General features: G+C 72.1%; 45 protein-coding genes and 2 pseudogenes (2 of these 47 only partly in view). 18 read left to right on the top strand and 29 right to left on the bottom strand.

From position 1 onward, the window contains the following. From mshB to ACZ51D_RS05475, 4 genes are all read left to right on the top strand, one after another. Window positions 1–805, top strand: partial view of an N-acetyl-1-D-myo-inositol-2-amino-2-deoxy-alpha-D-glucopyranoside deacetylase gene (mshB, locus tag ACZ51D_RS05460; protein WP_465616851.1) — the 3' portion only. Its footprint begins 101 nt before the window's first position; 805 of the gene's 906 nt are visible here — the last part of the coding sequence; its start codon lies beyond the left edge, outside the window; it ends in the stop codon at window positions 803–805. Continuing rightward, the gene (locus ACZ51D_RS05465; protein ID WP_465616849.1) at window positions 805–1263 is read left to right on the top strand and encodes a DUF6113 family protein; all 459 of its coding nucleotides are present in this window, start codon (window positions 805–807) and stop codon (window positions 1261–1263) included. Before mshB ends, ACZ51D_RS05465 begins: the two co-directional genes overlap by 1 nt. A gap of 243 nt (window positions 1264–1506) precedes the next feature. Then, window positions 1507–3822, top strand: a complete 2316-nt coding sequence (locus tag ACZ51D_RS05470; RefSeq protein ID WP_465616847.1) for a peptidoglycan binding domain-containing protein — start codon at window positions 1507–1509, stop codon at window positions 3820–3822. Between the two features lie 121 nt (window positions 3823–3943). Then, window positions 3944–5662 (top strand): ABC transporter family substrate-binding protein, encoded by a 1719-nt coding sequence (locus ACZ51D_RS05475; protein ID WP_465661277.1) that lies wholly within the window; start codon window positions 3944–3946, stop codon window positions 5660–5662. A 22-nt stretch (window positions 5663–5684) separates the two neighbouring features. Here the strand turns inward: ACZ51D_RS05475 and ACZ51D_RS05480 are convergent, their stop codons facing one another. The 19 genes from ACZ51D_RS05480 to ACZ51D_RS05570 form a co-directional block, all read right to left on the bottom strand. Beyond that, window positions 5685–6734 (bottom strand): ABC transporter ATP-binding protein, encoded by a 1050-nt coding sequence (locus ACZ51D_RS05480; RefSeq protein WP_465616843.1) that lies wholly within the window; start codon window positions 6732–6734, stop codon window positions 5685–5687. A gap of 163 nt (window positions 6735–6897) precedes the next feature. Beyond that, complete coding sequence (locus ACZ51D_RS05485) at window positions 6898–7983, bottom strand: ABC transporter ATP-binding protein (protein WP_465616903.1); 1086 nt, start codon at window positions 7981–7983, stop codon at window positions 6898–6900. A 25-nt stretch (window positions 7984–8008) separates the two neighbouring features. Beyond that, window positions 8009–9061, bottom strand: a complete 1053-nt coding sequence (locus ACZ51D_RS05490; RefSeq protein ID WP_360499924.1) for an ABC transporter ATP-binding protein — start codon at window positions 9059–9061, stop codon at window positions 8009–8011. Window positions 9062–9077: 16 nt separating this feature from the next. Beyond that, entirely contained in the window at window positions 9078–9992 is a 915-nt protein-coding gene (locus tag ACZ51D_RS05495; protein WP_360500082.1) for an ABC transporter permease, read from the bottom strand. A gap of 76 nt (window positions 9993–10068) precedes the next feature. After that, window positions 10069–10995 (bottom strand): ABC transporter permease, encoded by a 927-nt coding sequence (locus tag ACZ51D_RS05500; protein WP_465616841.1) that lies wholly within the window; start codon window positions 10993–10995, stop codon window positions 10069–10071. Between the two features lie 110 nt (window positions 10996–11105). Next, entirely contained in the window at window positions 11106–12728 is a 1623-nt protein-coding gene (locus ACZ51D_RS05505) for a peptide ABC transporter substrate-binding protein (protein WP_465661278.1), read from the bottom strand. A gap of 185 nt (window positions 12729–12913) precedes the next feature. After that, window positions 12914–13930: an ABC transporter ATP-binding protein gene (locus tag ACZ51D_RS05510; RefSeq protein WP_465616837.1), complete on the bottom strand. Its 1017-nt coding sequence runs from the start codon at window positions 13928–13930 to the stop codon at window positions 12914–12916. Beyond that, entirely contained in the window at window positions 13923–14972 is a 1050-nt protein-coding gene (locus ACZ51D_RS05515; protein WP_360499917.1) for an ABC transporter ATP-binding protein, read from the bottom strand. Before ACZ51D_RS05515 ends, ACZ51D_RS05510 begins: the two co-directional genes overlap by 8 nt. Before the next feature lie 19 nt (window positions 14973–14991). Beyond that, window positions 14992–15936 carry an ABC transporter permease gene (locus ACZ51D_RS05520; RefSeq protein ID WP_465616835.1) on the bottom strand — a complete coding sequence of 315 codons (945 nt, stop codon included), beginning with the start codon at window positions 15934–15936 and terminating at the stop codon, window positions 14992–14994. Then, window positions 15929–16855 carry an ABC transporter permease gene (locus ACZ51D_RS05525; protein WP_465616833.1) on the bottom strand — a complete coding sequence of 309 codons (927 nt, stop codon included), beginning with the start codon at window positions 16853–16855 and terminating at the stop codon, window positions 15929–15931. The genes ACZ51D_RS05520 and ACZ51D_RS05525 overlap by 8 nt, the downstream gene beginning before the upstream one ends. Window positions 16856–16999: 144 nt before the next feature. Beyond that, window positions 17000–18640, bottom strand: a complete 1641-nt coding sequence (locus ACZ51D_RS05530; protein ID WP_465616831.1) for a peptide ABC transporter substrate-binding protein — start codon at window positions 18638–18640, stop codon at window positions 17000–17002. Window positions 18641–19071: 431 nt separating this feature from the next. After that, window positions 19072–20940 carry a translational GTPase TypA gene (typA, locus tag ACZ51D_RS05535; RefSeq protein WP_465616829.1) on the bottom strand — a complete coding sequence of 623 codons (1869 nt, stop codon included), beginning with the start codon at window positions 20938–20940 and terminating at the stop codon, window positions 19072–19074. A gap of 237 nt (window positions 20941–21177) precedes the next feature. Further along, a complete protein-coding gene (locus tag ACZ51D_RS05540) occupies window positions 21178–22968 on the bottom strand; it encodes an ABC transporter family substrate-binding protein (protein WP_465661280.1) in 1791 nt (596 codons plus the stop codon). Between the two features lie 150 nt (window positions 22969–23118). After that, entirely contained in the window at window positions 23119–25728 is a 2610-nt protein-coding gene (locus tag ACZ51D_RS05545) for a SpoIIE family protein phosphatase (RefSeq protein ID WP_396287767.1), read from the bottom strand. A gap of 239 nt (window positions 25729–25967) precedes the next feature. Further along, window positions 25968–28712, bottom strand: coding sequence for a SpoIIE family protein phosphatase (locus tag ACZ51D_RS05550; RefSeq protein ID WP_465661282.1), 2745 nt, complete (start codon window positions 28710–28712; stop codon window positions 25968–25970). A gap of 138 nt (window positions 28713–28850) precedes the next feature. Continuing rightward, complete coding sequence (locus ACZ51D_RS05555; RefSeq protein WP_360499903.1) at window positions 28851–29324, bottom strand: NUDIX domain-containing protein; 474 nt, start codon at window positions 29322–29324, stop codon at window positions 28851–28853. An 18-nt stretch (window positions 29325–29342) separates the two neighbouring features. Then, window positions 29343–29564, bottom strand: a complete 222-nt coding sequence (locus tag ACZ51D_RS05560) for an SPOR domain-containing protein (protein WP_465661283.1) — start codon at window positions 29562–29564, stop codon at window positions 29343–29345. A gap of 190 nt (window positions 29565–29754) precedes the next feature. Beyond that, window positions 29755–31272 carry a DUF4190 domain-containing protein gene (locus tag ACZ51D_RS05565; RefSeq protein WP_465661284.1) on the bottom strand — a complete coding sequence of 506 codons (1518 nt, stop codon included), beginning with the start codon at window positions 31270–31272 and terminating at the stop codon, window positions 29755–29757. 148 nt (window positions 31273–31420) lie between these two features. Next, window positions 31421–32239 carry a methyltransferase domain-containing protein gene (locus ACZ51D_RS05570; protein WP_465616817.1) on the bottom strand — a complete coding sequence of 273 codons (819 nt, stop codon included), beginning with the start codon at window positions 32237–32239 and terminating at the stop codon, window positions 31421–31423. 166 nt (window positions 32240–32405) lie between these two features. Between ACZ51D_RS05570 and ACZ51D_RS05575 the strand changes: the two are divergent. Continuing rightward, window positions 32406–33547: pseudogene (locus tag ACZ51D_RS05575) on the top strand (dihydrofolate reductase family protein). Window positions 33548–33633: 86 nt separating this feature from the next. On the opposite strand, the gene ychF reads toward ACZ51D_RS05575, so the two are convergent. Beyond that, a complete protein-coding gene (gene ychF / locus ACZ51D_RS05580) occupies window positions 33634–34707 on the bottom strand; it encodes a redox-regulated ATPase YchF (protein ID WP_465616815.1) in 1074 nt (357 codons plus the stop codon). 84 nt (window positions 34708–34791) lie between these two features. Beyond that, complete coding sequence (locus ACZ51D_RS05585) at window positions 34792–35181, bottom strand: VOC family protein (protein ID WP_465661286.1); 390 nt, start codon at window positions 35179–35181, stop codon at window positions 34792–34794. Window positions 35182–35345: 164 nt separating this feature from the next. On the opposite strand from ACZ51D_RS05585, the gene ACZ51D_RS05590 reads away from it, so the two are divergent. Further along, entirely contained in the window at window positions 35346–35960 is a 615-nt protein-coding gene (locus ACZ51D_RS05590) for a DUF6542 domain-containing protein (RefSeq protein ID WP_360499747.1), read from the top strand. 29 nt (window positions 35961–35989) lie between these two features. On the opposite strand, the gene ppgK is transcribed toward ACZ51D_RS05590, so the two are convergent. Continuing rightward, window positions 35990–36736 carry a polyphosphate--glucose phosphotransferase gene (gene ppgK, locus ACZ51D_RS05595; protein WP_465616811.1) on the bottom strand — a complete coding sequence of 249 codons (747 nt, stop codon included), beginning with the start codon at window positions 36734–36736 and terminating at the stop codon, window positions 35990–35992. Window positions 36737–36911: 175 nt separating this feature from the next. Then, a complete protein-coding gene (locus tag ACZ51D_RS05600) occupies window positions 36912–37886 on the bottom strand; it encodes a 4-hydroxy-3-methylbut-2-enyl diphosphate reductase (RefSeq protein ID WP_360506570.1) in 975 nt (324 codons plus the stop codon). Window positions 37887–37995: 109 nt separating this feature from the next. Between ACZ51D_RS05600 and ACZ51D_RS05605 the strand changes: the two genes are divergently transcribed. The 4 genes from ACZ51D_RS05605 (at window position 37996) to ACZ51D_RS05620 (ending at window position 41622) form a co-directional block, all read left to right on the top strand. After that, on the top strand, window positions 37996–39351 hold the full coding sequence (locus ACZ51D_RS05605; RefSeq protein WP_465616809.1) for an APC family permease: 1356 nt from the start codon (window positions 37996–37998) through the stop codon (window positions 39349–39351). Window positions 39352–39361: 10 nt separating this feature from the next. Continuing rightward, window positions 39362–40591: an exodeoxyribonuclease VII large subunit gene (gene xseA, locus ACZ51D_RS05610; RefSeq protein WP_465616807.1), complete on the top strand. Its 1230-nt coding sequence runs from the start codon at window positions 39362–39364 to the stop codon at window positions 40589–40591. A gap of 32 nt (window positions 40592–40623) precedes the next feature. Beyond that, a complete protein-coding gene (locus ACZ51D_RS05615; protein WP_465661287.1) occupies window positions 40624–40890 on the top strand; it encodes an exodeoxyribonuclease VII small subunit in 267 nt (88 codons plus the stop codon). A gap of 129 nt (window positions 40891–41019) precedes the next feature. Continuing rightward, the gene (locus tag ACZ51D_RS05620) at window positions 41020–41622 is read left to right on the top strand and encodes a malonic semialdehyde reductase (protein ID WP_465661288.1); all 603 of its coding nucleotides are present in this window, start codon (window positions 41020–41022) and stop codon (window positions 41620–41622) included. A gap of 71 nt (window positions 41623–41693) precedes the next feature. Here the strand turns inward: ACZ51D_RS05620 and ACZ51D_RS05625 are convergent, their stop codons facing one another. After that, window positions 41694–42230 carry a DUF4245 domain-containing protein gene (locus ACZ51D_RS05625; protein WP_360506556.1) on the bottom strand — a complete coding sequence of 179 codons (537 nt, stop codon included), beginning with the start codon at window positions 42228–42230 and terminating at the stop codon, window positions 41694–41696. 214 nt (window positions 42231–42444) lie between these two features. Here ACZ51D_RS05625 and glpX point away from each other — a divergent pair, with 214 nt between their 5' ends. Continuing rightward, window positions 42445–43485, top strand: a complete 1041-nt coding sequence (gene glpX, locus ACZ51D_RS05630) for a class II fructose-bisphosphatase (protein WP_360506553.1) — start codon at window positions 42445–42447, stop codon at window positions 43483–43485. A gap of 148 nt (window positions 43486–43633) precedes the next feature. On the opposite strand, the gene ACZ51D_RS05635 is transcribed toward glpX, so the two are convergent. Both ACZ51D_RS05635 and ACZ51D_RS05640 read right to left on the bottom strand, forming a co-directional pair. Next, entirely contained in the window at window positions 43634–44011 is a 378-nt protein-coding gene (locus ACZ51D_RS05635) for a WhiB family transcriptional regulator (RefSeq protein ID WP_360506580.1), read from the bottom strand. Between the two features lie 320 nt (window positions 44012–44331). Beyond that, a complete protein-coding gene (locus tag ACZ51D_RS05640; RefSeq protein ID WP_360506550.1) occupies window positions 44332–44943 on the bottom strand; it encodes a DUF1707 SHOCT-like domain-containing protein in 612 nt (203 codons plus the stop codon). Between the two features lie 332 nt (window positions 44944–45275). On the opposite strand from ACZ51D_RS05640, the gene ACZ51D_RS05645 reads away from it, so the two are divergent. Next, entirely contained in the window at window positions 45276–46943 is a 1668-nt protein-coding gene (locus ACZ51D_RS05645) for a fumarate hydratase (protein WP_360506547.1), read from the top strand. Between the two features lie 99 nt (window positions 46944–47042). After that, window positions 47043–47108 (top strand): annotated as a pseudogene (locus ACZ51D_RS05650) (Txe/YoeB family addiction module toxin); the annotation flags it as partial. Between the two features lie 25 nt (window positions 47109–47133). On the opposite strand, the gene ACZ51D_RS05655 reads toward ACZ51D_RS05650, so the two are convergent. After that, on the bottom strand, window positions 47134–47892 hold the full coding sequence (locus ACZ51D_RS05655; protein ID WP_465661289.1) for a GntR family transcriptional regulator: 759 nt from the start codon (window positions 47890–47892) through the stop codon (window positions 47134–47136). Window positions 47893–48029: 137 nt separating this feature from the next. Between ACZ51D_RS05655 and ACZ51D_RS05660 the strand changes: the two genes are divergently transcribed. Further along, window positions 48030–48230: a hypothetical protein gene (locus tag ACZ51D_RS05660; protein WP_360506536.1), complete on the top strand. Its 201-nt coding sequence runs from the start codon at window positions 48030–48032 to the stop codon at window positions 48228–48230. Between the two features lie 255 nt (window positions 48231–48485). On the opposite strand, the gene ACZ51D_RS05665 is transcribed toward ACZ51D_RS05660, so the two are convergent. Then, a complete protein-coding gene (locus ACZ51D_RS05665) occupies window positions 48486–48770 on the bottom strand; it encodes a hypothetical protein (protein WP_465616801.1) in 285 nt (94 codons plus the stop codon). Window positions 48771–48984: 214 nt separating this feature from the next. On the opposite strand from ACZ51D_RS05665, the gene ACZ51D_RS05670 reads away from it, so the two are divergent. The 3 genes from ACZ51D_RS05670 to ACZ51D_RS05680 all read left to right on the top strand — a co-directional run bounded on the left by ACZ51D_RS05670 (window position 48985) and on the right by ACZ51D_RS05680 (window position 55092). Continuing rightward, window positions 48985–51945: an AfsR/SARP family transcriptional regulator gene (locus ACZ51D_RS05670; protein ID WP_465661291.1), complete on the top strand. Its 2961-nt coding sequence runs from the start codon at window positions 48985–48987 to the stop codon at window positions 51943–51945. A 575-nt stretch (window positions 51946–52520) separates the two neighbouring features. Next, window positions 52521–53192 carry a class I SAM-dependent methyltransferase gene (locus ACZ51D_RS05675; RefSeq protein ID WP_465661421.1) on the top strand — a complete coding sequence of 224 codons (672 nt, stop codon included), beginning with the start codon at window positions 52521–52523 and terminating at the stop codon, window positions 53190–53192. Between the two features lie 55 nt (window positions 53193–53247). After that, complete coding sequence (locus ACZ51D_RS05680; protein WP_360506528.1) at window positions 53248–55092, top strand: ATP-binding SpoIIE family protein phosphatase; 1845 nt, start codon at window positions 53248–53250, stop codon at window positions 55090–55092. 18 nt (window positions 55093–55110) lie between these two features. On the opposite strand, the gene ACZ51D_RS05685 is transcribed toward ACZ51D_RS05680, so the two are convergent. Continuing rightward, the gene (locus ACZ51D_RS05685) at window positions 55111–57306 is read right to left on the bottom strand and encodes an MMPL family transporter (protein ID WP_465661292.1); all 2196 of its coding nucleotides are present in this window, start codon (window positions 57304–57306) and stop codon (window positions 55111–55113) included. A gap of 137 nt (window positions 57307–57443) precedes the next feature. On the opposite strand from ACZ51D_RS05685, the gene ACZ51D_RS05690 reads away from it, so the two are divergent. After that, window positions 57444–57671 carry the 5' portion of a TetR/AcrR family transcriptional regulator gene (locus tag ACZ51D_RS05690; RefSeq protein ID WP_360506523.1) on the top strand. 393 nt of this gene lie beyond the right edge of the window, so only the first 228 of its 621 coding nucleotides appear in the window; the start codon lies at window positions 57444–57446; its stop codon lies off the right edge, out of view.

Consider the following 57671-nt stretch of genomic DNA (forward strand, 5'->3'; position numbering starts at 1 on the left):
CGCCCGGGTCACGCTGGTGACCTGCACCCTCGGCGAGGGCGGCGAGGTGATCCCCCCGGAGCTGGCCCACCTGACGGCCGATCGGGACGACACTCTCGGCGCGTACCGGATCGGCGAGCTGACCGAGGCGATGCGCGCCTTGGGCGTCACCGACGCCCGCTTCCTCGGCGGCCCGGGCCGCTACCGCGACTCCGGGATGATGGGCGTGCCCGACAACGACGCGCCCGGCTGCTTCTGGCGCGCGGACGTGGACGAGGCGGCCGGCCACCTGGTCGCGGTGATCCGCGAGGTGCGGCCGCAGGTGCTGGTCACGTACGACGAGAACGGCGGCTACGGGCACCCGGACCACATCCAGGCACACCGGGTCGCGATGCGCGCGTACGAGCTGGCCGCCGACCCGGCGTACCGCCCCGAACTGGGCCCGGCCTGGCGGATCGCCAAGGTGTACTGGAACCGGATGCCCCGTTCGGTGATCGAGGCCGGGCTCGCGGAGACCGCCGCGAAGGCGTCCTTCCCGGGCGTGTCCCAGCCGTCCGACGTCCCCGGCGTGGTCGCCGACGAGGCGGTCACCACGGCGCTGGACGGCGCCGCGTACGCCGGGCTCAAGGCGGCGGCGATGGCCGCGCACGCCACCCAGATCACCGTGGACGGCGCCTTCTTCGCGCTCTCCAACAACCTCGGCCAGCCCCTGCTCGCCACCGAGTACTACCAGTTGGTGCACGGCCAGGCCGGGCCCGGCGATCCGGAGGACGACCTGTTCGCGGGCCTCGACGACGACACCGCGAGCGCCGGGGAGGACATGTGATGAGCAAGCCCGCCGCCCGGCCGCCGCGCCGCTCGATCCCGGCGACCGTCTTCGGTACCCGCGACGAGCGGCTGGCCGAGCCTCAACCCCCGCGCGCCGCCCGGATCGCGGCCTATGTCCTGTTCTTCCTGCTGGGCATCGCGGTGTCGATCTGCGGATCCTTTGTGCAGGCCCTGTGGCCGCCCGTGGGAGTCCTCCTCGCCCTCGCCGCGACCGCCGCCACCTTCTACGGCGGCCTGCGGATCACCGGTACCCGGCTCGGCGCGGGCGCGCCCGCGGCCGGCTGGTTCCTGGCGATGCTGCTGCTGATCGTGCCCCGGCCGGAGGGCGACAACGTCCTTTGGTCCAACGCCACCTCGCTGGCCTGGCTGTTCGCCGGCTCGGTGCTGGGCGTGATCTGCGCCACCCTGCCCACCCGCACCAGCTGGTTCCCCGGGGTGCCCGGCCCGCCGCGCTGACCCCGGACGAGCGCGGCGTACCGGACCGCGTACGACGCGCAGTCAGGAGTACCCGGCCTTACTCTCATACCGGAGGAACCGGACGTATCAGGATCTGTCCGAAGCCGTTCACCGCTCAGTTCTTCCCAGTATGGTGGTCCCGCAGAACGCCGTACCCGACCGCCGCCCGCCCCAGCCGGGCCCGGCGACCACGAACCGCGGTCGCGCCACACGGCCCGCCCGCGAACCCGGAGCAGAGCAGCATTGAGCAGCCGCGAATCTGACAACGCCCACCCGACGCCTCGGCGCACGGGCCCGGACGCCTACCCGTCGGGCACCCCGCCCTACGGCACGCCGGGGCTTCCCGGCGGCGACCGGGCCGCGGCCGGTGCCGGCCAGGGCACCGCGGACGGCGGCGAGGACGACGGCCCGAAGACCGAGACCACCCTGACCACCCGGGTCCGGATCAACATCCCCGGCTCGCGTCCGATCCCGCCGGTCGTCGTCCGCAGCACCGTCAAGAACGAGGACGCCCCCGCCGAGGAGGCCCCGGCCGCCGCCCCCGAGCAGGGCGGCCCGCGCCACCGCTCCGCGCCGGCCTCGCCCGTCCTCGGCGTGATGGAGGGCGGCGCCGGTACGGCCACCCCGCCGAACCTGCCGCCGGAGTGGCAGATCCCGCCGATCCCGCCGGCGACCTCGGAGTCCGAGTCCACCGGCGCGTGGTTCCGGCCGCGCCAGAAGAAGGCGTCGGCCGCCGAGCCCGCCCCGGCCGCCGTGCCGGCCGGTGCCCCGAGCGCGCCGGAGGCCGCGGCCGCCGAGCCCCGGCCGCAGGGCGCCCGCCCGGCCGGGGGCGCCGCCGCCCGCGCCAACGGCGCCCCGAAGGGCCGTCCGGTGCCCGCCCAGGGCAAGGCGTCGAACCCCGCCTCCGCCGCGCCGTACCGTCCCGAGGCCCCGGCGGAGGAGCCCGGCATCTACGACGTCGCGGATCCCTTCGCGCCCGTCGCCGATCCGTTCGCCCCGGCCCCCGGTCCCGACGCCGGCACGCGCGGCCCGCGCGGCGGCCACCCCCAGCAGAACCGTCCCCCGCAGAACGGGGCGCGACAGAACGGCGCCCGGCAGAACGGCCCCCGCCAGGGCGGCCCGCAGAACGGCTTCCAGCCGAACGGCCGCCCGACCGGTCCGCTCCCGCAGGGTGCGCCGGTCGCCGAGCCGAGCCCGGAGGACACCTCGGTCGACGGCTTCCAGCCGATCCGCGAGAACACCCCGCCGCCCGCCGGCATATCCGGCCCGCCCCGCAACGGCGCCCCGCGCGGTGCCGACGGCCGTTCGCAGCCGGGCCTGTTCGCCTCGGCGCCGACCGGCACCGACCCGTTCGCCACCCAGCGCCCGGCCGCCCCCGGCCAGGACGGCCCCGCCGCCCCGATGGGCCCCGGTGGGCTCTTCCCGGGCGCGCCCGGCGCGGGCCCGCAGCCCGGCCGCGACCCCGAGGTCACCGAGGTCACCCCGCTGCCGGCCCCGGGCACCGGCCCTCGGCCCGAGGCCGCCCAGGGCGCTCCCTCGCCCACCCCGGCACCGTCCCCGGCTCCCGGCAAGGCCCAGTCCGCCGCCGCACCCGCCAAGGCCAAGCGCGGCGCCGGCAAGAAGCTGGTCAAGCTGGGCGTCTACGGCATCGCCGGCGTGCTGTTCCTCGGCGCCGCCGCGTACGGCACCGGCCTGATGCTCAACCAGTCCGACGTCCCCAAGGGCACCGTGGTGCTCGGCACCGACATCGGCGGCAACAGCCGTGACCAGGCGATCCACTCGCTGGACGAGTCGGTCGGCAAGGCCGGCCAGCAGCCGCTCAAGCTGAAGGTCGGCGACCAGGCCGTGGACCTCGACCCGACGGTCGCCGGGCTGAGCTTCGACACCACCGCCACCGTCGACGACCTGGCGCAGCACAGCTACAGCCCGGTCGACGTCATCAAGTCGCTCCAGGGCGGCAGCAAGGCCGTCGCGCCGGAAGTCAAGGTCGACCGGGCCAAGCTCAAGGCCGCCCTCGACTCACTGGCGGCCGGCTCGGGCCAGGGCCTGCAGGAGGGCTACGTCAAGTTCGGCGACAACGGCGAGCCGGTCGTCGTCCCCGGCCGGGCCGGCCAGGCGGTCGACTCGGCGAGTGCCCTGGACGTGGTCGAGCAGGCCTACCGCGACCGCGCGGCCGGCAAGCCCGACCAGCCGATCGCCCTCGCCGTCACGGCCGCCCAGCCCAAGGTCTCCACCCAGGCCCTGCAGGCCGCCGCCGACAGCCTCGGCAAGCAGGTGGCCAGCGGCAAGGTGCACGTCCTGGCCGGCACCAAGCCCTGGGACTTCGGTGCGAAGACCGCCTCCAAGGCGCTCACGCTCGTCCCGGACGCCTCCGGCAAGATCGTGCCCAAGTGGGACCTCGACGCGCTCACCGCCCAGCTGGGCGGTGTGTTCGACAAGATGAAGTTCAAGAAGAACGGCCAGCTCGTCGCGATCACCCCGCAGGACGTCGCGGACGGCATCGCCTCGGTCTTCGACAAGACCGGCGACAAGGACCGCACCTTCAAGTTCCCCGTCTGACGTCCTGGCCTCCCGTCGGGGGGCGGGCCCGCATCCGGTCCCGCCCCTCGACAACTCCCCCTTCCGGTCAGCAAGATGTGACGCCACACCTTCCGCCACATCCACCTCGGGGAGCACGCCGATGGCCCGCCGCCTCCAGCACCACGGGACGGCTCTGCTCGCCGGCCTCGCCGCCCTCACCCTCTCGCTCACGCTCTGCTCCTGCGCCTCCGGCCAGGGCGGCGACGGCGCCGACGCACTGCCGTCCGCCCCCGCCACACCCAAGCTCACCTCGGTCGACATCAACCCCCACGACCGCGGCCAGCTGCGCCAGGGCGGCACCCTGAACCTGGCGATCGCCCAGTTCTCCCACCAGTGGTCGCCGATCCACAACGACGGCAGCGAGTCCTCGACCATCGCCGTCACCAAGCCGCTGCTGCCGACCTTCTTCCGCTCGGACGCCGCCGGCACCCAGACCGTCAACCCGGCCTACCTGCAGGAGGCCCACGCCGAGCTCAGGGACGGCCGGCAGGTGGTCACCTGGACGCTCAACCCGAAGGCCCACTGGTCCGACGGCACCCCGATCACCTGGCGCGACATCGAGGCCAACTGGCGGGCCCTGAACGGCAAGGACCCGGCCTACAAGCCGTCCAGCAGCACCGGCTTCGAGCTGGTCTCCTCGGTCGAGCGCGGCAAGGACGACTTCCAGGCCGTGATGACCTTCGACCGGCCGTTCTCGGAGTGGCAGTCGATGTTCAACGGCGCCGGCAACGCCCCGCTGCTGCCGGCCGGCCGGATCTCCACCCCGGAGCTGTTCAACACCGCCTACCTGGACGCGATCCCGGTCACCGCCGGCCCGTTCAAGGTCGAGCAGCTCGACCGCGCCGCGCAGACCGTCACCCTGGTCGCCGACCCGGCGTGGTGGGGCGACAAGCCGATGCTGGACCGGATCGTCTTCCACGCGATGCTCCCCGACGAGATGGCCGCCGCCTTCGCCAAGGGCCGACTCGACCTCGTCAACAACGGCCCGGACGTGGCCGGTTACCAGACCATCAGGAACACCAAGGGCGCCGTCGTACGCCGGGCCGGCGGCCCGGACTTCCGCCAGATCACCCTGAACGCCCGCAGCACCGCGCTGAGCGACGCGACCGTACGCCAGGCCGTGTTCCAGGCGATCAACCGGGACGCCGTCATCCGCTCCGACCTCAACGGCCTGGACTGGCCCGCTGTCCCGCTCAACAACCACCTGCTGGTCGCCAACCAGAACGGCTACCGCGACAACTCGCTGGGCCTGGCCCGCTACGACCCCGCCGAGGCCGCCCGCAAGCTGGACTCGGCCGGCTGGAAGCTCGACGGCGACGTGCGCAAGAAGGACGGCCGCGAGCTGAACCTGCGGATGGTCATCCCGGTCGGCGTCACCCAGGCCCAGAACGAGGCCGCCACTACCACCAAGATGCTCAAGGACGTCGGGATCAAGGTCAGCACGGTGACCGCCCCCGTCAACGAGTTCTTCGACAAGTACATCAACCGCAGCGACTTCGACCTCACCGCCTACTCGCTGCTCGGCACCCCCTTCCCGGCCAGCGGCAACCGCGCCAACTTCGTCCAGAACGGCGGCACCAACCACGTCGGCGCAGGCAGCCCGGCGGTCGACGCCGCGCTCGACCGGGCCGCCGCGGCGGCCGACGCGGCCACCACCTCCGAAGCCATCAACCAGGCCGACGGCGAACTCTGGAAGGTGGCCGGGGTCCTGCCGCTCTACCAGCGCCCGCAGCTGTACGGCGCCCGCGCCGACCTCGCAAACATCGGCGCGCAGGGCCTGTCCGACATCGTCTGGGAGAACGTCGGCTTCGTGAAGTAGCCGCGGTGGCCGCCGGGCGGGCTCAGCCGTGCAGCGTCTCGCGCCAGTAGTGGCAGGCGCTGCGGCGGCCCGCCAGCTCCTCCCCGTGCTCGCCCGCCACCGGCACCAGCAGCGGGAGTTCGCTCCGACATCGGTCCTGCGCCCGGTCGCAGCGGGGGTTGAAGGCGCAGCCCTCCGGGATCCGCAGCAGGTTGGGCGGCAGGCCCTTGATGGCGTGCAGGTCCTGGCCCTTCTGGTCCAGGCGCGGGATGGAGTCCAGCAGGCCCCGGGTGTACGGGTGGGCCGGGCGCGCGTACAGCTCGTGCACCGGGGCGGTCTCCACGATCCGGCCCGCGTACATCACCGCGATCTTGTCCGCGACGTCGGCGACCACGCCCAGGTCGTGGGTGATCAGGATCAGGCCCATGTGGAACTCGGTCTGCAGCTCGGCCAGCAGGTCCATCACCTGGGCCTGGACGGTCACGTCCAGGGCCGTGGTGGGCTCGTCGGCGATGATCAGGTCCGGCTCCAGGGCCAGCGCCATCGCGATCATGATGCGCTGGCGCATACCGCCGGAGAACTGGTGCGGGAAGTCGCCGACGCGCTGCCGGGCGGCCGGGATGCGCACCCGCTCCATCAGCTCGACGGCCTTCTCCCGGGCCTCCTTGCGAGTGACGCCGTGGTGCGTCCGGAACATCTCGCCCAGCTGGTACCCCACGCTGAGCACGGGGTTGAGCGCGGACAGCGCGTCCTGGAAGATCATCGCGATCCGCCGGCCCCGCACGGCCCGCCGGGCGTTGGCACTCATGGTCAGCAGGTCCTCGCCGCGGAACAGGACCCGCCCCGAGGTGATCCGCCCCGGCGGCATGTCCAGGATGCCCATGACGGCCTGCGCCGTCACCGACTTGCCGGAGCCGGACTCCCCCAGCACCGCCAGCGTCTCGCCGGCCGACACCGCGTAGCTCACCCCGTTGACGGCCTTGGCGACGCCGTCCCGGGTGTGGAACTCCACGTGCAGATCCTCGACCTCCAGCAACGGGGTCCCTGGCTCCAGGCCCTCCCGTCCGCCGCCGATCACCTCCACCGCGTCCATGTGGGCAGCCCTCCTCCGCGCAGCAGCGAGCATCGATAGGCGCAGAGCAACTATCAAGGACCGGGCCGCACTTGGCGAGCCTGCGGCAGATCTCTTTTCCATCACGGGACGGACGGCCAAGGGCGCGCCCCCGACACGAGGACGCGCCCTTGGGGCGAAACCTTCAGTCGGCGCCCTGCCCGTTCTCGCGCTCCGCGGCGCTCTGCTCACTTTCGCGCTCCGCAGCGAAATGACACGCCGAGTCGTGGGACGCCGCCCCGGCCAGCCAGGACGGCGCGACGAGCAGCGGCACCTCGACCTCGCACCGCTGCTGCGCCTTCCAGCAGCGGGTGCGGAAGCGGCAGCCCGACGGCGGGTTGGCCGGCGAGGGCACGTCCCCGGTGAGGACGATCCGGTCCCGGGACTCGCGCGCCGTCGGGTCCGGTACGGGCACCGCGGAGAGCAGCGCCTGGGTGTACGGGTGGGTGGCGTGGTCGTAGATCTCCGCGTCGCTGCCGATCTCGACCATCCGCCCGAGGTACATCACGCCGACCCGGTCGGAGATGTGCCGGACGATGGAGAGGTCGTGCGCGATGAACATGTACGACAGGTTGAACTCGCCCTGCAGCTGCTCCAGCAGGTTGATCACCTGCGCCTGCACGGACACGTCCAAGGCTGAGACCGGCTCGTCGCAGATGATGATCTCCGGCTTGAGCGCGAGACCGCGGGCGATGCCGATGCGCTGGCGCTGGCCGCCGGAGAACTGGTGCGGGTACCGGTTGATGTACTCCGGGTTGAGCCCGACCACATCCAGCAGGTCCTGGACGGCCTTGCGGCGGTCGCCCCTGGGCGCCACCTCGGGGTGGATCTCGAACGGCTCACCGATGATGTCGCCGACCGTCATGCGCGGGTTCAGCGAGGTGTACGGGTCCTGGAAGACCATCTGGATGTTCCGGCGGACGGCCTTCAGCGCCGCGCCGGACAGCCGGGAGATCTCCTCCCCCTTGTACCGGACCGAGCCCGCAGTGGCCGGCTCCAGGTTCATCAGCACCTTGGCCAGCGTGGACTTCCCGCAGCCGGACTCGCCGACGATACCGAGCGTCTCACCCTGCATCAGGTCGAAGCTGACCCCGTCGACCGCCTTGACGGCGCCGACCTGTTTCCTGAACAGGACACCCTGGGTCAGCGGGAAGTACTTGACCAGGTCCCGGATTTCGAGGATCGGCTCGCCGCGCGGCACCTCCTGGGTGAAGGCGACCTCCTCCGGCATCGCCGCGCCCAGTGTGCTGGCCCCGTTAGCGGTCATGGAGGGTCTCCTTCCAGAAGAAGCAGGCGCTGCCGCGCCCCTCCAGCGGTGTCCCGTCGTCCTCGGTGACGGGGAACAGCTCCGGCACCTGGGCCCGGCAGATGTCCTGCGCGCGCGGGCAGCGCGGGTTGAAGGCGCAGCCCGTGGGGATCCGCAGCAGGTTGGGCGGCAGGCCCTTGATGGCGTAGAGCTCCTGGCCCTTCTGGTCCAGCCGTGGGATGGAGTCCAGCAGGCCCCGGGTGTACGGGTGCGCGGGGCGCGCGTACAGGTCGTGGACCGGGGCCGTCTCGACGATGCGGCCGGCGTACATCACGGCGATCTTGTCCGCGACGTCGGCGACCACGCCCAGGTCGTGGGTGATCAGGATCAGACCCATGTGGAACTCGGCCTGGAGCTCGGCCAGCAGGTCCATCACCTGGGCCTGCACGGTGACGTCCAGGGCGGTGGTGGGCTCGTCCGCGATGATCAGGTCCGGCTCCAGCGCCAGCGCCATCGCGATCATGATGCGCTGGCGCATACCGCCCGAGAACTGGTGCGGGTAATCGTTCACCCGGTCCTTGGCTGCCGGGATGCGCACCCGGTCCATCAGCTCGACGGCCTTGTCCTTCGCCTCCTTGCGGGAGACGCCCCGGTGGGCCCGGAACATCTCGCCGAGCTGGAAGCCCACCGACAGCACCGGGTTCAGGGAGGACAGCGCGTCCTGGAAGATCATCGCGATCCGCCCACCGCGGATCCTGCGCCGCTCCTCCTTGCTCATCTTCAGCATGTCCTGGCCCCGGAAGCGGATCTCGCCGCGCGGGATCCGGGCGGGCGGCATGTCCAGGATGCCCATGATCGCCTGCGCGGTCACCGACTTGCCGGAGCCCGACTCGCCCAGCACGGCCAGCGTCTCGCCGGCCGAGACGGAGTAGTTGACCCCGTTCACGGCCCTGGCGACGCCGTCCCTGGTGACGAACTCGACGTGCAGGTCCCGCACGTCGAGCAGCGGCCCCTCGTACGGGGTCCCGCGCTCGCGCTCGGTGGTCTGCGCCGCTGTACCCACGGTGTGCTCCCCTCGCTCAGCGAAGCTTCGGATCGAGGGCGTCGCGCACCGCGTCGCCCATCATGATGAAGGCCAGCACGGTGATGGACAGTGCCGCGGCCGGGAAGAACATCACGTACGGCGCGGTCCGGATCACCTTCTGGGCGGAGGAGATGTCGATGCCCCAGGAGATGGTCGGTTCCTGCAGGCCGATGCCGAGGAAGCTCAGCGTCGCCTCGGTCGCGATGTAGCCGCCGAGCGCGATGGTCGCCACCACGATCACCGGCGCGACCGCGTTCGGCAGGATGTGCCGGAGCATCAGCCGCCCGGTCCCGGCCCCGAGCGCCCGGCCCGCCACCACGTAGTCGGACTGCTTGACGGTCAGCACCGCGCCGCGCATGACGCGGGCGATCTGGGTCCAGCCGAGGACGACCAGCGCGAACACCACGGCCCAGACCGTACGGCTGGCGAACCCGTTCAACAGGACCAGGGCGCCGAGCAGCAGCGGGATGCCGAAGAAGATGTCGATGATCCGGGAGATCACCGCGTCGACGGCTCCGCCGAAGTACCCGGCGACCATGCCGGTCAGCCCGCCGAGCAGGGTGACCCCGGCGGTCACGACGATGCCGACGGTGATCGAGGCGCGGGCGCCGTAGATCACCCGGGCGTAGATGGACCGCCCCTGGGCGTCGTAGCCGAACCAGCCGGCGCCGAAGAAGTCCGTCCAGTCGGGCCGCTTGAGGTAGTCGTGCACCAGGTCGGCCTTGCGCGGGTTGGCGTCGGTGAAGGCCCACGGGAAGATCGCCATGAGCACCAGCAGGACGATCAGCAGCACCGAGATCAGGAAGATCGGCCGCCGCCGCAGGTCCCGCCATGCGTCGCCCCAGAGGCTGCGGGCCTCCTCCCGCTTCTCCGCGTCGGGTTCGATCAGGGTTTCCTGTTCGACCGCCATGCCCTGCTCCCCCGCGTAGTCGAGGTGCGAGACGCCCGGCTTCGGATGCGGTTCGTACGAGTCCTCGTCGTGGACGTCAGGCATAGCGGATCCTCGGGTCCAGGACCGCGTAGAGCAGGTCGACGAGCAGGCTGGCGATCAGGTAGATGATCACCAGCACGGTCACGATGCCGACCACGGTCGGACCTTCCTTCTGGTTGATCGCCCGGTACAGGACGTTGCCGATGCCCTGCACGTTGAAGATGCCCTCGGTGACGATCGCACCGCCCATCAGCGCGCCGAGGTCGGTGCCCAGGAAGGTGACCACGGGGATCAGCGAGTTGCGCAGCAGGTGGCGGGTGATGATGGTCCGCCGGGGCAGGCCCTTGGCGGTCGCGGTGCGGATGTAGTCGGCCCGCAGGTTCTCGCCGATGGAGGTCCGGGTGAGCCGGGCGACGAACGCGAGCGAGAGCGAGGCCAGGACGACCGCCGGCAGGACCAGCTGGGTGAGGTCGTAGCTGTCCTGCACCGTCGGCGTGACCCAGCCCAGGTTGGTGGCGAACACCGTCTGGGCGATGTAGGCGAGCACGAAGACCGGGATCGAGATCACCACCAGGGTCAGGACCAGCACCAGGGTGTCCGCGATGCTGCCGCGCTTCAGCCCGGAGACCACGCCGAAGGCGAGGCCCACGACGATCTCGAAGACGAAGGCCAGCAGTGCCAGCCGGATGGTGACCGGGAAGGCGTCCGCCATGATGTCGGCGACCGGGCGGCCGGTGAAGCTGGTGCCGAAGTCCCCCTGGAAGAGGTTCCCCATGTAGTGCAGGTACTGCTTCCAGACCGGCTGGTCCAGGTAGTACGTGTGCTTGATGCTCGCGACCACGGACGGGTCGGCGGCCTTCTCGCCGAACAGCGCCACCACCGGGTCGCCCGGCAGCGTGTAGACCATCACGAAGATCAGGAACGTGGTGCCGAAGAACACCGGAATCATCTGCAGCACCCGCCGCAGCACGTAACTGCCCATCCGGGCCTCCTTCCTAGGTGCCCGACCGGGGGGCCGGTCGGCCGGGAGACCGGGCCCCGCCCTCCGTGCGGGGAGGGCGGGGCCGGCGCGAGGGGATCAGGGCCGGGGCGTCAGCCCTTGACCTCGACCTGCGTCCAGGCCGGGTTGCCGAAGGAGTCGAACTTCACGTTCTGCACCTTGGTCGAGTAGCCCGAGTTGGTGCGGTAGTACCAGAGGGGGATGGTCGGCATGCCGGACGCGAGCACGGCCTCGGCCTGCTGGTAACCGGTCGTCGAGTCGCTGACGCTCGGGGCCTCGTCGGCCTGGGTGGACAGCTGGTCGAACTGGGGGTTGCTGTAGCCGGTGTCGTTGGAGGCGGCACCGGTGCGGTACACGTCGGCCAGGAAGTTGGCGTTCAGGGGGTAGTCCTGGACCCAGCCGGTGCGGAACGCGCCGTCGAGCTGGTGCGAGGTGATGGCCTGGCGGGCGGTCTTGAAGTCCGGCTTCGGGTCGCCGAGGCAGTCGACGCCGGTGTTCTGCCGGATCGAGTTGCAGACCGCGTCGACCCACTCCTTGTGGCCGCCGTCCGCGTTGTAGGTGATCAGCACCTTGTTGCCGGGGACGCCGCCGCCCTGCTGGATCAGCTGCTTGGCCTTGGCGACGTCGAAGTTGCAGAAGTCCCCGCAGGTTCCGGCCTTGTAGCCCTGGACGCCCTCGGCGACCCAGGCGCTGGCCGGCACCCGGGAGCCCTGCAACACGGTCTTGGTGATGGTCGCGCGGTCGATGGCCATCGACAGGCCCTGACGCACCTGGGCCTTCTCGGGCGCGGCCCAGTCGGCCTGGTAGAGCGTGAAGCCGATGTTCTGGATGGCACCCTGCGGGGAGTCCACCGCCCGGTCGCCGAGGTCGCTCTTGTACGTCGCCAGCGCGGACGGCGGGACCTGGTCCATCACGTCGAGGTTGTTGGACTGCAGGTCGGCGTAGGCGGCCTCGGACGTGGTGTACATCTTGAAGACGATGCCGCCGTTCTTCGGCTTGTCCACGCCCTTGTAGCCCGGGTAGGACTTGGTGACCACCTGGGTGTTGTGCGCCCAGCTGACGAACTGGTACGGGCCGTTGCCCACCGGCTTCTGCCCGTACCCGGCCGGGTCGTTGAAGAAGGCGTCCGGCAGCGGCGAGAAGGCGATGTAGCCGAGCTTGTACTCGAAGTACGAGACCTTGTGGTTCAGTTTGATGGTGAAGTGCAGGTTGTCCGTGACGGTCAGCCCGGACATCTTGGCCGCGGTCGGACTGCCGGTGGCCGGGTGGACGTCCTGGTAGCCCTCGATGTCCGAGAACCAGGAGCTGTTGATCTGGTTGTTCGCCGGGCTGGCGGCCCAGTTCCAGGCGTCGACGAAGTTCTTGGCCTGCACGGGGGTGCCGTCGTGGAACGTCCAGCCGTCGTTCAGCGTGACGGTGAAGGTCTGGGAGTCGCTGGTGTCGATCGCGCTCGCGACCTGCATGCGGAGCTGGGCGTTGCTGGGGTTGTAGTCGACCAGCCCCTTGAAGAGGTTCTGGATGATGCGACCGCCGCCGACCTCGTTCGCGTTGGCGGGCTGCAGCGGGTTCTGCGGCTCGTTGCTCTGGTAACTGAACGTCTTGCTGGTGTCCGACGAGCTGCCGCTGCCTCCGCCGCCGCTGCTGCACCCGGTGGCCACCAGGGCCACGGACGTCGCAACGGCGAGGACCCAACGAGCGCGGGCGGCTACGGGCATGGAGGTCCCTCCTCATGGTGTGTGTCGCATCACACCCCATGAGAAGCGCGCCCCGGCGACGGCGCGAGTCGGGTACACCCGGACGGGTGCCGTGACCCCCTGCGGAGTTGACGCGGCGCCGGATCCACAGCATGACGGAAGGGCCCGTGGCGGGAAGCCACGGGCCCTTCCGGGGAGAGCGGGGGTCAGGCCGCGGCCTGCTCCCGGACCTCGGGGAAGTGGCAGGCCGTGTCGTGCGCGGCCGCGCCCTTCAGCACCGAGGGCACCGCGAGCAGCGGGATCTCCTCGGCGCAGCGGTCCTCCGCCTTCCAGCAGCGGGTGCGGAAGCGGCAGCCGGACGGCGGGTTGGCCGGCGAGGGGATGTCACCGGTCAGGATGATCCGGTCGCGGGCCTCGCGCGCCGTCGGGTCCGGCACCGGAACCGCGGAGAGCAGCGCCTGGGTGTACGGGTGGGTGGCGTTCTCGTAGATCTGCTCGTCGGTGCCGATCTCGACCATCTTGCCCAGGTACATCACGCCGACGCGGTCGGAGATGTGCCGGACGATGGAGAGGTCGTGCGCGATGAACATGTAGGAGAGCCCGAACTCGCCCTGCAGCTGCTCCAGCAGGTTGATCACCTGCGCCTGGACGGACACGTCCAGGGCGGAGACCGGCTCGTCGCAGATGATGATCTCGGGCTTGAGCGCGAGACCGCGGGCGATGCCGATGCGCTGGCGCTGGCCGCCGGAGAACTGGTGCGGGTACCGGTTGATGTACTCCGGGTTCAGACCCACGACGTCCAGCAGGTCCTGGACGGCCTTGCGGCGGTCACCCTTGGGCGCCACCTCGGGGTGGATCTCGAACGGCTCACCGATGATGTCGCCGACCGTCATGCGCGGGTTGAGCGAGGTGTACGGGTCCTGGAAGACCATCTGGATGTTCCGGCGGACGGCCTTCAGCGCCGAGCCGGACAGCGTGGAGATGTCCTCACCCTTGAACAGCACCTGGCCGGAGGTGGCCCGCTCCAGGTTCATCAGCACCTTGGCCAGCGTGGACTTGCCACAGCCGGACTCGCCGACGATGCCGAGCGTCTCACCCTTCTCCAGGTCGAAGGAGATGCCGTCGACCGCCTTGACGGCGCCGACCTGCTTCTTGAGCAGGATGCCCTGGGTCAGCGGGTAGTGCTTGACCAGGTCCTTGACCTCCAGGATCTTCTCAGCCATGGAGGGTCTCCTTCCAGAGGTGGCACGCGCTGCGGCGGCCGGTGAGCTCCTTGCCGTCCTTGTCCGTCACGTGGTGCAGCGCCGGGATCTCGGTGCGGCACAGGTCGGTGGCGACATCGCAGCGGGGGTTGAACGCGCAGCCGGCCGGGACCTTCAGCAGGTTCGGGGGCAGGCCCTTGATCGCGTACAGCTCCTGGCCCTTCTGGTCCAGGCGCGGGATGGAGCGGAGCAGGCCCTTGGTGTACGGGTGCGCGGGGTTCGCGTACAGCTCGTGCACCGGGGCGGTCTCCACGATCCGGCCCGCGTACATCACGGCGATCTTGTCCGCGACGTCGGCGACCACGCCGAGGTCGTGGGTGATCAGGATCAGACCCATGTTGTACTCGGCCTGCAGCTCGGCGAGCAGGTCCATCACCTGGGCCTGGACGGTCACGTCCAGGGCGGTGGTGGGCTCGTCGGCGATGATCAGGTCGGGCTGCAGGGAGAGCGCCATCGCGATCATGATGCGCTGGCGCATACCACCGGAGAACTGATGCGGGTAGTCGTTCACCCGCTGCCGGGCGGCGGGGATGCGCACCCGGTCCATCAGCTCGATGGCCTTCTCCTTCGCCTCCTTCTTGGAGGCGCCCTGGTGCACCCGGTACATCTCGCCGAGCTGGTAGCCGACGCTGAGCACGGGGTTGAGGGCGGAGAGCGCGTCCTGGAAGATCATCGCGATCTTCTGGCCGCGGATCTTCCGGCGTCCCTCGTTGCTCATCTTGAGCATGTCCTGGCCGCGGAACAGGATCTCGCCCTGGGTCACCTTGCCCGGGGGCATGTCCAGGATGCCCATGATGGTCTGCGCCGTCACGGACTTGCCGGAGCCGGACTCACCGAGCACGGCGAGCGTCTCGCCCGCCGCGACGGAGTAGTTGACCCCGTTCACGGCCTTGGCGATCCCGTCCCGGGTGTGGAACTCCACGTGGAGGTCCTTGACCTCCAGGAGCGGGGTTCCGACTTCGAGACGATCGTTCTTCTGGTTGTTCTCGATCACGGTGGTCATCGGGTCGTCACCTCTTCTCTCAGCGGAGCTTCGGGTCGAGGGCGTCGCGCACCGCGTCGCCGAGCATGATGAAGGCCAGCACCGTGATGCTGAGCATTCCGGCGGGGAAGAACAGCGCGAACGGCGCCGTCCGGATCACCTTCTGGGCCGAGTTGATGTCGATACCCCAGGAGATGGTCGGGTCCTGCAGACCGATACCGAGGAAGCTCAGCGTCGCCTCGGTGGCGATGTAGCCGCCGAGCGCGATGGTGGCGACGACGATCACCGGGGCGATCGCGTTCGGCAGGATGTGCTTGAGCAGGATCCGGCTGGTGCCGGCGCCGAGCGCCTTGGCCGCGGTCACGAAGTCGGCCTGCTTGACCGTGATGACCGAGCCGCGCATCACGCGGGTCATCTGGGTCCACCCCAGGGCGACCAGGGCGAAGACGACGCTCCAGATGGTGCGCGAGGTGAAGGCGTTCAGGATCACCAGGGCACCGAGCAGCAGCGGGATACCGAAGAAGATGTCGGTGATCCGGGAGATGATCGTGTCGATCCAGCCGCCGAAGTAGCCGGCGAGCATGCCGGTGATGCCACCGAAGATGGTCACACCCGCGGTGACGGTGATGCCGACCACGACCGAGGCGCGGGCGCCGTAGATGACGCGGGCGTAGAGGCTGCGTCCCTGGAGGTCGTAACCGAACCAGTCGGCCTGGAAGAAGTGGCTGTAGTTCGGCTTCGTCAGGTAGTGGTTGCGCAGGTCGCCGGCGCGCGGGTCCACCGAGGTGAACAGACCCGGCGCGATCGCGATGACGATCAGCAGCAGGATCAACAGCGCGGAGATCACGAAGATCGGCTTGCGGCGCAGGTCGTGCCAGGCGTCCGAGCCGAGGCTGCGGGGCTTCTCCGGCTTCGGCGCGGGGGTGTCCGCGGTGCGCTGGGCCGGGATGTTGTCCCCGGCGGTCTTCTCGGTCAGGTCAGGCATAACGGATCCTCGGGTCCAGGACCGCGTAAAGCAGGTCGACGATCAGGCCGGCGGCCAGGTACACGAGCACCAGGAAGGCGACGAAACCGGAGACGGTCGCGCCCTCCTTCATGTTGATGGCGTGGTAGAGCGCGTTGCCGACACCCTTCACGTTGAAGATGCCTTCGGTGACGATCGCACCGCCCATCAGGGAGCCGAGGTCGGTACCGAGGAAGGTGACCACCGGGATCATCGAGTTGCGCAGCAGGTGGGTGCCGATGACCTTCCGGCGCGGCAGGCCCTTGGCCACCGCGGTGCGGACGTAGTCGGCCTTGGTGTTCTCGGCTATGGAGGTACGGGTGAGACGCGCGACGTAGGCCAGCGACAGCGAGCCGAGGACGAAGGCCGGCAGCACCAGCTGGGTGATGTCGTTCGAGTCCTGGACCGTCGGGGTGACCCACTTGAGGTTGTTCGCGAAGACCGTCTGGAAGATGAAGCCCAGCACGGGGACCGGGATCGAGATCAGCAGCAGCGTCATGACCAACGCGCCCTTGTCGAACGCCTTGCCGCGACGCAGACCGGCGAACAGTCCGATGCCGATGCCGAGCACGATCTCGATGCCGAACGCGAACAGCGCCAGCCGGATCGTGACAGGCAGCGCCTCGGTGATCTTGTCGAGCACCGGTCGGCCGTCCAGAGAGGTACCGAAGTCGCCGGTGAACAGCTTCCCCATGTAGGAGAAGTACTGCTGCAGCAGCGGCTGGTCGAGTCCCTGCTGGTGCTTCAGGGCGGCGAGCTGCACCGGGTCCGGCGCCTTGTCGCCCCACAACGCTGCCACCGGATCACCGGGCAGCAAGTGCACCATGAAAAAGATGAGTGCGGTCGTTCCGAGGAACACCGGAATCATCTGGAGCAGTCGCCTCGCGACAAAGCGCCCCATCGTGCCTCCATGTATGACTCTGCCGGGCCCGTCAACCCGGCCAGAGATAAGTCGGCGTGCCAACGGCCGGTGCCAGTCCTCGCCCTTGTGGGGATGGGACGGGCACCGGCCGTTGTCACCGGGTCAGGCGGTGCCGACCGATTACTACTTCTTGACCTCGACGTCGGTGTAGACCGGGTCGCCGAAGGAGTTGAACTTGACGTTCTGGACCTTGTTGGAGTAACCCGAGTTGGTCTTGTAGTACCAGAGCGGGATCGCCGGCATGTCCTTGGCCAGAACGGCCTCGGCCTGCTGGTACAGGTCGGCGGTCTTCTCGACCGAGGTGGCGGCGTCGGCCTCGTGCGACAGCTTGTCGAACTCGGCGCTCGAGTAGCCGGCGTCGTTGGCCGAGGCACCGGTGCCGTAGACGTCGCGCAGGAAGTTGGCGTTCAGCGGGTAGTCCTGCACCCAGCCGGTACGCATCATGCTCGGGACGGTCTTCTTGGTGATGATGTCACGAGAGGTCTTGAAGTCGGGCTTCGGGTCACCGACGCACTCGACGCCGGTCGCCTGGCGGATCGAGTTGCAGACCGCGTCCACCCACTCCTTGTGACCGCCATCGGAGTTGTAGATGATGCCGATCTTGTTGCCCGGGACGCCGTTGCCCTCGGCGATCAGCTGCTTCGCCTTGACCGGGTCGTACTTGCAGGCGTCGCCGCAGGTGCCGGCCTTGTAGCCCATGACGCCCGGCGCCACGAACGAGTCGGCGGGCTGACGGCTGTTGTTCAGCACGGTCTTGGTGATGGTGTCGCGGTCGATCGCCATCGAGAGACCCTGGCGGACCTTGGCCTTGGCCGGGTCGCTCCACTCCGCGTTGTACAGCGCGAAGGAGATGTTCTGGATGGCACCCTGCGCCTGGTCGACGGCGCGCTTGCCCAGGTCGTCCTTGTACTTCGGCAGGTCGGTCGAGTCGACCTGGTCCAGCACGTCCAGCGTGTCGGACATCAGGTCCTTGTACGCGGCCTCGGGCGAGGTGTAGTTGCGGAAGACGATTCCGCCGTTCTTCGGCTTGTTGCTGCCCGTGTACTTGTCGTAGGCGGCCAGCGTGATGGCCTTGTTGTGCTCCCACGAGACGAACTTGTAGGGGCCGTTGCCGATCGGCTTCTCGCCGTAGCCCTTCGGGTCCGCGAAGAAGCCCTCGGGCAGCGGGAAGAAGGCCGAGTAGCCGAGCTTGTACGTGAAGTACGAGACGGTGCTGGTCAGTTCGATGGTGAAGTGAGTGTCGTCGATGACCTTGAGGCCCGACATCTCCTTCGCCGTCGGGTCGCCCTTGTCCTTGTCCGGGTGGACCGCGTCGTAGCCGACGATGTCCGAGAACCAGTCCGAGTTGATCTGGTTGTTCGCCGGGTTGGCCGACCAGTTCCACGAGTTCACGAAGGACTTGGCGGTGACCGGGGTGCCGTCGTGGAAGGTCCAACCGGACTTCAGCGTGACGGTGTAGGTCTTGGCATCGGTGGTCTCGATCTTGTCGGCCACCTGGTTGCGCAGGGCACCGGTCGCGGGGTCGTAGTCGACGAGGCCCGTGAAGAGCTGCTTGACGATACGTCCGCCCTGGTTCTCCATGGCGTTCGCCGGCTGCAGCGGACGCTGCGGCTCGGCGCTCTGGTAGCTGAAGACGCCCTGGGCGTTGACCGCACCATCGGAGCTGCCCCCGCTGGAGGAGTCGCTGCTGCTGCTACAAGCAGTCGCGGCAAGGGCGACCGCAACAGCTGCGACAACCCACTTGGCCTGGCTCCCACCACGCATCGGTGTGCCTCCTGAATTCGACGTTGCAACGAGGAGAGCACTGCGGAAACGGTTCTCACCGACCCGCTGTGCCGTCCGCGCTCGTGGTTTCGGCGCGCACCCCTGCGCGTTCACCCTTGACCCGAGCCTGACTGCACCCACTATCCGTCACGCACGGACACGAAAGTGACCAGTGACGATCTCAATTAGGTCACATGAACAGTCGGTAAGTTTCGAAAACCGGACATTTGAGACATAGCCAGACAGGTACCAAACGGACAGTCGTCATGCATGACGAACCGTCGCGTCCGCTCAGCGGACACCTCGATGTGATGAGCGTTATTCGGTTAATAGCGGCCCCGGCAACTTGGAGTAGTTGAAAAAGTTCGCCCCCCTCTCCAATGGAAAGGGGGGCGAATCATTCCGGCCAATGGCCGTTCAGTGCGTCCGGATCACGCCTTCTTGGCACGCGAGGCAGTGCGTCCGCGGTCCTTCTGGTCCAGGACGACCTTACGGATGCGAACCGTCTCCGGGGTCACCTCGATGCACTCGTCCTCGCGGCAGAACTCCAGCGACTGCTCCAGCGAGAGCTTGCGCGGCGGGACCAGGTTCTCCGTGGTGTCGGAGGAGGCCGCACGCATGTTGGTGAGCTTCTTCTCCTTGGTGATGTTGATGTCCATGTCGTCCTGGCGCGAGTTCTCGCCGACGATCATGCCCTCGTACACCTCGGTGGTGGGCTCGACGAACAGCGTGCCGCGCTCCTGGATGCCCATCATCGCGAACGGCGTCACGACGCCCGCGCGGTCCGCCACCAGCGAACCGTTGTTGCGCATCCGCAGCTCGCCGAACCACGGCTCGTGGCCCTCGAAGATGCTGTGCGCGATACCCGTGCCACGGGTGTCCGTCAGGAACTGGGTCCGGAAGCCGATCAGGCCACGCGACGGGACGATGAACTCCATGCGGACCCAGCCGGAGCCGTGGTTCGTCATGGTCTCCATGCGGCCCTTGCGGGTCGCCATCAGCTGGGTGATGGCGCCGAGGTACTCCTCGGGGCTGTCGATGGTCATCCGCTCGACCGGCTCGTGCACCTTGCCGTTGATGACCTTGGTGACGACCTGCGGCTTGCCGACGGTCAGCTCGAACAGCTCCCGGCGCATGGTCTCGACCAGGATGGCCAGCGCCAGCTCGCCACGGCCCTGGACCTCCCAGGCGTCCGGACGCTCGGTCGGCAGCACGCGCAGCGAGACGTTACCGATCAGCTCGCGGTCCAGGCGGTCCTTCACCATGCGGGCGGTGACCTTGTGGCCCTTGCCGCCCTTGCCCACCAGCGGCGAGGTGTTGGTGCCGATGACCATCGAGATGGCCGGCTCGTCCACCGTGATGAGCGGCAGCGCGACCGGGTTCTCCAGGTCGGCCAGGGTCTCACCGATCATGATGTCCGGGATACCCGCGACGGCGCAGATGTCGCCGGGGCCGGCCACCTCGGCCGGCTTGCGGGTGAGCGCCTCGGTCATCAGCAGCTCGGTGATCTTGACCTGCTGGACCGAGCCGTCCCGCTTCATCCACGCGACCTGCTGGCCCTTGCGCAGCTCTCCCTGCTCGACACGGCAGAGCGCGATACGGCCGAGGAAGTTGTCGGCGTCCAGGTTGGTGACGTGCGCCTGGAGCGGTGCGCCCTCGTCGTAGGTCGGGGCCGGGACGTGCGCCAGGATGGTGGAGAAGAACGGCTCCAGCGAGTCGCTGTCGGCCGGCACGGTGCCGTCCTCCGGCTTGGTCATCGAGGCGACGCCGTCACGCGCACAGGCGTAGACGATCGGGAACTCGATCTGCTCCTCGGTGGCGTCGAGGTCCAGGAAGAGGTCGTAGGTCTCGTTGATGACCTCGTCGATCCGGGAGTCCGCACGGTCGGTCTTGTTGATGCACAGGATGACCGGCAGCTTGGCCGTCAGCGCCTTGCGCAGCACGAAGCGGGTCTGCGGCAGCGGACCCTCGGAGGCGTCGACCAGCAGCACGACCGCGTCGACCATCGACAGGCCGCGCTCGACCTCGCCACCGAAGTCGGCGTGGCCCGGGGTGTCGATGATGTTGATCGTGACCGGCGCGCCACCCTCCTTGGGGTGGTACTTGACGGCGGTGTTCTTCGCGAGAATGGTGATGCCCTTCTCGCGCTCCAGGTCGTTCGAGTCCATCATGCGGTCGTCGAGCTGCTGGTGGGCGGCGAAGGCGCCGGCCTGCTTCAGCATGGCGTCGACCAGGGTGGTCTTGCCGTGGTCGACGTGGGCGACGATGGCGACGTTACGGATGTCGTTGCGCGTGGGCATGCCTTGCTGATTCTCCCGGAATCGTGGGTTGCGGCGCCCGGCTGCGTGACGCGCACTTGCGATCCCTATCGATCGCCGCCGCCCGTTCCGCCTGCTACTACCGGTCCACCCGCCGGGCAATGGACATGCCTCGGCTTCCTCCTATCGTACGGGGAAGCGCCCAGATGGGCGGAAACGAGCAGGTCGGGCGGGACCAAGATCACAGCTGGGTCACACACTGTTCACCCTCCGGCAGCCCTACGGGACCCGGATCCACCCCACGTCCTGGAAGCGCGGCCAGCCGAAGCCGAAGGCTCCCGCGCCCGCCACGCCCTCCCGGACGCCGACCAGCTCGGGGCGCTGGTACAGCGGCACCGAGTGCCCGAGCTGCCAGATCCGTACGTCCGCCTCCTGCAGCAGGTCCAGCCGGGCCGTCGGGTCCAGTTCGGCCGAGGCCCGGTCGAACAGCCGGTCGATCTCCTCGGTGCCGCTGCGGCCGTAGTTGGTGCCTGGGTCGAGCGCGCCGTCGGGATCGGGCCGGGGTTTGGCGTAGGCGGGGCGCTGCTCGCTCGCCGGACTGGGGCCGGCCGGCCAGGAGAAGAGCGCGAGGTCGTAGTCCCCGGCGGCCAGACGGTCCCGGACGAAGGTCTCGGCGGGCACCGTCACCGGCTTCAGGGCGATCCCGGACTCCGCGAGGTCGGCGGTGAGCGCGTCGGCGGTGCGCCTGGCGGTGGCCGAGCCGGCCGGGACGAGCAGCGTGAGGGCGAGCTCCTTGCCGTCCTTGGTCCGGGTGCCCCGGCCGGCGGGCCGTTTCCAGCCCGCCCCGTCCAGCAGCCGGGCCGCGTCCGCCGGGCCGGCCGCCGCACTGTTGTCGCGGTAGCCCTCCTGGTCTGCGGCGAGCAGGTGGCTGCCGAGCGGCGCGGCGGGCAGGCCGAGCGGGGTGAGCGCGGCGTCGGCGATCCGCCGCCGGTCGACGGCGCGGCCGAGGGCGCGGCGCACGGCCGGGTCGGTGAGCGGACCGCGGGCGGCGTTGACGGTGAGCTGGGTGAGCGAGGCGGCGGCCGCCCGGTGCACGGTGACGCCGGGCAGCGACTCGGCGCGCCGCAGCGCCGTCGCCGCCGCCTCGGGTGCCGCGGCGGGCGGAGCCGCCGCCGGGGTGGACCCGGTGGGCGCCGGCACCGCCCGGTCCACCGCCGCGGTGAGCGGGGCGATGTCCAGCCGGTCCTGGTCGAGCGCGTCCAGCCGCTGCTCGGGCGGGGCGGCGAGGAAGTCGATCCGGTCGGCCTTCGGCGCGTCCCCCCACCAGAGCGGGTTGCGCGTCACGGTGACCTGCCCGCCCTCGGCGTCGTACCGGGAGACGGTGTACGGCCCGGCGCTCGGGTGGCCGCCACCGGTCAGCGCCCGGTTGAAGGCGTCCGGCGTGCCCGTCTCGGCCGCCGGGTAGAGCGGCCCGAACAGCGAACGCCACTCGGCGTACGGCCGCCGGAAGGTGACCCGCACCTCGTACGGGTCGGTGCCCCGGGCGACCGAGTCGACGGCGTCGTACCCGGCCGGGTGCCCGCCCCGGTAGGCCGGGTTGAGGCCGGAGAGGGCGGCCCGCTGGGCGGCGAGGTCGGCGGCCGACAGCGGGGTGCCGTCGCTCCAGACGGCGTGCGGGTTGAGCCGGTAGGTGACCACCTGCGGCTGCTGCCCGGGCGGCGTGGACTCCGCGCTCGTCAGGTAGTCCGGGTCGGGTTCGAGCCGGCCGTGCCCGTCGGGGCGGAACAGCGAGGGGTACAGCGCGTGGGCGACCAGCGCCGAGTCGGCGGTCGCCGCGCCCTGGTAGACGTTCAGCGTGGCCGGGACGCCGTCCACCGCCCAGCGCAGCGTGCCGCCGTCCCGGACGGCGGAGCGGTCGGCGAGCCGGACGTCCCCGGTGGTGGCGGTGGGGTCGGCCGAGGACGGCGCGGGGGCCGGGGTGCGGGTGGGGGCGGGGTCGTCGGAGCAGCCGCCGAGACCGGCGGCGAGCAGCAGCGCGGCGGCTGCGGCGGTGAGCTGGCGGACGCGCATGGCGGCCATCGAACGCCGCCCGCCCGGCCCGGCCCGCACCGACACGGCGGGCCGGGGGCGACTGCACCCTTACGGCCCAATCCTTACGGCCCGACCGGTACGGCGCGGCCGACCCCGCGGCCCGGCCGACCCGGTCGACTCCCGGGGCGGCTACAGCGCCAGCTCGAACCAGACGATCTTGCCCTTCGGCGTGCGCCGGCTGCCCCAGCGCTCGGCCAGCAGGCTGACCAGCTGCAGGCCGCGCCCGCCCTCGTCGGTCTCCTGGGCGCGCCGCTGCCGGGGCTGGGCGTAGCCGTCGTCCCAGACCTCGCAGACCAGGCCGCGCTCGCGCAGCAGCCGCAGCCGGATCTCACCGCGCCCGTGCTTGAGCGCGTTGGTGACCAGCTCGCTGACCAGCAGCTCGGTGGTGTCGACCAGCTCGTCCAGTCCCCGGGCCAGCAGCCAGCTGCAGGCCAGCTCGCGGGCCTTGGCGACGGAGGTGGGCTCGGGCGGCAGGTACCAGTTGCCGACGGCGTCCTCGGGGAACGCGTGCACCTTGGCCATCAGCAGGGCGATGTCGTCCTCGCCGTGGTGCGGGTTGAGCTCGCCGAGCACGTGGTCGCAGAGGTCCTCCAGGCCCTTGCCCTCGGCGGAGAGCGCCGTACGGAAGGCGCGCAGGCCCTCGTCCAGCTGGTGCTTGCGGCTCTCCACCAGGCCGTCGGTGTACAGGCCGAGGACGGAGCCGTCCGGGAGTTCGAACTCGACTTCCTCGAAGGGCTCGCCGCCGACGCCGAGCGGCAGTCCGGGCGGCACGTCGAGCATCCGGGCGCCCTCGCCGGGGCTGAGCAGCACCGGCGGCAGGTGGCCGGCGTTGGCGATCCAGCAGCGCCGGCTGACGGCGTCGAAGACCGCGTAGACGCAGGTCGCCAGGTAGACCTCGCGGGCCTCCTCGTCGGCGGTCGAGGTGAGCCGCCCGTACGGGGTGGGCGGTCCGGCCGGCACGGAGTCGTCACCGAGGCCGCGGGCGATCTCGTCGAGGGCGGTGAGCACCTCGCCCGGCTCCAGGTCGAGCATGGCCAGGGTGCGGACGGCGGTGCGCAGCTGGCCCATGGCGACGGCGGCGCGCAGGCCGCGGCCCATCACGTCGCCGATGACCAGCGCGGTGCGGTTGCCGGGCAGCGGGATGACGTCGAACCAGTCGCCGCCGACCTCGGTGTTGTTGTTGCTCGGCAGGTAGCGGCAGGCGATCTCCAGGCCGCTGGCGGCCGGGTTGCCCGGGGGCAGCAGGCTGCGCTGGAGGATCAGCGCCCGCTCGTGCTCGCGGCGGTAGAGCCGGGCGTTGTCGATGCAGACGGCGGCGCGGGCGACGAGCTCTTCGGCGATCGCGACGTCGCGGGCGTCGAAGGGCTCGCTGCCGATCGCCCGGGAGAGCTGGACGAGGCCGAGCACCTGGTCGCGGGCGACCAGCGGGACGATCAGGGTGGAGCGCATCAGCGGGTCGGGGCCGGGCTCGGGGACGACGCTGCGGCCGGTGCGCAGCGCCCGGGCGTGCGGGGAGCGGCGCGGGTAACAGAGGGTGCCGCCGGCCTCGGCGATGGGCAGCCCGGTGACCGAGCCGAGCACCGAGGAGGCGCCGCCGACGACGCTGGAGACGGCGACCCGGCGCAGTTCGCCGCTGCCGTCGGTGAGCACGGTGTCGCCGAGCCGGCCGGCGCTGGGGACGGTCTCGCCGGAGAGCAGCGCGGTGTAGAGGTCGACGGTGGCGAGGTCGCAGAACGGCGGGACGACGACGTCCAGCAGTTCCTTGGCGGTGGTCTCCAGGTCGAGCGTGGAGCCGATGTGCGCGCTGGCCTCGTTGAGCAGGGCGAGGTTGCGGCGCACGCCGTCGGCCTCGCGCTCGGCGACGTGCCGGCTGGTGACGTCGGAGACCTGCCCGGCCACGCCCATCGGCTGCCCGGCGGCGCCGTTGAGGCGGTACAGGGAGACGGCCCACAGCCGGTTGCCCTCGCGGGTCGGGACGGCGCCGTGGAAGCGCAGGTCGAAGACGGGCTCGCCGGTGGCGAGGACCTTGCGCAGGGCGGCGCTGAGCCGGTCGGCCTCGGACGGCGGGAAGAGGTCGTGCGGGGTGAGTCCCTCGAGGTCGGTGGGGACCAGGCCCATGCCGGAGGCGAAGGAGTCGTTGACCCGCTGCAGGCGCAGCCGGCCGTCGAACAGCACGAAGCCGGTGGGGGTCTGTCCGAAGACGGCCTCGGAGGCGGCGAGGTCGGTCTCGATCCGGCGTAGCCGTCCGAGGTCGACGGCCAGGCAGGTGGCGCCCGCGGTGGGCAGGGCGCTGTCGGGCATCAGGTAGAGCTCGGCGAGGCCCTCGCCGCCGTCGGCGTCCCGGTAGGGGGTGGTGCCGACCCACTCCTCGCCGGCCAGGGTGCGCTCCAGCCGGGTGCGGCCGCGCTGCCAGAGCTCGCGGGGGACGAAGGTGGCGATCGGGTCGGCGCCGACGGCATCGGCGGCCGGGACGCCGAAGAACTCGGCGGCGCGTTCGCTCCACTGGCTGATCCGCCCGTCCGGGCCGATCGCGAAGGTCGCGACCCGGATGTAGTCGTAGATCGAGCCAGGGTCGCCGACGCCCCATGGTTGGGCCTCGGCGACGGGGTGGGCGCCGCGGCTCGCGATCTCACCCTCCGGCGGGGCCGCCGGTACGGGCAGGTGCAACGAGCCGGCCTGCCCGGGTACAGCGGCATGACCGCTGCTGCTCGGCGCGTTCCGCGCCGGAGTGCTGTTCAACGGACCGACCCCTCCAACCCGCGACCGTCCGGATGTCGAGAAGACCGAGTATTCATCATCGAGGGGTACGTTCACACGCCCTCAACATCACAACATCAGATCGGGCGAAGGTTTTTGTCCTACCGCCCGCGCCACCACAATGCCACGCTCGCGCCCCCTGCCGGGGCGCGCGCTCCCCCAGGCCCCCCGATGGCATATGCGGCACCGCTCTCCTGGCGTTTCGTCCGGCGGTCGTCGAGTCACGACTCGTCGAGCTCATTACCCGGCAGCGCCTGCTCGAACCAGACCACCTTGCCGATGCCCTCGGCCCGGGCGCCCCAGCGCAGCGCCAGCCGGCGGACCAGCTCCAGGCCCCGGCCGCCCTCGTCGGCCTCGGCCGCGTGCCGCTCCCGGGGCGGGTCGGGCAGCGGGTCGGAGATCTCGACCAGCAGCGTCTCGCCGAGCGTCAGCCGTACCCCGATGGGGGCGCTGGCGTACCGGACGGCGTTCGTGACCAGCTCGCTGACCAGCAGCTCGGCGGTGTCGGTGAGCGCCTCGACGCCCCACTCGGTGAGCGTGGCGCGGACCAGCCGGCGGGCCCGGGAGACGGCGGTGGGCTCGGCCGGCAGCGTCCAGCCGGCCGTCGGGGTGCCGGCCTGGCCGTGCCCCAGCCTGGCCAGCAGCAGCGCGACGTCGTCCGGCTCGCGGCCCTGCTCCATGGTGTCGAGCACCGCCTCGCAGGCGGCCTGGATGGAGGCGTGCGGCTCCTGGAGGACGGTGACCAGTCGGCCGAGGCCGACGTCCAGGTCCTTGTCCCGGGACTCGACCAGGCCGTCGGTGCACAGCGCGAGCAGGCTGCCCTCGGGGATCTTCAGTTCGACCGATTCGAACGGGACTCCGCCCACCCCGAGCGGGGCGCCGGAGGGCAGGTCGAGGATCCGGCCGGCGCCGCCGGGCAGCGGACCGCCGGTACGGGTCGGCTCATCGCTCTCCTGACCCGGCACCACCAGCACCGGTGGGATGTGCCCGGCCTTGGCGACGGTCAGCCGGGCCGTCGCCGGGTCGAAGACCGCGTAGACGCAGGTGGCGAGCAGCGCCTCGTCCGGGCCCTGGGCGAGGTCGTCGGCCAGTTCGTGGACGTGCCGCAGCAGGACGTCCGGCGGCAGGTCGAGGGCGGCCAGCACCCGGACGGCGGTGCGCAGTCGGCCCATGGTGGCGGCGGCCCGCAGTCCGTGGCCCATCACGTCGCCGACCACCAGCGCGGTGCGGTCGCCGGGCAGCGGGATGACGTCGAACCAGTCACCGCCGACCTCGGTGCCGCTGCTGCCGGGCACGTACCGGTAGGCGACCTCGACGCCGGTGGGCTGCGGGACCTGCTGCGGGAGCAGGGTGCGCTGGAGGGTGAGCGCGGCGGTGCGCTCGCGGGCGTAGAGGCGGGCGTTGTCGAGCGAGCTGCCGGCCCGGTCGGCGAGTTCGACGGTGAAGGCCAGGTCGTCCCGGTCGAAGCCCTCGCGGTAGCCGGCCCGGCTGACCAGCAGCAGGCCGATCACGATGCCGCGGGCGCGCAGCGGGACGACCAGCATCGAGTGCACGCCGAGGTCCCGGCCGGCCTGCATCTTCGGGTCGCCGGGGTAGGTGACGTCGTCCAGCTGGTCGGCGCCGGAGAGCAGTTCGGGCACGCCGGTGCGCAGCACCCGGCCGCAGGCGGAGTCCTCGGCGAAGGTGATCCGGGCGCCGCGGCGCAGCATCACGTCGACCTCGGGGCCGTCCTGGACGGAGGCGGTGCCGAGCTGGAGGAGCGAGGTGCGCCGGTCGTGGCCGTGCCGGGGCAGGTCGTCACCGTGCGCGACGGCCTGGAGCAGGATCACAGCCGAGTGGTCGGTGAGCCGGGGAACGACCGAGCCGGCCAGCTCCTGGGCGATCCGGGAGGCGTCCAGCAGGTCGCCGACCCGGGAGCCGAACTCGTTGAGCAGCGAGAGCCGGCGGCGGGCGTGCTCGACCTTGGCGACGGCCCGGTAGCGCTCGGTCACGTCCATCACGGTGCCGGAGATGCCGAGCACCCGGCCGGAGCGGTCGGTCATCCGGCTGTAGGAGATCGAGCGGTAGCCGGCCCGGGTGGTGACCGGGGAGGCGAGGGTGACGTCGATGACCGGCTCGCCGGTGGCCAGCACCTGGCGCTGGATGGCGGTGATCTCGTCGGCGGCCCGCTCGGGCAGGGTCTCACCGGTGGTGCGGCCGACGTGGTCCTCCAGGGCGACGCCGTTCATCTCGGCGAGGGTCTGGTTGACGGCGGTGTAGCGCAGGTCGGTGTCCAGGATGGCGATGCCCAGCGGGGACTGCTCGAACAGCGCGTCACGGACGGCGAGATCGCGCTCGACAGCCCGTACGGCCGCCGACTCGGCCATGCTGACCTGCAGGAAGGGGGAGCCGTCGCCGTCCACCAGGAGGGAGATCCGGGTGTCCACGGCGACCGGCTCGCCGTCGCGGTCGCGCAGCTCCGCGTAGCCGGCCCAGCGGCCGTGCCGCAGGGTGTCCTGGATCGCGGCCCGGATCCGGACGACCTGGTCCTGGTCGGGGATCAGCTCGTCGATCCGCCGGCCGACCAGCAGCTCGTTCGGCCAGCCGAGCAGTTCCTCGGCGGCGGGGCTCCAGAGCACCACCCGGCCCGCCGTGTCGAGGATCGCGATGGCGACCTTGAGCATGTCGAGCAGGCTGCCCTCGGCCGGGGCGCCGGGGCCGTTCGGGGCGTCAGCCGGCCCGCCGGGGAACGGCCGGCCGGGGCGGCTGCGCAGGCCGGACCGGTCGCCCGGTTCGGGGAGGGCCAGGGTCGGCGCGGGCTGGGCGGGCCGCTCGGTGTCCGGGGCGGCGACGGTACCGCGGCGTCGGCCGGCCGACGGCTGGGGGGCGGTCGGACGGGCGGCGCGGCGCAGTCGGGCGCGCGTGGCGGCGCTGCCCGCGGTTGCTGCCCGCCGCTCTCCCCCGCCGCCGTTCCCGGTACTCGACACCGAGGGGGCCTCCGGCTCTGGTCGGGATCGGCGTCGCCGGCTGGGGCGGCTCACCGATGGTGACGAATGGTGCCGAAAAGTGACATACCCAGCACAACCCAGGCTATCCCGGTCGCTGGGTCGTCTTGTCCGATTGACCTACCCGGCGGACTGCGCGTCGCCCGCCGCTCCCGGGCCGGTGAGCAGCCGGGCGACGTACGGCAGCACGTCCCGGTCGTGGTCGATCCAGTCGACCGCGTCCAACTCGTCCGGGCCCAACCAGCGCAGCGCGTCGTGGTCCTGCAGCGCGCGCGGCTCACCGGCCAGCAGCTCGGCGGCCCAGAAGCGCAACTCCAGGCCGGGGCGCACGGCCCACGCGCCGGGCAGCCGGGACAGCGCGCGCGCCCGGACCCCGAGCTCCTCCAGCAGCTCGCGCTCCAGCGCCTGCGCCTCCGTCTCGCCGGGCTCGGCCTTCCCGCCGGGGAACTCCCACCGCCCGGCCACCGCCTCGGGCGCGCTGCGCCGGGCCGCGAGCACCCGGCCGTCGTGGACCAGCGCGCCGCCGACCACGATCCGGGGCGCGGCAGGGAGGTCGGCCGGGCCCGCGGGGTGGGTGGCGTGCGTGGCGTCCATGGCCCCGACCCTACGGCCTCAGGCGTTCCGGGGTCCGCCGTTCCCGCTCTCGGCCGACTCCGCCGACTCCGCCGCCTCGGCCGCTTCCGTCGCTCCAAGCGCCTCGACCCAGTACAGCTGCTTGTGGCCGCGGGCCTCGAACTCGGCGGCCAGCCGCTGCGCCTCGGCGCGGTCCAGGTCCCCGGCGACCACGAAGCGGTTGCCGTTGTCGTCCTGCCGCATCACCCGATAGGTGCCCATGGCGGGAGGGTATCCGGCGCTTCGCCGGGCGTCAGGCCCCCGGGTCCGACCCCGGAGGCGGTCACGGCGGACGCCGTCGTGCCCCCGGCTCGCGTGGGGGTCGGGCCGGGGGCACACCCGCGACGCTACGCGCGGTTCGCTACCGGCAGGTACGGGCGTTGTTAACGGCCGGTAACCGCACCCCAGCGGCTCAGACCCGCAGGTCGGGCACCTGCTCGCCGGTGGACAGGCCCAGCGTGCGGCGGATGTCCACGGACACCGGCACCGTCTTGGCCACCAGCGCCCTGGCCCGGCGGATGTCACCCTCCGGGTCGTTGCCGGAGGCCGCGGTGTCCCAGGCCGCGGCCGCCTGCGACTGGGCCTCGACCAGCTTGGCGATCTTCGGCCGGACGTCGGCCGGCCAGTCCGTCGTCGGCGCGCCGAGCGCGGCGGCCTCGGCGCGGGAGGCGGCGGCCATCGTGCGGGCCCAGCTCCGGTAGTCGGCCTCGGCGTCGGAGACGTCCTTCTTCGGCTGGTCCAGGTAGGCGTCGTTGAAGCCCCGGAGCGCCTCCAGATAGGCCAGCTGAGGCGCGGTCAGGCTGCGCCGGTCGGTGCGGACGGTGCCCCGGTGCTGGTCGTGGCGGTCCTCGAACGCGCAGGTCGCGTACCGCTCGCCGGACGCCCAGTTGCTCGCGGTCGGGTAGAGGTAGACGTCGTCCATGCCGGCCGGGACGGCCCACTGGTCGAGCGCGTAGTCGTCCAGCACCTTGCGGCACAGCGTGGCGGCCGACTCCCGGACCTCGCTCTCGCCCGGGTAGGGGCCGTTGCTCGCGGGGAACTTGGCGGTGCCGGCCACCTCGCCGTGGTGCGGGTCGGAGCAGGCCACCCGGCGCACCCAGTACACCGTCTCGTCGCCGTCGCCCTCGGCCACCGATCCCCCGTCGGGGGAGCTGTAGCAGTCGCCGGCCTTGAGGGCGGACCAGTGGACGGAGCCGGCCGGGGCCTTCGGGGCCTGGGCGAACCGGCCGCCGTTCGCCCCGCTGAAGTCCCCCGCGCCCAGCAGCAGCGAGAGCAGCACCGTGCCGATCGCGCCGAGCACCACCCCGGTCACCGCCATGCCGAAGCCGCGCTCCTTGCGGCGGTTGATCTGGACCAGCGCCACGATGCCGAACACCAGGGCCAGCGGCGCCACCAGGACCAGGCCGGTCACCAGGGAGCCGACCGCGAAGCCGTTGGTGGCGGCGGGGCCGGGAAACTGCGGGTACGGGTGCCCGGGGCCGGGGAGCTGCGGGGACGGGTGGCCGGGCTGCAGGCCGGGCCGGAAGCCGGACTGGGCGGAGGGCGTGACGGAGGCCCAGCCTCCGGCGGGCAGCGGGTGCGGCGGCTGGGGCGGGGCGGCCGACGGCAGGGGCCCGGCCTGCGGGGGCGTGACGGCGGGCGCGGCGGGCACGGCGGAGAAATCAGGCACGGCCCAGGGGTCGGCGGAGGACACGGGGGCGGGTGCGGCGGGTGCGGCCGGGACCGGCTCGGGTGCCGCCACCGGCTCGGGCTCGGCGTCGGCCGGAGTGGTGGCCGCGGGCTCGTCGGCCTCCTTGCGGAAGTCCACCCGGGGATCCTGGCCCGTCGCCGGCGCCGCCCCGGCCTCGCCGGTGTCCGCCCCCGCGTCCGCCCCGGTCCGCGCGGGCGGCTCCGTCTCCGGGGCGGGCAGCTCGGACTGAGGCTTGGACACGTGGACTCCCCCAACCCGCCGGGGCGGGCATCGGCTCGGCGTTCGGCACCATGGCTCGGACCCGAACGGGCCGGATGTGAACGGTCGCGCGACTTTACCCGATCTTTTCGAACGCCCGCCCGCCCCGGCCGGGGCCCCGTCCGGCCGCTCAGCCGCGGGCCAGGACCTCGCCGTGCAGCATCGAGAACCAGCCGTCCCCGGCGGCGCTCCACTCCCGCCAGCCGGCCGCGATCCGCTCCGGTTCGCCCTGCTCCGCGTAGCCCCGCTCGACCACCGTCCGGCCCAGCGCGGTGCCGGTCACCCGGTCCGCCCACATCCCGCCCCACCAGGCGCGCTGCTCGGGCGTCGCGTACGTCCAGGTGGTGGCGCTCGCGGTGACCTCCGCGAAGCCGGCCGCGCGGGCCCAGGACAGCAGCCGCCGGCCGGCGTCCGGCTCGCCGCCGTTGGCACGGGCGGTCCGCCGGTACAGCTCCAGCCACCGGTCCAGCGCCGGCACCTCGGGGAACCAAGTCATCGAGGCGTAGTCGACGTCCCGGGCCGCGACCACGCCGCCGGGGGCCGCCACCCGCCGCATCTCGCGCAGCGCGGCCACCGGGTCGGCCACGTGCTGCAGCACCTGGTGGGCGTGCACCACGTCGAACTCGCCGTCCCGGTAGGGCAGTCGGTGCACGTCGGCGCGTTCGAAGACGACATTGGACAGCCCGCGCCCGGCCACGTACGCGGCGGCCTGCTCCAGCACCTCGGCGGAGGTGTCCACGGCCACCACCCGGCCGTCCGGGCCGACCAGCTCGGCCAGGTCGGCGGTGATCGTGCCGGGCCCGCAGCCGATGTCCAACAGGGCCTGCCCGGGCCGCAGTTCGGGCAGCAGGTAGGCGGCCGAGTCGGCGGCGGTACGGGAGCGGTGCGAGCGCAGCACCGCCTCCTGGTGGCCGTGGGTGTAGACGGCGGAGGGCTGCGGTCCGGACATGGGATCCCCCTGGGGTGTGGTCGGCTTTCCGTTCTCCTCGACGTCCTCGACGCTACCTCGCGTCCCGCATGTCGAGAAGATCCGTCTCACATGTCGACCATGCGGCATCCCGGCCGCACCCGCCCGCCGTACCGTGGAGGCGCCCCCGACAGAACGGTTCCCGCCCATGCCCGGCCAGCGCCCCTTCGTCCTGCTGAGCGCCGCCGTCTCGCTCGACGGCCACCTCGACGACGCCTCCCCCGACCGGCTGCTGCTCTCCAACGCCGCGGACTTCGACCGGGTGGACGAGGAGCGCGCCGCCGCCGACGCGATCCTGGTCGGCGGCAACACCCTGCGCGCCGACAACCCGCGCCTGCTGGTCAACGACCCCGGCCGCCGGGCCGCCCGACTGGCCGCGGGCCGGCCCGAGTACCCGCTGAAGGTGACCCTCAGCGCGAGCGGCGACCTCGACGCCGGTCTGCGGTTCTGGCACACCGGCGGCACCAAGCTCGCCTACACCACGGACGCCGGGGCGGCGGCGCTGCGCCCCCGGCTGGACGGGCTGGCCGAGGTGGTCGCGCTCGGCGGCGCGGTGGACCTCGGCGCGGTGCTGGACGACCTGGGCGCGCGCGGAGTGCGCCGGCTGATGGTCGAGGGCGGTGGGGGCGTGCACACCCAGTTCCTGGCCGGGGGCCTCGCGGACGAGCTGCAGCTGGCCGTCGCCCCGCTGCTGGTCGGCCAGGCCGAGGCGCCCAGGTTCGTCCGCCCGGCCGCCTTCCCGGGCGGCCCAGCCCGGCGGATGCGCCTGCTGGAGGCACGTACCGTGGGCGACGTCGTCCTGCTCAGGTACGCCCCGAAGGAGCCCGCGCCGTGAACCGCCCCGCGACCACCGACCTCGACCACCTGCGCCGGGCCGTCGAACTCTCCCGCCAGTGCCCGCCGTCCGAGACGGCCTTCTCGGTCGGCGCGGTGATCGTCGGCGCCGACGGCCGGGTGCTGGCGGAGGGCTACAGCCGGGAGGCGGACGCCCACGACCACGCCGAGGAGGCCGCCCTGGCCAAACTCCCGGCCGGCGACCCCCGGCTGCGCGGGGCGACCGTCTACAGCTCGCTGGAGCCCTGCGGGCAGCGCGCCTCGCGGCCGGTACCGTGCGCCCGGCTGCTCATCGCGGCGGGCGTGCCCCGGGTCGTGGTCGCCTGGCGCGAGCCGGACCTGTTCGTCACCGACTGCCAGGGCACCGCCCTGCTGGAGGCGGCCGGGGTCGAGGTGGTCGAGCTGCCGGAGCTGGCCGAGGACGCCCGCGCGGTCAACGCCCACCTGCTCGGCTGAAATGAGGAGAGGGTCGGACTCCACGGAGTCCGACCCTCTCCGGCCTGCCCACCCGCCAAGTCAGGTGACATGCAGTAGCGGCATGATCACACGTTGAAGCGGAACTCCACCACGTCGCCGTCCTGCATGACGTAGTCCTTGCCCTCGATGCGGGCCTTGCCCTTGGAGCGGGCCTCGGCGATGGAGCCGGTCTCGACCAGGTCGGCGAAGGAGATCACCTCGGCCTTGATGAAGCCCTTCTGGAAGTCGGTGTGGATGACACCGGCGGCCTCGGGGGCGGTGGCGCCCTTCTTGATGGTCCAGGCCCGAGTCTCCTTGGGGCCGGCCGTCAGGTAGGTCTGCAGGCCGAGGGTGTCGAAGCCGACCCGGGCGAGGGTGGCCAGACCGGGCTCCTCCTGGCCCATCGACTGGAGGAGCTCCAGGGCCTCGGCGTCGTCGAGCTCGATCAGCTCGGACTCGATCTTGGCGCTCAGGAAGATCGCCTCGGCCGGGGCGACCAGCTCGCGCTGGGCGTTCTTGAAGTCCTCGTCGGCCAGCTCGTCCTCGTCCACGTTGAAGACGTAGAGGAAGGGCTTGGCGGTCAGCAGGTGCAGCTCGCGGATCGGGGTGGTGTCGAAGCCGGCCTCGAAGAGCGTCTTGCCGGTCTCCAGGACCGCCTGCGCGGCCTCGGCGGCGGCCAGCACCGGGGCGGTGTCCTTCTTGAGGCGCGCCTCCTTCTGCAGCCGCGGCAGGACCTTCTCGACGGTCTGGAGGTCGGCCAGGATCAGCTCGGTGTGGATGGTCTCGATGTCGTCCTTGGGCGACACCTTGCCGTCCACGTGCACCACGTCCGGGTCGGTGAAGGCGCGCACGACCTGGCAGATCGCGTCCGACTCACGGATGTTGGCGAGGAACTTGTTGCCCAGGCCCTCGCCCTCGCTGGCACCACGCACGATGCCGGCGATGTCGACGAAGTCGACGGTGGCCGGAAGGATGCGCTGCGAGCCGAAGATCTCGGCGAGCTTGGCCAGCCGCGCGTCCGGGACGCCGACCACGCCGACGTTCGGCTCGATGGTGGCGAACGGGTAGTTGGCCGCCAGCACGTCGTTCTTGGTCAGGGCGTTGAACAGGGTCGACTTGCCGACGTTCGGCAGACCGACGATTCCGATCGTGAGCGACATGAAGCGCAGTCCCGGGGGCTTGGAGGAGTTGGGTCGGCACCGTACGGGCCGACCCCCAAGTCTACGGGCAGCGCCCGCGCCGCCTCACGCCTCGGTCGCCGCCGCCCGGGGCTCCAGGAACTCCAGCCGGTTGCCCAGGTTGTCGGCGGCGTGGAAGCGCCGGTGGCCGGGCAGGTTGTCGTCCCAGAGCACCTCGTGGCCGTGCACGGTGAGGCGCTCTGCCAGCGCGTCCAGCGAACCCACCAGGATGCCGGGGTGCCCCTTGCGGGACGGACGGAAGTCCGGGGTCACACCCAGGTGCACCTCGACCCCGCCGCCGCGGAACCAGCAGCCGCCGCGGGCGGCCAGCACCGGGGGCTTCTCCAGCTCGGCCATGCCGAGCACGCCGGACCAGAACGCGCGGCACTCGTCCTCGGCTCCGGCCGGGATGTCGAGCTGGACGTGGTCGAGTCGTTCGAACGTGAAATCGGTCATGCGGAGCCCCCGTGTCATCACCTGACGAACATGCCGTGTCGACTCGGCCGGGCAGATCAGCCCACTTGAGCGACGATCACATGACTACGCCACCCGGAGACACGGGACAAGCCCTGAACGGTCCATTACACAGTGTGGCGATGATCGGACCGTACGTTGGGCAGGTGGAGCAGAGCATTCGAACCCAGCCGCCAGGGCCCAGACGCCGTCCGCCGAACGGCGCGGCCGCAGCCGCCGTCCCCGGTCCAGGCCGGGCTCCCGAGACCGCCGGGTCCGCCCCCGCCTCCCGCCTGCGCCCGGTGGCCGGCTCGGCCGGACCCGCCCGCCCGGCCGCCCCGCGGCTGCGCCTGCCGCTGCGCGGGCGCGGCGACGAGCAGCTGTACGGGCGGCGCCGGACCGGTCGGCCGACCCGACTGACGGCCATCGGCGCCGGCGTGGTCGCCGTCCTGGCCACGCTCGCGGTGGCGGGCCTGGACCGGCTGCTCTTCGACGACCTGAACTGGCTGTTCGGCCTCGGCTACCTGGTGGTCTGCTTCCAGCTGGCCGTCCGGGTCCGCTACGTCGACCTGCTGGCCGCGCCGATCAGCGGGCCGATCGCCTTCGCCCTGGCGCTGCTGCTGCTCGCGCCGGTCGGCTCCTCGGGCGTCACCGCCCAGGTGGTCTCGCTGGCGACCGGGCTCGCCCTGCGGGCCGGCTGGCTCTTCTCCGGCACCGGGCTCGCCGCGCTGATCGTGCTCGCCCGCTTCGTCGCCCAGCGCCGGATCCACCGCTCCCGCTGAGTCACGGCGGGGAGCACCGGGAGCGGGCCTCAGCCCGCCGCCCGGGCGGCCGCCATGGCGGCGCCGACGATGCCCGCGTCGTTGCGCAGCTCGGCCGGCACCACCCGCGCCTCGCGGTCCCTCAGTAGCGGCAGGAACTTCTCGTGCTTGCGGCTCACCCCGCCGCCGATCACGATCAGCTGCGGCGAGAACAGCATCTCCACCAGGTCCAGGTACTCGTCGACCCGCCCGGCCCACTGCTCCCAGTCCAGCCCGTGCCGCTCCTTGGCGGCCGAGGAGGCCCGGCGCTCGGCGTCCTTGCCGCGCAGTTCCAGGTGGCCCAGCTCGGTGTTGGGCACCAGCGCGCCGTCCACGAAGAGCGCGCTGCCGATGCCGGTGCCGAAGGTGAGGACCAGGACGACCCCCGGCTGCTCCCGGCCCGCGCCGTGCGTCAGCTCGGCGAGCCCGGCCGCGTCCGCGTCGTTGAGGACGGTGGTCGGCAGGTCCAGCGCCTCGCGGAACAGTCCCTCGGCGTCCACGCCGATCCAGCCCTTGTCCACATTGGCCGCGGTCCTGGTCCGGCCGCCGACCACCACGCCGGGGAAGGTCAGCCCGACCGGGCCCCGGTGGTCGAAGGCGCGGACCACCTCGCACACGGCGGCGACCACGGCCTCGGGGGCGGACGGCTGCGGGGTGAGCACCTTGTGCCGCTCCGCGGCGAGCACACCCCGGGCGAGGTCGACCGGTGCGCCCTTGATGCCCGAGCCGCCGATGTCCACGCCGAATACCGCCGTCATCACGTCCGCCCTCCGCCGTGGCCGCGGACCCGCTTGTCCACAGCCTGTGAACAAAACTACGAGAGGGCACCCGCGCCCGCACAGCAGAACCACACGACAGGAAGCCACACGACGCAAGGCCACACGACGGAAGGGCCGGTACCCCCGCGCGGGGGTACCGGCCCTTCCGGAGTGGTCAGAGCTTGCCGGCCGCCTCGGCGCGCAGGTCACGGCGCAGTTCCTTGGGCAGCGAGAAGATCAGGTGCTCCTCGGCGGTCTTGACCGTCTCCACCGTGTCGTAACCGCGCGCGGCCAGGTACTCGAGCACGCCCTCGACCAGGATCTCCGGGACCGAGGCGCCGCTGGTCAGGCCGACGGTGCCGACGCCCTCCAGCCACTCCTCCCGGATCTCCTCGGCGAAGTCCACCAGGTGGGCGGCCTTGGCGCCGTACTCCAGGCCGACCTCGACCAGGCGGACCGAGTTGGAGGAGTTCTTGGAGCCGACCACGATCAGCAGGTCGGTCTCGGGGGCCATCTGCTTGACCGCGACCTGGCGGTTCTGGGTCGCGTAGCAGATGTCGTCGCTGGGCGGGCTGACCAGTGCCGGGAAGCGCTTCTTCAGCTCGCCGACGGTGGCCATGGTCTCGTCCACCGACAGGGTGGTCTGGGACAGCCAGACGACCCGGGACTCGTCCCGGACCTGCACGTTGGCGACGTCCTCGGCGCCGTCCACCAGGTGGATCCGGTCCGGGGCCTCGCCCATGGTGCCGATGACCTCCTCGTGGCCCTCGTGGCCCACCAGCAGGATGTCGAAGCCCTCGTCGGCGAAGCGCACGGCCTCCTTGTGCACCTTGGTGACCAGCGGGCAGGTGGCGTCGACGGTGGCGAGCTTGCCGGCCCGCGCCTCGTCGTGGACGGACGGGGCGACGCCGTGCGCCGAGAAGACCACGATCGAGCCCTCGGGCACCTCCTCCGTCTCGTCGACGAAGATCGCGCCCTTCTTCTCCAGGGTCTGCACCACGTACTTGTTGTGGACGATCTGCTTGCGGACGTAGATGGGCGCCCCGTACTGCTCCAGGGCCTTCTCCACGGCGATCACGGCGCGGTCGACACCCGCGCAGTAGCCCCGGGGGGCGGCGAGCAGGACACGGCGCTGCGCGGTGTTGGACATGGCTCCATCGTACGGGCGGCCGCGGGCGGCGCCTGCCGCGGCCGCGAGCCGCGCCGACGGCGGGCATTTTCCATACCGACCCGCTCATAAGTGATCAAATGTGGTGTTTATGAGCTCTGTGAGCGATCAGGCGACGCCAAGCGGTCTGCGCCGCAGCCTGGGCGTCCGCGATCTGATGGTCTACGGACTGCTGTTCATCGCCCCGATGGCCCCGGTCGGCGTGTTCGGCGTGCTGGACGCCAAGAGCCACGGGGCCGTCGCCACGGTCTACCTGGCCGCGACGGTGGCGATGGGCTTCACCGCCTTCTCGTACGCCCAGATGGTGCGCGCGGTGCCGCAGACCGGCTCGGTGTTCGCCTACGCGCGGGCCGGGCTGGGCGAGGGGCCGGGGTTCATCGCCGGGTGGATGGCGATGCTCGACTACCTGCTGATCCCGGCGGTGGCCTACCTGTTCTCCGGGATCGCGCTGCACTCGCTGGTGCCGGGCGTCTCGCGCTGGCTGTGGACGGCGATCGCGGTCGTGGTGACCACCGCGCTCAACCTGGTCGGGGTGCGGACGGCGGCGGTGGTCGGCTTCGCGGTGCTCGCGATGGAGATCGTGGTGCTGCTGGTGTTCATGGCGGCGGCCGTGGTGGCACTGGTCCAGGACGGCGCCCGGCGCGGCTGGGACACCCCGTTCACAGCCGTCGGCGGCTTCTCGCTGACGGCCGTGATCTCGGCGGTGTCCGTCGCGGTGCTCTCCTACCTGGGCTTCGACGCGATCGCGACCTTCGTCGAGGAGGCGGTCGGCGCCTCGGCGGCAGTGGCCCGCGCGGTGCTCTGGTGCCTGGCACTGGCCGGGGTGCTGTTCGTCGCGCAGACCTACCTGGCGGCGGTGCTGGAGCCGATGGGCCCCCAGCAGCTGGCCGCCGACCCGGCGGCGCAGGGCTCGGCCTTCTACGACACCGTGGAGAGCGGCATCGGGCACTGGCTGCACGTGCTGGTGGCGAGCAGCAAGGCGATCGGCGCGGCCTTCGCGGCCCTGGCCGGGCAGGCCGCGGCCGGGCGGCTGGTCTTCGCGATGGCCCGGGAGGGACGGCTGCCGCGCGTCCTCGGCTCGGTCGACCCGACCAGCGCGGTGCCGCGCCGGGCACTGCTGGCGGCCGCCGTGATCACCATGGCGGCGGCGGTCTGGGCGGCGAACCGGGACGACGGGCTGGACCAGCTGACCTCCGTGGTGAACATGGGCGCGCTGACCGCCTTCGCGCTGCTGCACGCCTCGGTGATCGGCTGGTACACGGTGCGGCACGGCTCGCGGGACCGGCTGCGCCACCTGGTCGTCCCGCTGCTCGGGATCGCGGTGATCGGCGCGGTGGTCTACGAAGCCTCGACCACCGCGCAGCTCGTCGGACTGATCTGGCTGGCGGCCGGCCTGGTGGTGCTGGGCGTCCAGGGTTCCCCGGGACCTGTCGGCGGACGCCGCTAGCCTCGTACGCATGGCCAACACCAGCTCCCCCGAAACCCCGCTCCCGGTCGGCAAGGTCTCCGCGCTGATCGGCGGCTGGATCGACCGGCTCGGCGCGGTGTGGGTGGAGGGGCAGATCACCCAGCTCAGCCGCCGGCCCGGGGCGGGCGTGGTGTTCCTCACCCTGCGCGACCCGCAGGCAGACGTGTCACTCACCGTGACCTGCTTCCGCTCGGTGTTCGACCAGGTCGCGGACGTCGTGCAGGAGGGCGCCCGGGTCGTCGTGCACGCCAAGCCGGAGTGGTACGCGGCGCGCGGGCAGCTGTCGCTGCGCGCCTCGGAGATCCGGCCGGTCGGGCTGGGCGAGCTGCTGGCCCGGCTGGAGCAGCTGAAGCGGCGGCTCGCCGGGGAGGGGCTGTTCGCGGCCGAGCGCAAGAAGCCGCTGCCGTTCCTGCCGCAGTGCGTCGGGCTGGTCACCGGGCGCGGCTCGGCGGCCGAGCGGGACGTGCTGGAGAACGCCCGGCGGCGCTGGCCGGCCGTCCGCTTCGAGGTCCGCAACGTCCCGGTGCAGGGGGTCAGCGCGGTGGAGCGGGTGAGCGCGGCGGTGCGGGAGCTGGACGAGCACCCCGAGGTCGACGTGATCATCGTGGCCCGCGGCGGCGGCAGCGTGGAGGACCTGCTGCCGTTCTCGGACGAGGGGCTGGTGCGGCTGGTCGCGGCCGCCCGGACACCGGTGGTCAGCGCGATCGGGCACGAGCCGGACCAGCCGCTGCTGGACTTCGTCGCCGACCTGCGCGCCTCCACCCCGACCGATGCCGCCAAACGGGTGGTTCCGGACGTCGGCGAGGAGCTGGCCAAGGTCCGCCAGCTGCGCGACCGCGCCCGGCGGCACGTGCTGGCCCGGGTCGAACGCGAGCAGCACGGGCTGGACGGGCTGCGCAGCCGCCCGTCGCTGGCCGCCCCGCACCGAATGCTGGACGGGCGCGGCCAGGAGGTGGAGGGCCTGCTGGAGCGGGCCCGACGCACCCTGCGGCACCGGCTGGACCACGCCCAGAGCGACCTCGGGCACACCCTCGCCCGGGTGGTCGCGCTCTCCCCGGCGGCCACCCTGGAGCGCGGCTACGCGGTGCTCCAGCGGGCGGACGGCGCGGTGGTGACCGACCCGGCGCAGGTCGCGCCCGGTGAGGGGCTGCACGCCCGGGTGGCGGGCGGCGGTTTGAACGTCGTTGCGGCCGAGGCCGCCGGGGCCGAGGAAGGGTAGCGCTGTCCGTCCCACCGCCTACGCTGGCACGCATGGCAGAGCAGCAGGGACAGCAGGAGCAGCAGGACGCGGCGGCGCCGAACCCGGACGACGCGCTGGGCTACGAGCACGCCCGGGACGCGCTGCTGGAGGTCGTCCGGCAGCTGGAGAACGGCGGGACGCCGCTGGAGGAGTCGCTGGCCCTGTGGGAGCGCGGCGAGCAGCTGGCCAAGGTGTGCCAGCGGTGGCTGGACGGCGCCCGCGCCCGGCTGGACGCCGCGCTGGCCGCCGAGGAGGACGGGGCCCCGGGCGACCGGTGAGGAGGACCGCCGGGAGTGACGCGAGTCACATCCACTTGGGGAATCGTTGAATATTCACCTATGTTGGATGGAGTGATCGGCCGCAGCCGGTCACCCCGACGAACCCCCTCCCGCATGAGGTGCAGAAGCATGACCACCGACGCCCTGGTACTCGACGCCGCCGCTCAGGACCTGCTGTTCCGCGACGCCCGCACCGCGAACACCTTCACCGACGAGCCGGTCTCCGAGGAGCAGGTCCAGGCCATCCACGACCTGGTCAAGTACGGTCCGACCGCCTTCAACGGGCAGCCGCTGCGCGTCGTCCTGGTCCGCTCGGCCGAGGGCCGCGAGCGCCTCGTCCGGCACATGGCCGACGGCAACAAGGCCAAGACCTCGACCGCCCCGCTGGTCGCCGTCCTGGCCGCGGACAACGAGTTCCACGAGGAGCTGCCGACCCAGCTCCCGCACTTCCCGCAGGCCAAGGACGTGTTCTTCGCCGAGCGCCCGGTCCGCGAGCAGTCCGCCCGCCTGAACGGCGCCCTGCAGGCCGCCTACTTCATCATCGGCGTGCGCGCCGCCGGCCTGGCCGCCGGCCCGATGACCGGCTTCGACGCCGAGGGCATCAACAAGGAGTTCTTCACCGACGGCGAGCACTCGGTGCTGGCCGTGGTCAACATCGGCAAGCCGGGCGACGAGGCCTGGTTCCCGCGTGCGCCGCGCCTGGAGTACGACCAGGTCGTCACCACGGTCTGACGCGCCGATGCGCGAGGGCCCCGCACCGGTTCGTCCGGTGCGGGGCCCTTCGGCGTTCCTGCGGGCCGGCGCTACTTGAGCGCCTGCGCCAGCTCGGCCAGTTCCTCGTAGGAGGCGGTGCCGGTGAGCAGGGTGGTCCCGGAGCCGGTCTGCGCGGTCAGCGCGCGGGCCTTCTCGCCCTGGACCCGGTCCCAGGTGCGGCCGGCCACGTCGGAGGTGCCGTCCGCCTTGCCGCCGGCGACCTTGTCGGCGACCAGCGAGTCGCGCGGCGCGTCGCTCTGCTCGACCGCCGCGTACTGGCCGGAGGGCGTCACGAAGCCCAGGTGCCAGGCGTTGCCCTTGCCGTTGTTCTGGTCCGCCGGCCGGTAGCTGACCGAGGTGGCCCGCCACTTGTCGGACAGCCCGTCCGGGGAGAGCAGCGGGTAGGGAGCGGCGCGCTTGGCGGTGGCCGCGGCCACCTTGTACTCGACCACGTGCACCCCGTCGCCGTTGGCGTCGTGCGGGAGGAACAGGTACCCGATCCAGACGACGAAACCGACCGCCAGCATCGACAGGACCATGTCCCGTACGGTCTGGCGGCCCCTCATGCCCTTGCTGTCTGCAGCCACCCCCACATGGTGACTCATCCACATTCCGGTGCGGCCACCCGGGGTGCCCACGTACGGGTGAACCAGGACGAACCGGAGCTTTCGCCCCGGCAGCGCGACCCGCGCCACAGACAGTCATCTCGTGGGCAGATACGATCGCAGGACCCTCACCACGGCGTTCGACCAGGCAGTAGTCGGGCGCTTACTGGCCGTCGCGTACAGAGAGGTAACGACGATGACCGCGCAGTACCCGCACCACCTTCCCAGCGCCCTGGAGGTCGCGCCCGAGGCTCCGGACCGGAACCTCGCGCTCGAGCTCGTCCGGGTCACCGAGGCGGCCGCCATGGCCGCCGGCCGGTGGGTCGGCCGTGGCGACAAGAACGGCGCGGACGGCGCGGCCGTCAAGGCCATGCGCACCCTCGTCTCGACCGTCTCGATGAACGGCGTCGTCGTCATCGGCGAGGGCGAGAAGGACGAAGCCCCGATGCTCTACAACGGCGAGCGGGTCGGCGACGGCACCGGCGCCGAGTGCGACGTCGCCGTGGACCCGGTGGACGGCACCACCCTCACCGCCAAGGGCATGAACAACGCCGTGGCCGTGCTGGCGGTGGCCGACCGCGGCACCATGTTCGACCCCAGCGCCGTGTTCTACATGGACAAGCTGGTGGCCGGCCCGGAGGCCGCCGAGTTCGTCGACATCACCGCCCCGGCGGCGGTGAACATCCGCCGGGTCGCCAAGGCCAAGGGCAGCGCCGTCGAGGACGTCACCGTCGTCGTACTCGACCGCCCGCGCCACGACGGCCTGGTCCGGGAGATCCGCGAGGCGGGCGCCCGGATCAAGTTCATCTCCGACGGCGACGTGGCCGGGGCCATCATGGCCGCCCGCGAGGGCACCGGCGTCGACCTGCTGATGGGCATCGGCGGCACCCCGGAGGGCATCATCGCGGCCTGCGCGATGAAGTGCATGGGCGGCGTGATCCAGGGCCGGCTGTGGCCCAAGGACGACGCCGAGCGGCAGAAGGCCCTGGACGCCGGCCACGACCTGGACCGCGTGCTCACCACCGACGACCTGGTCAGCGGCGAGAACGTGTTCTTCGTCGCCACCGGCATCACCGACGGCGAGCTGCTGCGCGGTGTGCACTACCGCTCGGAGACCGCCACCACCAGCTCGCTGGTGATGCGCTCCAAGAGCGGCACGATCCGCGAGATCCACTCCACCCACAAGCTCTCGAAGCTGCGGGCCTACAGCGCGATCGACTTCGACCGCGCCAACTGACGCCCGGCGAACGGCGCATCCTGCGGACAGCAGGCAGCGGCCCCGGCGGAATCCCCTTCCGCCGGGGCCGCGGCACGTCCGGCCCCGGGCCGCCGGGCCCCCGGTGCCCGGTCCCGGGGTCTTCGACCCGCCGTCACCCCGCCATCCGTCACCCGGCTATCCGGCGCCCCGCGGACGCCGTCACCCGGCCCGTCTCGATCAGCTCCGCGTCCCGGCGGCGGCGCCGGGCCAGCACCACCCGCCGCTCGGCGGCCGTCAGCCCGCCCCAGACGCCGTACGGCTCCGGCTGGGCCAGCGCGTGCTCGCGGCACTCCAGCAGCACCGGGCAGCGGGCACAGACCTGCTTGGCCTGCTCCTCACGGGACAACCGGGCCGCCGTCGGCTCCTTGGACGGCGCGAAGAACAGCCCCGCCTCGTCCCGTCGGCACGCCGCACCGGTGTGCCAGGGATTGTCCTCACCCGCGGGGGCACCCGCCGGGCCGCCCGGGGGCTGCGGCTGCGGGCGGACGTCGGGGCGGCGCTCCAGCAGCTGCGCGGCGGCGACTGGCGAGGTGGTGCGGGACTCGATCGGATGCAGCACGGCCGTACTCCTGACGAGGCTCTCGGACACGGGGGAACCCTCGCTCCCCTGCCCGGCTGCGAGCCCCCGCTGTCCAACCCCCCGGAACGGCCGCTCGGCCGCCTCCGGTGCGCAGCCGTGCAAGAAGCGATGTGCGGAAGGAACTACCCCGCCCGGCCGCGATTCATGCACACTGCACGCAATCGACTACGGAGTGCACTGGCCGCAACGTCGAGCGCCCGACCGCGAGTTGATCCACGGCCGGGCGCGGTGCTGGGCAACAGGGGCTAGTCGGTGCCGAGTTGGCGGCGCGCCCACTCTTTGAGCTTCTTGCCCCGGCGCGGCTTGGCGGTGCAACCACCGAACAGCGCAAGGCCCTTGACCCGGACAACCGGAGCGTACGGGTCCGCCGCGGTCTGCTCACGGACGTCGAAACCGCCGAACAGACCGACCCCCGCACCCTGCAGGCTGACGTTCTCCGGCACCCGGACGTCGACCCCGCCGAACATCGCCATGACCACGATCTCCACCTCGGGGGACTCGAAGACGGCGTCGCTCAGGTCGATCTCCACCCCGCCGAACGCGGCGAAGGCCTTCAGGTGCGAACCCACCCGCCAGCGGCCCTTGCGGGACGCACCGCCGAAGATCGCCACCACCGCCGGCGACTCCTGCCGCGCGGGCGGCTGGGGCGTCGCGGCCGCCGCACCCAGCGGCTGCTTCTCGAAGGACAGCGGGCGGGGCGACAGGTCCCGGGTCAGCGGCATCAGGTCGCCGAAGGTCTTGGCACCGTACGCGGCCTCGATGCGCTCCGCGTGCTCGTCCGCGTCCAGGCGGCCCTCGGCGTAGGCGTCCCGCAGCACTTCCGCGATCCGCTCGCGGTCGGCGTCCGAGACACGCATCTCCGCCTCCGCCACCGGCGCGTGCGACGGCTGCGGCGTGGCCTCGGGCCTTGCGTCAGGCTTGAGTTCAGGCTTGCTTTCAGGCGCGGACCCCCGCTTGGGCTCCGGCTCGAGTTCGGACTTGGTCATCGGTACGGGCGCCGGCACCGGCTGCCCCGGATCGTCGTGCGACGGCGAGTTGTCCACGGGCCCAGCCTAGTCGCTCGCACTCCAGCCCGAGTGAGCCCGGTCACGCAAGGCTGACCTGTCCGCATGCCGACTCCGACCGGGTCCTACCCTGGATGGTGCTTCGCCGACGCAGCCGGATCACTGGATAGCTAAGGACCGCCCCGATGGCTCCCACGCCAGACTTCGAGTACAGCGACCTGCTCCCCCTGGGCGCTGACCCGACCCCGTACCGCAAGCTCACCTCCGAAGGTGTCTCCACCTTCGAGGCGGGCGGTCGCACCTTCCTCCAGGTCGAGCCCGAGGCCCTGCGGCTGCTCACGGCCGAGGCGATGCACGACATCTCGCACTACCTGCGCCCGGCCCACCTCGCCCAGCTGCGCCGCATCCTGGACGACCCGGAGGCCAGCCCCAACGACCGCTTCGTCGCGCTCGACCTGCTGAAGAACGTCAACATCTCGGCCGGCGGCATCCTCCCGATGTGCCAGGACACCGGCACCGCGATCGTCATGGGCAAGCGCGGCCAGAACGTGCTCACCCCGGGCAGCGACGAGTCCGCCATCGCGCGCGGCGTGTACGACGCGTACACCAAGCTCAACCTGCGCTACTCCCAGATGGCCCCGGTGACCATGTGGGACGAGAAGAACACCGGCAACAACCTGCCGGCCCAGATCGAGCTGTACGCCACCGACGGCGACGCGTACAAGTTCCTCTTCATGGCCAAGGGCGGCGGCTCCGCCAACAAGTCGTACCTGTACCAGGAGACCAAGGCCATCCTGAACGAGGCGAGCATGCTCTCGTTCCTGGAGCAGAAGATCCGCTCCCTCGGCACCGCGGCCTGCCCGCCGTACCACCTGGCCATCGTGATCGGCGGCACCAGCGCCGAGTTCGCGCTGAAGACCGCCAAGTACGCCTCGGCGCACTACCTCGACAACCTGCCGACCTCCGGCGACGCCAAGACCGGCCACGGCTTCCGCGACCTGGAGCTGGAGCAGAAGGTCACCGAGCTGACCCAGAAGATCGGCATCGGCGCCCAGTTCGGCGGCAAGTACTTCTGCCACGACGTGCGCGTGGTGCGCCTGCCCCGCCACGGCGCCTCGCTGCCGGTCGCCATGGCCGTCTCCTGCTCCGCCGACCGCCAGGCGCTGGGCAAGATCACCGCCGAGGGCGTCTTCCTGGAGCAGCTGGAGACCGACCCGGCGAAGTACCTGCCGGACACCACCGACGAGCACCTCGACGACGACGTGGTGCGCGTCGACCTCGACCAGCCGATGTCCGCGATCCGCGCCGAGCTCTCCAAGTACCCGGTGAAGACCCGCCTCTCGCTCACCGGCACCCTGGTCGTCGCCCGCGACATCGCCCACGCCAAGATCAAGGAGCGCCTGGACGCCGGCGAGGGCATGCCCAAGTACCTGCAGGACCACCCGGTCTACTACGCGGGCCCGGCCAAGACCCCCGAGGGCTACGCCTCCGGCTCCTTCGGCCCGACCACGGCCGGCCGGATGGACTCCTACGTCGACCAGTTCCAGGCGGCCGGCGGCTCCATGGTCATGCTCGCCAAGGGCAACCGCAGCAAGCAGGTCACCGACGCCTGCGCCCAGCACGGCGGCTTCTACCTCGGCTCCATCGGCGGCCCCGCGGCCCGCCTCGCCCAGGACTGCATCAAGAAGGTCGAGGTGCTGGAGTACGCCGAGCTCGGCATGGAGGCCGTCTGGCGCATCGAGGTCGAGGACTTCCCCGCGTTCATCGTGGTGGACGACAAGGGCAACGACTTCTTCCGCGAGACCACCGAGGGCCCGCTGATCACCAACCTCCGCGTCCGCTCCAAGGAGTAGCCACACCCGGTTCCACCCACCGCCCCGGTCGCACCCACCGCGACCGGGGCGGTTTTCGTGTGGCTGTCGCGTGGCACCCGGTACTGACAACTCGCGCACAGGCTGGTGTACCGCGCCGACGAGAAGGAAGTGAAGATCCTCAAGGCTCGCTACCACTACGGGTGACAGGCACCGACCGGTCCGGCGCCGCTCAGGCGTCGAAGTCGTATTCCAGGACGTAGGAGGCGGCGTCCAGGATCATCTCGTTGAGTTCGACGACCTGGCCCTCGTCGGCGAAGGCGGTGCGGCAGATCAGGATCACCGGGGTGCCGGCGGACAGTTCCAGGCGGGTGGCCTCCTCCCCGCTGGGCATCCGGGAGCGGACCTCCTCGCGGAAGTGCACGGGCTTGGCGCCGATCTCGGCCAGCCGGGCGTAGGTGCCGCCCGGGCCGGTGTCCTCGCGGGTGATGGGGGTGCCGGCGACCAGGACGGCGGGCAGGTAGGAGGTGGAGAGCAGCACCGGCTTGCCGTCCAGGACGAAGCGGCGGTGCCGTACGCACATAGGGGCGCCCGGGTCCACCCCGAGCACCCGGGCCACGTGTTCGAGCGCGCCCTGCTCGGCAACGGACACCTGGTCGACCACCAGGGACCGGTTGTCGATGTCCGCCGACCATATCGACCGGCCGGACCCCCACTGCCCCTGCGCCAGCCGCTGGATGCCGCGCCGGCGCAGCGGCCGGAAGTCCCGGACGAACACCCCGGCGCCGCGGCGCGCCTCGGCGATGCCCTCGCTCTGCAGCACGCCCAGCGCCTGGCGGGCGGTCATCCGGGCCACGCCGTACTCGTCCATGAGGTCGTTCTCGCCGGGCAGGCGGTCGCCGGCGCGGTAGAGGCCGGTGTCGATGGCCGCCTTCAGCGCTTCGGCGATCCGCTGGTACTTGGGCTGCTTGTCGCCTCTGCTGCCGGTCATCACCGCTCCCTCTGCCTCGGACAAATCGTAGGCGCGCCCGCGGCCGCTAGTAAGGAGATACGACCGTTGACATCTCTAGAGATATTAGCTTCTCTAGAGATGTCGGCCAGTCGCCTTCCGGAGCGAGGAGCACAGCGGTGAGCATCCGACAGCGCAACGCCTCGGCCTACCGACCGAACGCGGGTGAACTCGTCCTCGACCGGAGGACCGGACGCACCGGCATCTACATGGACACCATCGGCGGCGAGCACTACCTGCGCCCCGAGGGCGGCGGCCGCGAATGGACCGCCGAACCGAACCACGTCTCGCCCGTTCCCGGACCCCGCGATTCCGCCTGAATGAGTTCGGCCTCGGTAATTCCGGCGAAATCCGTGCGAACGGCTACATTCCGGACCCTGCTATCCCCCCGGTGAATCCGGAATTCCGGAACGCCCCGCGCACGCCGCCGGGCACGTTACGGATAACGCCGGTCACCATGTGTGTACCGGGGGCGGGAATCCGCCACCGGCGCACCAGCACACGAACTGGCGTGCACATAACCGACAGCGCCCCCGCGCCCGGACGGGGGCACGGGGGCACTCGGCCGGAACGGCTTACGGGTGGCCGCCGACGACGTTCTCCGGAACACGCTTCTTGCCCGGCGCGCCAGTGTCCGATGCGGTGGGCTCCACCACGTACTCGGCCTCGTCACCGAACGCGCCGTTCTCGAAGTCGGCCTTCTGCGCGTCGGTCGGCCCGGTGTACTCGGTGGGGTTCGAGACCGCAGCCACCGCGCCCTCGACAGCCTTGCCCGCTTCCACAGCGGCAGCCGGGGCCTCGGTCTTCGCCGCGGTCTCGGGCGCCGACGCCGCCGGGGTCTCGCTCTGGTCGTTGGCCATGGGGCGGCCACCTTTCCGTCATCAAATGTGATCAGCCCGACCTCCGTGGCGCGGGCGCGCGGACAGTATCGTAGGGTTGATTAAATGTCCGATAAACATCGTGTGGCTTGCGCCGCCGTCCGGCAGAGTCGGGCCTCCGCCTAAGCTGAAGCACCGCGGCGGACCGCCGAGCGCCCTTTCACGGAATCGACACCACAGGCCATCGGGGGACTTCATGGAGTTTCGGGAGACGCCGCAGACCTCTGCGCTGCGCTTCCAAGTCCTCGGTCCGGTCCAGGCCTGGCTCGACGGCAAGCCCCTCTCCCTCGGCTCCCCCCAGCAACAGGCCGTTCTGACCACCCTTCTGCTGCACTCCGGACGCCCGGTCACCACACAGGGCCTGGTCGACGCGCTCTGGGGCGAGCGGCCCCCCACCCAGGCGGTGGCCGCGCTCCGCACCTACGTCTCCCGCCTGCGCTCCGTCATCGAGCCCCGGCGCGAGGTGCGCCGACCCGCCGAGCTGCTGGTCTCGGTCGCCGACGGCTACGCGCTGCGCATCCCGGGCGAGTCCCTCGACCTGGCGGTCTTCGAACGGCTCTCCGCCGAGGCCGCGGCCGCCCGGACCGCCGGCGACCAGCACGAGGCGCACCGGCTGCTGGTCCAGGCACTGGACCTGTTCAGCGGCCGTCCGCTCACCGGCATCCCCGGCCCCTACGCCGACGCCCAACGGCTGCGGCTCGCCGAGCGCCAGGTGGCCGCCGCCGAGGAGCTGTGCGCCGCTGCCCTCGACGTCGGCCTGCACGCCGAGATCGTCGGCGAGCTCAACAGCCTGACGGCCGAGTACCCGCTGCGCGAACGCCTGCGCGAGCTGCTGATGCTGGCCCTGTACCGCTGCGGACGTCAGGCCGAGGCGCTCGGCGTCTACACCGACACCCGCAAGCTCCTGATCGAGGAGCTCGGAGTCGAACCCGGCACCGGCCTGTCCGCGATGCACAATCGCATCCTCGCCGCCGACCCGGCGCTCGCCCTCCCGGCCGCGGCTGCCATCGCCGCCCGCGAGGACGGCCCGGCCGCACCCCCGGCACCGGCCCAACTCCCGGCCGACGTCTCGGACTTCAGCGGACGTTCGGAGCTGGTGGGCGACCTCTCGACAGTCCTGATGAGCGCCACCGGCCAGGCCGTGGTGGTCACCTCGCTGGCCGGTATCGGCGGTGTCGGGAAGACCACGCTGGCGGTGCACGTCGCCCACCGCGTCCGCGCCGAGTTCCCGGACGGTCAGCTGTACGTCGACCTGCGCGGAGCCGGTGCCTCCCCGGCCGACCCGGTGGTCGTCCTGGGCGACTTCCTGCACGCGCTCGGCGTCACCGAGAACCCGGACTCGCTCGAACAGCGCGCCGCCCTGTACCGCTCGCTGCTCGCCAACCGGCGGATGCTCATCCTGCTCGACAACGCGCGCGACGCCGAACAGATCCAGCCCCTCATCCCCGGCGTCTCCGGCTGCGCCGTGCTCGCCACCAGCCGGTCCCGGCTGGCCGGCATCCCCGGCGCGCAGCTGTTCGACGTCGAGGAGCTGACCCCGGCCGAGGCGTTGGCGCTGTTCTCGGCCATCGTCGGCGAGCAACGGGTCGCCGCCGAGCCGGAAGCCGCCATGAAGGTGGTCACCGCCTGCGGCTTCCTGCCGCTGGCCGTCCGCATCGCCGCCGCCCGGCTGGCCAGCCGCCCGCGCTGGAGCGTCTCCGACCTGGCCAGTCGGTTAGCCGACCAGCGACGCCGGTTGGACGAACTCCAGCTCGGCAACCTCGCCGTGGAGACCACCATCGGCCTCGGCTACGGACAGCTGTCCGTGGACGAGGCCCGCGCCTTTCGGCTCCTCGCCCTGATCGACTCCCCCGACATCCCGCTGGCGGCCGCCGCGGCGTTGCTCGGCGTGGACGAGTACACCGCCGAGGACCTCGCCGAGGCGCTGGTCGAGGCGAACATGCTGGAGTGCTTCACCCCCGGCCGCTACCGCTACCACGACCTGCTCCGGCTCTACGCGCAGCGGCAGAACGAACGGATCGGGGACGCAGGGGAGCAGGAGCGGGCGGTGCTGCGGCTGCTCGACCTGCTGATCCCGACCGTACGCAACGCGGCCCTGGTCATCGAGCCTGACGACGCACTGCCCGAACTGCTGACCGCCCCCTCCTCGCCGGGACTCGACCTGCCGACGAGTCAAGCCGCCCAGGACTGGCTCGGCACCGAAGGGGCCCTACTGCTCAGCGCCGTCGAGGCCGCCGCGAGCGGTCCCGGTGCCCTGCAGCGTGCCGCCGTCGACCTGTTGAACTACCTGTTCAGCATCGACCCGGACCCGACCCGTGGACCGCGCGCGGTCCGGGTCCTGGAGGCCATCGGCGAGGACGCGCAGCACCGTGGCGACTCGGCCGGCATCGCCCGGGTGTACTTCGCCCTGGGCACCCTGCAGTCCGTCACCAGTGATTTCCAGGGCTCCGAGCAGTCCTTCCGCCGGAGCCTGGACCACCAGGCGCCGAACGAGCCGACCGTCCTACTCCTGGCCACGGCCAACATGCTGGGCGTGATCCTGAGCGTGGGCAACCGCCCGGCCGAGGCACTGCCCTTCCTGGAGCAGGCCCGGGCCACCAGCCAGGCCGTCGGCGCACCGAAGGCCGAAGCGCGGATCGTCAGCAACATGGCCCGGGTGCAGCACCGGCTCGGCATGACCGAGACGGCGATCAAGTCCGCCGGCGACGGTGTCGCCGCCGCTCGGGCGTCGAAGAACGGCCCGCTGCTCGCCCAGACCCTCTACCAGCTCGGCGTGGTGCTCTCCACCGCCGAAGCCATCCCCCACCTGCGCGAGGCCCACCGGCTCTACCAGTCCCAGCGCAATCCCCTCTGGGAGGGCTACGCGCTGGCCCGGCTCGCCTCGGCCCTGCTCGCCTCCGCGCAGCACACCGAGGCCGCCGAGGCGGCCGGCGAATCGCTCGCGATCGGGCAGGCGATGGACTCCGCCTTCTGCCAGGGCCTGGCCAACGCCGCGCTGGGCGAGGCGTTGCTGGCCCTGGCCCAACCCGCGCGCGGGCTCGCGTGCCTCCAGGAGGCACATGTGATCTTCACGCGGCTCGGTGTGCCCGAGGCCTCCCCCGTGGCGGACCTCATCGCCCGACAGCACACCGAGCCCTTCTCTCCCCCCGCGCCGTAAGGCCTCCGTTCCCCCACGGAGAACCTCCCCCGTTCCGCGCGTCGGCGCTCCCGCAGCCCCCCGGCTGCGGGAGCGCCCTCAACGCTTCCCCGGCGCTGGACTCCAGTGTGCGCCGGACCGATTGACGTTCGATAAACGCCCGATTGTCGGCCTGCGGTCCGGAGAAACCGCAGGTCAGCGCGGCCACCCCGGCGCGTCATGCGGCGTGCGGGGCCCCGCGCACCACCCCGACCCGCACCGTCGTGCTTCCGCAAGCCCGGCCGCATCGACCCAAGTATGACGAGTTGGCCGGAAAGGGACCCCACGGCGCAGTGATCACGCATATTCTCAGATGCCAGTACGCACACGAGTGTCCGCCGGAAGCACACCGGGGTGCAGTCCGTCTGCGTGCTGCGGGGAGCGTGACACACCGCCACCGGCAGCGGCCCGCGAGGCCGCCGAGGAGCCGACCGGAGGCCACGGGTGGAAGGGTGCCTCTCAACGTGACGACCGGACAGATATCCGACGCGTTCCCCGTCGGCGAGGACGCGGGGGGCGACGAGCCCGAGGTACGGCGACGGCGCGCGGCCCGGGCCCTGCAGGCGGTCGCCTTCGACACCATCGGCGCGGGGTACGGCGAGGCCTTCCCCGCGAAGGACGGGCAGCTGGCCTGCGGCCGGCGGCTGCTCGCCGGGCTCGAACCCGGTGCCCGGGTGCTGGACGTGGGTTGCGGCACCGGCGAGCCGACCGTCCGCCAGCTGACCGGGGCCGGACTGCGGGTGACCGCCGTGGACCTCTCCGACGTGATGCTCGCCCTCGCCCGGCAGGCGGCGTTCCCCGGCGCATTCCCACCGGTGTTCCATCGGATCGACCTGTACGATCTGGCCACCGAGCGCGCCGACCGGGTCTGGAACGCGCCCGCACTCGGCCCGGACGGCCACGGCACCTTCGCCGCCGTCACCGCGTTCTTCTCCCTGATCCTGCTGCCGCAGGACGAGATCCCGACCGTGCTCCGGCGGCTGCGCGAACTCCTGTGGCCGGGCGGACTGCTGGCGCTCGGTATGGTCGAGGCGGACCTGGATCACGTTCCGCTTCCGTTCCTTGGCAGAGAGCTGCGGATCAGTGGGTATCTGAGGGAGGATCTGGAACGGGTTCTGGTCGCGGCCGGCTTCGCCGTCGAGGAGTGCTCGGGGCATCCGTACGCGCCGGCCAGTACCTCGCTGCCGCCGGAGGAACAGCTGTTCCTGTGCTGTCGACGCGTCGGCTGATCGACCGACCGGCCCAGCACACCCACCGACCACACCGAATCCAGGACAGGCAGCCGTGCGCGACCAGCTCAAGACCGAGGCGGAGCAGCCGCCCGCCGTCCCGGGCCAGCGCCGCCAGGTCCCGGTCCGGGGGCAGGCCCCGGCGAAGCCGCCGTCCGCGCGGCCGGAGCGCGCCGACGTGGCGGACCGCCTCGCGTACCTCGATTCGGCGACCCGGCGGATCAACACCGCCCTCGACCTGGCCGCGACGCTGCGCAACATCGGCCGGGTACTGGTCCCGACGCTGGCCGACGCCGCCGTGGTCCACCTGCGCGACCCGCTGCCCAACGTCGAGCGCGAACCCGGTTTTCCGGAGGAGTTGCGGATCCACCACAGCACCGGCACCCGGATCGGCCGCCGCGGCCGCCCGGGCGGCTTCGACGACCGGCGCCGCTCCCGCTACGGCGCCCGCTCGACCGCCGACAGCGGCCCGGCCACCCCGGTGACCCGCGGCGGGGCGCTCGCGCACGCCCTGCTGAGCCGCCGTCCCGCCGAAGTGGCCGTCCTCGGCACGCCCGGCGCCGAGCGCACCGAGGTGCTGCTGCGCGAGCTGTACGGCACCCGCGGGGTGGCCCGGCTGGCCGCGGGCACCTCCGTCCTCGCCCTGCCGCTACGCGGCCGCAAGGCCGTCCTCGGGCTGCTGGTGCTGATCCGCCGTCCTCCTGAACGCACCGGCCGCCCGGCTTTCGACGCCGCGGACACGGCGACCGCGACGCACCTCGCCACCCAGGCCGGGCTGGCCGTGGACACCGCCCTGCGGTACGCCCGCGAGTGGGAGATAGCCAACGAACTCCAGCGCAGCATGCTGCCGTTGCGCCTGCCGCAGCCGCACGGCGTCCGGCTCGCCCAGCGCTACCTGCCCGGCGAGCGCGGCGCGCAGGTCGGCGGCGACTGGTACGACGCCGTCCCGCTGCCCGGCAACCGGGTCGCCCTGATCGTCGGCGACGTGATGGGCCACTCGCTCACCTCGGCCGCCATCATGGGCCAACTGCGCACCAGCGCCCAGACCTTGGCCGCCCTCGACCTGCCGCCGCACGAGGTGCTCTACCACCTGGACGAGCAGGCCCAGCGGCTCGGCCGCGAACAGCACCTGGCCACCTGCGTGTACGCGGTCTACGACCCGATCGCCAACCGGGTGGTGCTGGCCAACGCCGGACACGTCCCGCCGGTGCTGGTCCGCCCGGACGGGACCGCCGAGCTGGTGGAGCTGGACTCCGGGGCGCCGATCGGGGTCGGCGGGGTGGACTTCAACTCGGTCGAACTGCCCGCGCCGCCCGGCTCGGCCCTGCTGCTGTTCACCGACGGCCTGGTGGAGACCCGCAGCCGCCCGATCAGCGACGGCCTGGAGGTGCTGCGCGCCCGGATCGCCGCCGCCCGCTGGCAGTCCCCCGAGCAGCTGTGCCAGGAGGCGCTGCGGATCCTGCCGCCCGGCGACCGCGGCGACGACATCGCCCTGCTCGGCGCCTGCTTCGACGGCATCCCGGCCGGGGACGTCGCGCACTGGTACCTGCAGCCGCGCAACGAGACGCCGGGCCGGGCCCGCCGGCTGGTCGCGCACACCCTGCGCCGCTGGGGGCTGGACGAGCTCAGCGAGGCGACCGAGCTGATGGTCAGCGAGCTGGTGACCAACGCCGTCCAGCACGCGACCCGGCCGGTCACCCTGAGCCTGGTGCGCACCACCCGGCTGCGGTGCGAGGTCGGCGACGACAGCCCGCTGCTGCCGCGCCCCCGCCGTGCCGGGCCGGACGACGAACGCGGGCGCGGCCTGCAGATAGTGGCCCGGTGCGCGGACCGCTGGGGCGCGACCCGGCTGGGCACCGGCAAGGTGGTCTGGTTCGAGCAGCGGCTGCCGCAGCCGTAGGCGCCCCGAACCGGGGTGTCAGACCCCGGCCGGCTCCTTCCCCGGCTCCTTCGCCGGCTGCTCCGCCAGCCGCGCGATCAGCTGCTCGCCCTCCATGTCCACCTTCGGCACGACCTTCTCCAGCGGCTTCGGGAACCACCAGGCGGCCTTGCCGAACAGCGCCATCGCGGCCGGCACCAGCGCCATCCGCACCACGAAGGCGTCCACCAGGACGCCCACCGCGAGGGCGAAGCCGATCGGCTGGACGATCGGGTCGTGGCCGAAGACGAAGGCGCCGAACACCGAGATCATGATCAGCGCGGCCGCCGTCACCACCCGGGCGCCGCCCTTGACCCCGCCCACGACCGCCTCGCGCGGCGCCGTGCCGTGGACGTGCTGCTCCTTCATCCCGGAGACCAGGAACAGCTCGTAGTCCATCGCCAGCCCGAACAGCACCCCGATCAGCAGGATCGGCACGAAGCTGACCACCGGACCGACCTTCGGCACGTCGATCAGGCCGTCCAGCCAGCCCCACTGGTAGACCGCGACCACCGCGCCGAGCGAGGCCCCGATGCTGAGCAGGAAGCCCAGCACCGCCTTGAGCGGCACGAGCACCGAGCGGAAGGCCAGGGCGAGCAGCGCCAGCGCGATGCCGACGATCACCGCGACGAACGGTGGCAGGGCCTGGCCGAGTTTGGCGGAGACGTCGATGTTGGCGGCGGTGGTGCCGGTGACGGCGATGTCCGCGCCGGTGGCGGCCTTCAACTCGGCGCGCTGGTCGCGGATCTCGTTGACCAGCGCCCTGGTGTCCTCGTGGTCCGGGCCGGTCCGCGGGATGACGGGCACCAGGGCGGTCCGGCCGCTCCGGTCGACCTGTGGCGGCAGCAGCGTCTGAACGCCCTTCAGGGTCTGCAGCCTGCCCGCCACCTCCTGCACCGCCTGCTCGGGCCGCGGCGCCCCGTTGGCGTCCACGACCACCACGAGCGGCGCGTTGAAGCCCGGCCCGAAGCCGCCGCTGACCAGGTCGTACGCCGTGCGGGCGTCCGTCCCGACGGCTTGCGAGCCGCCGCCCGGCAGGCCGAGGTTCAGGCTCGCCGCGGGCACCGCCATGGCGCCCAGCCCGGCCAGGCCGACGAGCAGGACGGGCAGCGGGCGGCGGACCACGAAGCGGGCCCAGCGCTCGCCCATGGTGGTCCTGCCGGTGGTGTGCAGGGCCCGCTTCCAGACGGGCAGCCGGTCGATCGCGCGGCCGACGAAGCCCAGCACGGCGGGCAGCAGCGTGATCGCGACCAGGACGGCCACCACGACGGCCCCGGAGGCGGCCAGGCCCATCACGGTGAGGAACGGGACGCCCGCGACGGCGAGTCCGGCGAGCGCGACGACCACGGTCAGGCCGGCGAAGACGACGGCGCTGCCGGCGGTCGCGGTGGCACGGGCGGCGGCCTCCTCCGGCTCCAGTCCCTCGTCCAGGTGGCGGCGGTGGCGGAACAGGATGAACAGCGCGTAGTCGATGCCGACCGCGAGGCCGACCATCAGGGCGAGCACCGGCGCGGTGGTGATGATCCGGAACGAGCCGGTGAGCGCCAGCAGTCCGGCCATCGCCACGCCGACGCCGACCAGCGCGGTCAGCAGCGGCAGCCCGGCCGCGACCAGCGTGCCCAGGGTGATCACCAGCACCGCCCCGGCGACCACCAGGCCGATCGACTCGGAGCCGCCTTCGATCTGGGCGAACCTGTTGAACGCGTCGCCGCCGAAGGCCACCTCCAGCCCGGCGGCGCGGGCCGGTTCGGCGGCGGCCTTGACCGCGTCGCGCTGCCGGTCGGTGACGTCGGCGAGCTTGCGGTCGAAGGAGACCAGGGCGATCGCGACCCGCCGGTCCGGCGAGACGGCGCCGGTGGCGTACGGGTCGGGCACCGTGGCCACGCCGGGGACGTGGGCGATCCGGCCGACGGCCGCGCCGATCGCCTCGGCCGCCTCGGGCGTGGTGGCGCCGCCGGGTGCCGGGGCGGCGAAGACGACCTGGGCGGAGCCGTGGCCCTGCGCCGGGAAGGTGTCCTTGATCCGGTCCAGGGTGCTCTGCGCCTCGGTGCCGGGCACCGTGAACTCGTCGCTGGTCTTGCCGGCGAAGGCGCCGGCGGCCCCGCCGATCGCGATCAGGACGGCGATCCAGACGGCCAGGACGGCGCGCCGGCGCCGGAAGCAGAAGCGGCCCAGTCGGTACAGGTACGTGGCCATGGGCGGTCCCTCGGGTCGGTCAGGGCAGGTCGCGTTCCACCGTACGCTCAAGTTTGTCGGGTGACAAAGTCGGCCGACAGGAGCGAGTGACAGGATTGCTCGACACAGTTGCTCGACCGTGGCGATACCCTGGCCCAATGGCTCATGTCCCCGCCTCCGAACGCCGCCCGCAGCTGGTCCAGGCCGCCATCGACCTGATGGCCCGGGAGGGGATCGCCGCCGGCAGCACCCGGGCGATCGCGGCCGAGCTGGGCGTGGCACAGGCGACGGTGCACTACACCTTCGGCACCAAGAAGGACCTCTACCGGGCCGTCATCGAGCAGCTGACCGCCGAGTTCATCGGCTCCGTCCGCGCCGCCTCCCCG

The sequence above is a fragment of the Kitasatospora sp. NPDC033851 genome (assembly GCF_055576085.1).

What these genes read in the sequence shown, in the direction of transcription:
- ACZ51D_RS05640 (WP_360506550.1), bottom strand. Translation starts at nt 44,943, where the DNA reads ATGCGTGTCTCGGACGCCGACCGCGAGCGGATCGCGGAAGTGCTGCGG.
- ACZ51D_RS05495 (WP_360500082.1), bottom strand. Translation starts at nt 9,992, where the DNA reads ATGGCGGTCGAACAGGAAACCCTGATCGAACCCGACGCGGAGAAGCGG.
- ACZ51D_RS05645 (WP_360506547.1), top strand. Translation starts at nt 45,276, where the DNA reads ATGGCTCCCACGCCAGACTTCGAGTACAGCGACCTGCTCCCCCTGGGC.
- ACZ51D_RS05585 (WP_465661286.1), bottom strand. Translation starts at nt 35,181, where the DNA reads ATGACCGATTTCACGTTCGAACGACTCGACCACGTCCAGCTCGACATC.
- ACZ51D_RS05570 (WP_465616817.1), bottom strand. Translation starts at nt 32,239, where the DNA reads ATGTCCGGACCGCAGCCCTCCGCCGTCTACACCCACGGCCACCAGGAG.
- ppgK (WP_465616811.1), bottom strand. Translation starts at nt 36,736, where the DNA reads ATGACGGCGGTATTCGGCGTGGACATCGGCGGCTCGGGCATCAAGGGC.
- ACZ51D_RS05465 (WP_465616849.1), top strand. Translation starts at nt 805, where the DNA reads ATGAGCAAGCCCGCCGCCCGGCCGCCGCGCCGCTCGATCCCGGCGACC.
- ACZ51D_RS05555 (WP_360499903.1), bottom strand. Translation starts at nt 29,324, where the DNA reads ATGGACGCCACGCACGCCACCCACCCCGCGGGCCCGGCCGACCTCCCT.
- ACZ51D_RS05655 (WP_465661289.1), bottom strand. Translation starts at nt 47,892, where the DNA reads ATGACCGGCAGCAGAGGCGACAAGCAGCCCAAGTACCAGCGGATCGCC.
- ACZ51D_RS05540 (WP_465661280.1), bottom strand. Translation starts at nt 22,968, where the DNA reads ATGCGCGTCCGCCAGCTCACCGCCGCAGCCGCCGCGCTGCTGCTCGCC.
- ACZ51D_RS05485 (WP_465616903.1), bottom strand. Translation starts at nt 7,983, where the DNA reads ATGCCGGAGGAGGTCGCCTTCACCCAGGAGGTGCCGCGCGGCGAGCCG.
- ACZ51D_RS05670 (WP_465661291.1), top strand. Translation starts at nt 48,985, where the DNA reads ATGGAGTTTCGGGAGACGCCGCAGACCTCTGCGCTGCGCTTCCAAGTC.
- ACZ51D_RS05600 (WP_360506570.1), bottom strand. Translation starts at nt 37,886, where the DNA reads ATGTCCAACACCGCGCAGCGCCGTGTCCTGCTCGCCGCCCCCCGGGGC.
- ACZ51D_RS05665 (WP_465616801.1), bottom strand. Translation starts at nt 48,770, where the DNA reads ATGGCCAACGACCAGAGCGAGACCCCGGCGGCGTCGGCGCCCGAGACC.
- ACZ51D_RS05510 (WP_465616837.1), bottom strand. Translation starts at nt 13,930, where the DNA reads ATGGCTGAGAAGATCCTGGAGGTCAAGGACCTGGTCAAGCACTACCCG.
- ACZ51D_RS05500 (WP_465616841.1), bottom strand. Translation starts at nt 10,995, where the DNA reads ATGGGCAGTTACGTGCTGCGGCGGGTGCTGCAGATGATTCCGGTGTTC.
- xseA (WP_465616807.1), top strand. Translation starts at nt 39,362, where the DNA reads ATGGCCAACACCAGCTCCCCCGAAACCCCGCTCCCGGTCGGCAAGGTC.
- ACZ51D_RS05505 (WP_465661278.1), bottom strand. Translation starts at nt 12,728, where the DNA reads ATGCCCGTAGCCGCCCGCGCTCGTTGGGTCCTCGCCGTTGCGACGTCC.
- ACZ51D_RS05685 (WP_465661292.1), bottom strand. Translation starts at nt 57,306, where the DNA reads ATGGCCACGTACCTGTACCGACTGGGCCGCTTCTGCTTCCGGCGCCGG.
- typA (WP_465616829.1), bottom strand. Translation starts at nt 20,940, where the DNA reads ATGCCCACGCGCAACGACATCCGTAACGTCGCCATCGTCGCCCACGTC.
- ACZ51D_RS05605 (WP_465616809.1), top strand. Translation starts at nt 37,996, where the DNA reads ATGAGCTCTGTGAGCGATCAGGCGACGCCAAGCGGTCTGCGCCGCAGC.
- ACZ51D_RS05525 (WP_465616833.1), bottom strand. Translation starts at nt 16,855, where the DNA reads ATGGGGCGCTTTGTCGCGAGGCGACTGCTCCAGATGATTCCGGTGTTC.
- ACZ51D_RS05620 (WP_465661288.1), top strand. Translation starts at nt 41,020, where the DNA reads ATGACCACCGACGCCCTGGTACTCGACGCCGCCGCTCAGGACCTGCTG.
- ACZ51D_RS05515 (WP_360499917.1), bottom strand. Translation starts at nt 14,972, where the DNA reads ATGACCACCGTGATCGAGAACAACCAGAAGAACGATCGTCTCGAAGTC.
- ACZ51D_RS05520 (WP_465616835.1), bottom strand. Translation starts at nt 15,936, where the DNA reads ATGCCTGACCTGACCGAGAAGACCGCCGGGGACAACATCCCGGCCCAG.
- ACZ51D_RS05615 (WP_465661287.1), top strand. Translation starts at nt 40,624, where the DNA reads ATGGCAGAGCAGCAGGGACAGCAGGAGCAGCAGGACGCGGCGGCGCCG.
- ACZ51D_RS05560 (WP_465661283.1), bottom strand. Translation starts at nt 29,564, where the DNA reads ATGGGCACCTATCGGGTGATGCGGCAGGACGACAACGGCAACCGCTTC.
- ACZ51D_RS05480 (WP_465616843.1), bottom strand. Translation starts at nt 6,734, where the DNA reads ATGGACGCGGTGGAGGTGATCGGCGGCGGACGGGAGGGCCTGGAGCCA.
- ACZ51D_RS05530 (WP_465616831.1), bottom strand. Translation starts at nt 18,640, where the DNA reads ATGCGTGGTGGGAGCCAGGCCAAGTGGGTTGTCGCAGCTGTTGCGGTC.
- ACZ51D_RS05475 (WP_465661277.1), top strand. Translation starts at nt 3,944, where the DNA reads ATGGCCCGCCGCCTCCAGCACCACGGGACGGCTCTGCTCGCCGGCCTC.
- ychF (WP_465616815.1), bottom strand. Translation starts at nt 34,707, where the DNA reads ATGTCGCTCACGATCGGAATCGTCGGTCTGCCGAACGTCGGCAAGTCG.
- glpX (WP_360506553.1), top strand. Translation starts at nt 42,445, where the DNA reads ATGACCGCGCAGTACCCGCACCACCTTCCCAGCGCCCTGGAGGTCGCG.